Below are 57,671 nucleotides of genomic sequence, written 5' to 3'. Positions count from 1 at the left end.
GCGCAGAATGGGACGTGCCGAGCGTCAAGGGCCTGACCCTGACCGGGCGGGGCATCTACACCAGCTCGCAGTACCTGGACCAGGCCAACAGCAAAAGCATCGATTCTTCCGAGCGCTTCGACGTAGGCGCGCGGTATGCGTTCAAGGTCGATCAGAAGGACATCACACTGCGGGCCAATGTCGAGAACGTCATGAACAAGTATTACTGGAGTTCGGCCGGAGCGTCGGATGACAGCGAGCCGGGACTGACCCTGTCGACACCCCGGACCTATCTGCTGTCAGCGACTATCGGGTTCTGAGTCAACCGCGCAGCCCAGGGAAGGGCTCACCCGCGTAGTGAAAAAACTGGCAGTCCTCATCGAGGAATAACTTGTGCGGCTATTAAATAATTAACCTGAGTATGAGCATAGAAGAGTCTGTTATATAAGACTCTCTTTCGGTGTTTTACATAAATAACAAGCGCCCCTCTGAGTGATGGCACTTTGAATAATTCCGACGTACAGGGCGGCGTATTCGCGTGCCTTGCAACTTTTTAAGTAAGCAATAATGTTCATTTAAATTTCATCTTGTTTTTTGAAACAACGGGTTGCACTTTCAAGGAAATGATAATAGTTTGCATCCAGCATTTAGCGAGGACTAACCGATGTTGAATAATGGCTTATTGCAGTCTACTACGTCGCAGAAAACCAATGCCAACTATCTGGACAGGCAGAGCAAATTTGAATCCAATGTAAGAAGTTACCCGCGAAAGTTGCCATTGGCCATCGCCAAGGCACACGGCGTATGGGTCACCGATGTTGAAGGCACTACGTATCTGGACTGCCTGGCCGGTGCCGGAACACTGGCTCTGGGTCATAATCACGAAGCCATCATGGCCAGCCTCGACAGCTTCCTGACGTCCGGAATGCCCATGCACACCCTTGACCTGACCACTGCGGTCAAGGATGCCTTCAGCGAGACGCTGCTGAGCCTGCTTCCGGGCCAGGGACGCGATTACTGCCTGCAGTTCTGCGGGCCGTCCGGTGCCGATGCTGTCGAAGCAGCGATCAAACTGGCCAAGACTGCCACCGGTCGCCATAACATCATCAGCTTTTCCGGCGCTTACCACGGCATGACTCACGGTGCTCTGGCATTGACCGGCAACACCGCGCCGAAAAATGCCGTCACCAACCTGATGCCCGGCGTGCAATTCCTGCCGTACCCTCATGAGTACCGGTGCCCGTTGGGTATTGGCGGTGAAGCCGGCACCGAGGCACTGAGTTACTACTTCACGCAGTTCATCGAAGACGTCGAAAGCGGCGTATCGCTGCCAGCGGCGGTGATCCTCGAGGCCGTGCAGGGCGAGGGCGGTGTCAATCCCGCGCCGGCTGCGTGGTTGCAGCAGATTCGCGAAGTGACCCGCAAGCACGGCATTCTGCTGATTCTGGATGAAGTACAGGCCGGCTTCGGCCGTACCGGCAAGATGTTCGCCTTCGAACACGCCGGGATCGAGCCCGATGTCATCGTCATGTCCAAGGCAGTCGGTGGCGGCCTGCCGTTGGCCGTGCTCGGCTTCAAGCGCGAGTTCGACGCCTGGGCTCCGGGCAATCACGCGGGTACTTTCCGCGGCAATCAGATGGCGATGGCCACCGGCCTCGCGACCCTTGAAGTGCTGCAACGGCAAAACCTCGCTGCCCAGGCCGCAAAACGCGGTGACTGGCTCAAGGCACAGCTTGGCCTTTTGCAGCAACGTTATCCGATGATGGGCCAGGTGCGCGGACGCGGGCTGATGCTCGGCATCGAGATTGTCGATGAGCGCAAACCGGCGGACCGCCTCGGCAGCTTGCCAATGGACCCGGAACTGGCCGTTGCCATTCAGCAGCACTGTTTCAAACAGGGGCTGTTACTTGAGCGCGGCGGCCGAAATGGCAACGTGATTCGTTTGCTGCCGCCGCTGATCATTACCGAAGAACAATGCCAACTGGTCATCCAGCGATTCGAGGATGCCCTCAAGGCTGCATTGGCCCAGCTGCGCAAGTAAGCAGTAATAGCAATGACGTTATCACCGCGCTTGAAACAGAACACGCACACAACGTTTGACTGAGCGAACCCATTGCACGCCGTGCAGAGATTATCAATTGGCTTGTTGCAGACAATAAGCCACACCGACAGTTAAGCCGTTGTGCCACAAGCGATAGATCAACGCTTGTTGCGACGTCACTTAAACAGTAAGCGTCAAGGCGACTGTGGAGCAGACATGACTAATACCGATCGCACCGTTTTATCAAACATGGTGAGCGAGCTGGCAACCACTCGTGCATTACTTAATTGCCTGATCAAGGAGTTCGCACTGCCTGAACAGTGCCTTCATTACACTTGGCCCCAGGGAATGCAAGGTATTGCGCCGGGCAGTTTCGTGGATGGCGGGCAATGGAAGGGCATTCCACTCACCATCAGCCTGCCCAATGAGCAGCAGTTTTTCGTGCTGGTGGACCGCCGCGACCATCTGGGCAGCCATCGTTACCTGTCCGATGTCTACGCACGCAACGGCAACAGTACCTGGCGCTGCCTGGCTTTTGCCGAATTTGCCCAGCAGTTGCTGACGGCGTGTGAGCACATGACCCGGGCCAGCAACGACGAACTGCTCGATCAGGTTCTGCAAAGCCAGCACCTGACCGCTGCCATCGTGGCGCACAACATGACCGGCCAGCACCCGGCACCGCTGAGCGGTTATCTGGCCAGCGAACAGGGCCTGTGGTTCGGCCATCCCAATCACCCGGCACCCAAGGCGCGTCTGTGGCCTGAGCATCTGGCGCAGGAGACCTACGCCCCGGAGTTTCAGGCGCAGACCGCGTTGCATCTGTTCGAAGTGCCGCTGGACGGGCTGCGAGTCACCTCCAATGGCTTGAGCGAAGCCGAGGTGATGTCAGGGTTCGCGGATCAATCGCGGGCCAGGCCCGGGCATGCGCTGATCTGCATGCATCCGGTACAGGCGCAATTGTTCATGCAGGACCGTCGCGTGCAAAGGCTGCTTGAGCTGGGGGACATCTCGGACCTGGGGGCCAGTGGCCTGCTGGCCAGCCCGACGGCTTCGATGCGCACCTGGTACATCGAAGGGCATGACTACTTCATCAAGGGCTCACTGAATGTGCGCATTACCAACTGCGTCAGGAAAAACGCCTGGTACGAACTGGAAAGCACGCTGATCATCGACGAATTGTTTCAGCGCTTGCAGCAGACACGGCCAGAAACCCTCGGCGGGCTGTCCACCGTGGCTGAACCGGGTTCGATGAGCTGGGCACCCAAAGGCGCCAGCGAGAGCGACGGCCACTGGTTTCGCGAGCAGACCGGCGCCATTCTGCGCGAGAACTTCTGTCGTCGTTCCGGCGCTGATTCAAGCGTGATGGCGGGCACCTTGTTTGCGCGTGATCTGCGTTCGCGGCCTTTGGTGCACGACTTCCTTGAGCGTTTCAACGGGGGTGAACTTGAGGACCCGCACCTGCTGGACTGGTTCGATGAATACCAGGCCTTGCTGCTGCGCCCGGTCATGGCGCTGTTCTTCAATCATGGCATCGTGATGGAGCCGCATTTGCAGAATGCGGTGCTGATTCACGATAACGGACGCCCTCAGCAGCTGCTGTTACGCGACTTCGAAGGCGTCAAACTGACCGATGAACTGGGCATCAAGGCTATTCAGGTCGGGCTGCACCCGCGGATTCGGCAGTCATTGCTCTACACCCGCGAACAAGGCTGGAATCGCATCACCTATTGCCTGCTGATCAACAACCTGTCCGAGGCCGTGCTCGCCTTGAGCTGGGAACGTCCGCACCTGGCGCCGCTGATGTGGCAGCGGGTCGAACGGCAGTTGCAACGCATCCGCGACGAGTTGGTGTTGCCTGCTCCAGAGCTGGACGCACTGATCGCCGGCCAGTCGATTGCCTGCAAGACCAACCTCAAGGTGCGTCTGGCCGCCAAGGCCGACCGTGAGGCCAATTATGTGCGCCTCGCCTCACCATGGGCCAAGGAGGCGCGTTATGCGTAAGTTGCCGGAAACCGTGCTGGCCGCCATCAAAGAAGCTCAGGCACTGGAAACCGACCCGCTGGCGGCTTTCGTCTACGATCTGGATGCGTTGCAACAGCATGTCACTGATGTCATGGCCGCGCTGCCTGCGGGCGTCGAGCTGTATTACGCGATCAAAGCCAACAGCGAAGCATTGATGCTGGAAACCCTCGCTCCGCTGGTCAGTGGCTTTGAAATCTCTTCGGGGGGCGAGATCGAGCGGGTAATGGCCTGCCCGACACGCAAACCCTACGTGTTCTCCGGCCCTGGCAAGCTGGATTCCGACTTGCGCTCGGCGTTGCTGAACAAGGTTGAAGCCATCCATCTGGAAAGCCTCAACGAAATTGCGCGTCTGCAACAGCTGGCAGAAGAAACCGGGCGCGTGCAGCCGGTGTTTCTGCGCATTAACCCACAGTTGCCAGCCGCGCAGTCGAGCAAGCTGGCGATGGCCGGCACCGCCACACCGTTTGGCATTGACGAAGCCGATCTGGCCGAGGCGGTCAGGCGCGTAGACAGCGCCAGCCACCTGACGCTCAAGGGTTTCCATGTACACGCCATGTCGCATCAGATGTCGGTTGAGCGTCATGAGCAGTTGCTGGATTTCTACCTGCAGCGCTGGCAGGAATGGAAAGCACTGGCCAGCTACCCGGAGCAGTTGACCCATTTCAACGTCGGCGGCGGCATTGGCGTCGATTATCTGAACAGTCAGCAGTTCGACTGGCAGCGCCTGTGCCGCTATCTGGAAAAACGCCTGGGCGAGCAGCGTGACGCGCCGATCCTGCGCTTTGAACCAGGACGTTTCATCAGCGCCTATTGCGGTTATTACGCTATTGAAGTGCTGGACAGAAAAACCAGTCACGGCGAGCATTTTCTGGTCTGCCGCGGCGGCACTCACCAGTTTCGTCTGCCGGTTGCGCAAGGCCATGACCATCCGGTTATTCATGTGCCGAGTGTGCCAGCGACGGGCGCATCTGCGGAGCAGTCCTACACCGTGGTTGGCCAGTTGTGTACGCCAAAGGATGTATTGAGCCGCCGACAGCCGCTCAAAGACGTGAACATCGGGGATCTGCTGGTGTTGCCGCTGGCAGGGGCTTATGGCTACAACATCTCCCATGTCGATTTTCTCTGTCACCCAAGACCGGTACAGCACTTTGTGCGCAACGGTGAACGGGTTCGCACATGAGTCTGAACGTCCCACGCCGTTGGGTAGTGTTCAATGTGCTGCTCGGTACCCTGACTGTCAGCCTGAGCAACAGCTCGCTCAACCCGGCGCTGCCAACGTTCATGGAGGCGTTTCAGGTCGGTCCGCTGCTGGCCACCTGGATCGTTGCAGGGTTCATGACCAGCATGGGCATGACCATGCCGCTGACCAGCTTTCTCAGTCAGCGCATTGGCCGCAAACGCCTGTACCTATGGGGCGTGGCGCTATTCATTGGCGGCTCGCTGCTGGGCGCGCTCGGCAACTCCATCGCGTTGGTGATCACTGCGCGGGTGGTGCAAGGCATCGCCAGCGGGTTGATGATCCCGTTGTCGCTGGCGATCATTTTCTCCGTATATGAAAAGCACGAACGGGGCAGGGTGACCGGGCTCTGGAGCGCAGCGGTAATGCTCGCTCCGGCATTGGGGCCGCTGTGCGGCAGCCTGATGCTGGAGTGGTTCAGCTGGCGCTCGCTGTTCCTGATGAATGTGCCCATCGGCCTGCTGGCCTTGCTGTTGGGTGTCGGCGTGCTGCCAGACTCCGAGCCTGTCGAGCGCAAACCGTTCGACCTGATCGGCTATTTGCTGGTTGCCTCGGGCATCGGCTTGCTGATGATCGCCATCAGCCGCATGCACCGCGCCGAGGCACTGCTCGACCCGTTCAATCAGGGCATGGTGCTGGTCGCCGTGGCCTGTCTGATTGCTTTCGTCAGGGTCGAGTTGAGTCGCAAGGCGCCGCTGCTGAATCTGCGTCTGTTCAACCTGCGCGGTTACCGTCTGAGCGTGATCGTTGCCGTCGTGCAGTCGGTCGGCATGTTCGAATGTCTGGTCCTGTTGCCGCTGCTGGTGCAGACAGTACTCGGATACAACCCGATCTGGACCGGTCTGGCCCTGCTGTGTACCGCCGCGTTCGCCAGCCTGTTCGGGCAGTGGGGTGGCAAGGCGCTGGACCGGCACGGTCCGCGCACAGTAGTCGCCATCGGCCTGCTGCTGACCGGTGCTTCAACCCTGGCGCTGGGCATGCTCAAGGCGGATACGGCGATCGGCGTGGTGTTCGTGCTGATGATGATTCGTGGCGCGGGCCTCGGGCTTTCCTACATGCCGGTGACGACGGCGGGGCTCAATGCCTTGCCCGAGCCGATGGTCACTCAGGGCGCGGCGATGAACAACATTTCCCGCCGGCTTGTGGCGTCGCTGGCAATTGTCATCGCTTCGCTGTGGCTGGAGTTTCGCCTGAACACTGCGGGACCGGCCGCCACGCCTTCGGCCATCAGTGAAGTCTTCATTGCCACCGGCCTGCTGATCCTGCTGGCACTGCCGTGTGCCTGGCGTTTCCCCCTTAACGACGAACGCACCGAGGCACAGCCCGGCGCGGTCGAACCCCGATAATTTTTCGTTCGAGGTATGAACATGGCTACCCCTTTACCGCTGAAACGCAACACCGCTTCACCTTCAACGGCCACCGGTGCCTGGCTGGCTGATATCAACGCTGAGCGCTACCAACAAGTACAGCGCCGGGTAATCGGTCAATTGCTGCAAACCTTGCTGTACGAGGCTGCACTGCCTTATCGATGCGAGCCGCTGGACGATCATCGGCATCGTTTCACCGTCGCTGTCAGTGATGGCGTGGAGTACCACTGCGAAGGCCTGCTGAGCACCAGCTTCGAGCTGATCCGCCTCGATCACGCCACCCTTGAACGCTTGAGCAGCGCCGGTGAGCGTAGCGTGCCGGATGTGCATCTGGCGTTGACCGAGCTGCTCAGCCCGTTCAAGGACAGCCCGCATCTGGCACGCTTCATCCAGGAAATAGAGCAGACCCAGCTCAAGGACCTGCAAGCACGCAGTCAGGGTTATCAGCCCGCAAAACCCGCACATGAGCTGGACGTTGACGCTTTGGAACAGCACTTCATGGACGCCCACAGCTACCACCCGTGTTACAAGTCACGGATCGGTTTTTCGTTGGCTGACAACCGTCACTACGGGCCCGAATTTGCCACGCCGTTCGGGGTGGTCTGGCTGGCAGTGGCGAAGTCGAGCGCGTCGGTCGGTCATTCGCGCAACATGGATTTCCAGGCGTTTATCCGCCAGGAACTGGGCACACAGCGCTGGCAGGAAATGTCCCGGGACCTGGCCGCGCAGGGCAAATCCATTGAGGACTATCAACTGATGCCAGTGCATCCGTGGCAATGGGACAACGTCACGGTGTCGACTTTCTACCCGGAACTGGCCAGCGGCGAGCTGATTTACCTGGGCACCTCGACCGACGTCTACAAGGCTCAGCAGTCGATTCGTACACTGGCCAATGCCAGCCAGCCCAAGCGACCTTACGTAAAACTGGCGATGAGCATGACCAACACCTCCAGCACGCGCATTCTGGCGCGGCATACGGTGCTTAATGGTCCGATCATCACCGACTGGCTGCATCAGTTAATCGCCACCGACAGCACTGCGCGTGCGCTGAATTTTGTGATTCTCGGCGAAGTTGCCGGTGTCAGTTACGACTATCGCCACCTGCCGGAAGCGCGCTCGGCGCAGACCTACGGCACGCTGGGTGCAATATGGCGCGAAAGCCTGCATCAGTACCTCAAGGACGATGAGCAGGCGGTGCCGTTCAATGGCCTGAGCCATGTGGAAAACCGCTATAGCGATGGTGAGCAGGCACCGTTCATCGACGCGTGGATCCGCCAGTACGGCGTTAAAGAGTGGACCCGCCAATTGCTGCAGGTCACGGTGCCTCCGATCATCCATATGCTCTACGCCGAAGGCATCGGCATGGAGTCTCACGGTCAAAATATCGTGCTTATCGTCAAGCAGGGCTGGCCGCAGCGTATCGCCCTCAAGGACTTCCACGACGGTGTGCGTTACTCACCCGCACATCTGGGCCGCCCTGAACTGTGTCCGGAGCTGGTCCCGCTGCCCGACAGCCACGCGAAACTCAACCGTAACTCGTTCATCATTACCGATGACGTGAATGCGGTGCGCGACTTCTCCTGCGACTGTTTCTTCTTCATCTGCCTGGCCGAAATGGCGATCTTCCTGCGCCAGCAATACCAGCTGGATGAGGCGCTGTTCTGGCAGATGACCGCCGACGTCATTCTCGACTACCAGCGTGCGCACCCGCAGCATCGCGAGCGCTTCGAGCTGTTTGATGTCTTCGCACCGTCCTATGAAGTGGAAGAACTGACCAAGCGCCGCCTGTTGGGTGACGGTGAGCGTCGCTTCCGCTCGGTGCCTAACCCGCTGCATACCTACAGGCCGCAATGATGCTGAGGACCAATACACTCAAGAGCAGACTTGGCAGCGGACAGCCTGTGTACGGGCTAATCAGTTCGATCCCGGCCCCGGCCGCCATCGAGTTGATCGCCGAGGCCGGTTTCGACTTCGTGATCATCGACATGGAACACGTGCTGATCAACCCGGAAACCGTGGAGAACATGATCCGTGTTGCAGAGAGCTACGCCCTCACGCCATTGGTGCGGGTCGCCGATCTCAATCCGAAAACCCTGCTGCGCCTGCTTGATGGCGGTGCGCAGGGCATCGTTTTGCCGATGATCGAGAGCCCCGAGCAACTGGCGGATGCCATTGCCGCCTGCAAGTACCACCCGCTGGGCCGCCGCAGCCTCAACGCCGGTCGTCCCGGCTCGTTCGGCAAGCACAGCCTGGCGCAGTACGTTGAAGCCGCCAATCAGCAGATCATGGTAGTGGCGATGATCGAAAGCGCCGAAGGCGTGCGCCGCGCCGCCGAGATTGCCCGTGTGCCGGGGCTGGACATGATTCTGGAAGGGGCCGCAGACCTGTCGCAGTCACTCGGGATGCCCTGGCAGATCGATCAACCCGATGTACAACAAGCGTTGCTGGCCACCTGGCAAGCCACCAAGGCAGCAGGCGTCGCCTATTGCACCATTCCCCGGAAAGACGGCGACGCTGCCCGCTGGCAGGCTCGCGGCGTCAATGCCTTTGTCCTCGGCGATGAGCGCGGCATTGCCTTTCGCGCACTTCAGGCGCGTCTGGCCCAACATTCAGCAGAAGGAAAATAATCCGATGAACTTCACTTCACTCGCCGCTGACCTGGTCATGCAGGATCTGGTCGATTGCCTGCTGGCTGAAGATTTCTTTGGCCGCGAGCCATTGAGCCTGCAGGACACCGCTCACTGGCAAGCGCGCCACCCGCAAGCCCCAAAACTTGAAGGGCAGAGCAGCACACAGCAAATCTGGGAATGGTGCTGCGATGACTCGGAGCAGCGCTTCATCAGCGTCGCGCTGCGCCCAGGCATTACTCAACAATGGGAGAAAGTGCCCGGCACGCCGGTGCTGGGCCGTCAGGCTGAGCGCTGGACACAGTTGTCCCCGGAAGAGTTCATGAAATGGGTATTCGCCGGTAAAACAACCCTGCTTCAGGACAGCGAGCGCGAGGACAATGAAAAGGGCATAGCGCTGTTTCTGGAGGTGTTGCGCATCAGTGTCTGGCAGACCGCGTTGTCGCTGGACCATAAAGTCGACGAGCACAACCTGATGGCACAGGACGGCGCTACGTTCTTCAGGACAATGGAACAGTGGGCTTCGCTACGTGATCGCCCATACCATCCACTGGCCAAAGCCAAGCAAGGCTTGAACGAGCAGGAATACCAACAGTATCAGGCCGAGTTTGCCCGGCCGGTGGCGCTGAACTGGGTCGCCGTCGACAAAACCTTGCTGCAATGCGGTGACGGAGTAGGGGATTTGAACGAGTCTTTCCCTGCTCGCCACCTGCTGCCAGAGAATCTGCAGGCTGTCCTCGAGCAGGAACTGCAACAGCGCGGCATTGCCGACAGTCACGTTGCGCTGCCGGTTCATCCTTGGCAATTCGAGCATGTTCTGCAGGTCCAGCTGGGCGACGCCTTCACCAGGGGCGATTGTCAACGTCTGGCCTTCAACGAGGCCGCGGTATACGCCACCTCATCGCTGCGTTCGATGACACCGTGCCTCGACAGCCCCGATTACCTCAAATTGCCCATGGCGATCTATTCGCTCGGCGCGTCCCGCTACCTGCCAGCGGTGAAAATGATCAACGGCGGGCTGAGTGAAAAACTGTTGCGCCAGGTTGTCGACAAGGATGAAACCCTGAGTCGCTCGCTGCACCTGTGCGACGAACGCAAATGGTGGGCGTTCATGCCACCCCAAGCCACTCTGTTCGACGAAGGCCCCCGGCATCTTTCGGCCATGGTGCGAGGCTATCCGGCAGCCTTGCTCGACGATCCGGAATGCCGCCTGCTGCCGATGGCGGCGCTGGGTACACCGTTGCCAGGCAGCAATCGGCATTTCTTCGATGAGTGGATGGACTATCGCGACCTGCCGCGCAATCAGGCTTCGGTACTGACACTGTTCCGCGAGCTGAGCCACAGTTTCTTCGACATCAACCTGCGCATGTTCCGCCTGGGCATGCTCGGCGAGGTGCATGGCCAGAACGCAGTCATGGTCTGGAAAGCCGGTCAGGCACAAGGGCTGTTGTTGCGCGACCACGACTCGTTGCGTATTTTCGTGCCCTGGCTTGAGCGTAACGGCATGCGCGACCCGGAATATCGAATCAAGAAAGGCCATGCCAATACGCTTTATCATGACCGTCCTGAAGACCTGTTGTTCTGGCTGCAGACACTGGGCATTCAGGTAAACGTGCGGGCAATCATGGATACTCTGGCCCAGGTGTATGAGGTACCGGTAACAGCGCTGTGGACGGTATTGCGCGATGTTTTGGATAATCTCATTACAACCATCGAATTTGACGACGAGGCGCGTGCCATGATCAGGCATCAACTGTTCGAAGCCCCCAACTGGCCGCAAAAACTCCTGCTTACACCCATGATCGAGCGCGCAGGCGGACCGGGCAGCATGCCGTTCGGCAAGGGCGAGGTGGTCAACCCGTTCCACAGGTTGCGCCGTGCAACCTGACCAACATTTGCATCCTTCGCGGCGCACGGTATTGCGCCTGTCATTGGGATTACTGGCGCTGCCCGGCATTGTCTGGGCAGAGCCATTGCGCGCAACGCCACCAAGAGTCGTCACCTTGTTTCAGGGGGCGTCCGACAGCGCCGTGGCCCTGGGCGTGACGCCGTGCGGCGTGGTGGATTCCTGGAGCGAAAAACCGATGTACCGCTACCTGCGCCCGGCGCTGGCGGCGGTACCGCATGTGGGCCTGGAAACCCAGCCTAGCCTTGAAGATATCGTGCTGCTCAAGCCCGATCTTATCGTCGCATCACGCTTTCGCCATCAACGCATCGCGCCGTTGCTCGAGCAGATCAGCCCCGTGCTGATGCTGGAAGAGGTGTTCGAGTTCAAGCGCACGCTGGCGATGATGGGCGCTGCCATGCTGCGTCAACAGCAAGCCATGGACCTGCTTGGCCAATGGCAACAGCGTGTGACGGCGTTACGCAGTCGGTTGCAGGAGAAGTTTGCCGGGCGCTGGCCGATCACCGTGTCGGTGCTCGACATTCGTGAAGATCATATCCGCAGCTATCTGCCCGCCAGCTTTGCAGGTTCGGTGCTGACCGAACTGGGCTTCGCCTGGACGCCCACTGCCCGCGAGGCAACGGGCGTTTCCCTTAAACTCAGCAGCAAAGAGAGTTTGCCTGTGGTCGATGCCGACCTGTTTTTCATTTTTCAGCGCGCGGACAGCAAAGCCGCGCAGCAAAACTACGACAAGCTGGTCCGACACCCGTTCTGGCAACAGTTGCGCGCAGCGCAGGATGGTCAGGTATGGCGCGTGGATGCCGTTGCCTGGAGCCTGTCCGGTGGCATTCTGGGTGCCAACCGCATGCTCGATGAAATCGCTCGCGTGGCCATGGCGGATAGTCCCTCATGACCGCTGCGGTAAAACTGGGTCTGGGACTGTTGGTGTTGATAGCGTGCATGGGATTGAGCCTGGCAACCGGAGCCACCTGGATATCGCCCTCTGCGATTGTCCGAAGTGTGTGGCAGCCCGATGCGCTTAGCACTATCGAGCATGTGCTGCTCGATACGCGCCTGACGCGAACCCTGATGGCCGTCGCTGTGGGTTCCAGTCTGGCGGTTGCTGGCGCGCTGATGCAGGCACTGACGCGCAACCCGCTGGCCTCGCCCGGTTTGTTCGGCATCAATGCCGGGGCGACGTTTTCGATCATTGCCTGTTCGTCGTTGTTTACGCTTTCGTCCATGAGCCAGTGGCTGTGGTGCGCGTTCATTGGCGCGGCGGTAGCAGGGACTATTGTCTGGATAATCGGCAACCGCGGGCAGGGCAGTCTCAACCCATTGCGAATTGTGTTGGCCGGTGCGGCGATCACCGCGCTGTTTACCGCGTTCAGTCAAGCATTGCTGGTGGTCAATCAGGACGGCCTGGACACCGTATTGTTCTGGCTGGCCGGTTCCTTGTCGGAACGCGATCTGACCACCGCCGCGCCATTACTGGTATGCGTGGTTGTGGCACTGGCCGGGTCACTGGTGCTGGCCGGGCAGGTCAACGTGCTCAATACCGGAGAAACCATCGCAACCGCATTGGGCCAGCGTACAGGCTTGATTCGCCTGCTGATGAGCATCGTGATCATTGTCCTGGCGGGCAGTGCTGTAGCGTTGGCCGGGAGCATTGGTTTCATCGGGCTGCTGGTGCCGCACATGGTACGCAAGACACTGTCCATCGATCATCGCTGGCTGCTGCCCGGCTGCGCGTTGCTGGGCGCAACGCTGTTGCTGCTGGCCGATACGCTGGCGCGGGTGGTGATTGTGCCTCAGGAAGTCCCGGTGGGCGTGATGACCGCACTGTTCGGCGCGCCGTTCTTTATTGCGCTGGTTCGCCGGGGGGCACGTTATGGATAGGCATCTGACCCTGCGCTACTGCGGTTTTTCCCGGCAGTTCAGCCTGACTGCATTGATACGTCTGTTGATCGGCGCAACGCTGACATTGCTGATCGCTCTGGGCTCGCTGGCCGTGGGCAAAATCAACCTGTCGCCCGAGACCCTGTTGAATGTTTTTACCGGTCAGGCGGATGCAAGTCTGGTCTTCATCGTCGAACAACTGCGCATGCCCCGGCTGGTGCTGGCAGCACTCGTCGGCGCGGCACTGGCGGTGTCCGGGCTGATCCTGCAAAGCATCATCCGCAATCCGCTGGCTTCGCCGGACCTGTTGGGTATCACCAGCGGTGCCAGCGCGGCGGCAGTGCTGTATCTGTCATTCTTCTCGGCTGCTTTGGGGGCGCAATTTCTGCCCTTGGCGGCGATCTGCGGTGCAGGTCTTGCCGCACTGGTCATCTATCTGCTGGCGTGGAATCAGGGCGCTTCACCATTGCGCATGGTGCTGATCGGGGTAGGGGTGTCGGCCCTGCTGGCAGCAGTGACGACGTTCGTTCTGGTGTTCAGCCCGCTGACCACCACCTTGTCGGCTTATGTCTGGCTGACCGGGAGCGTGTATGGTGCCAGTTGGCCGGAGCCCCGCGCCCTGGCGGGCTGGCTGGCGCTGACTTTACCGCTGCTGGTGCTGCTCGCCCGCCAGGTGCGCATGCAGCAGCTCGATGATGATCTGGCTCAGGGCATCGGTGTGCGCGTGCAATGGCTGCGCGCCGGGCTGCTGCTGGTGAGTGTTGCGCTTGCAGGTCTGGCGGTTGCGTGGGGCGGGGCGATTGCCTTTGTCGGCCTGATTGCGCCGCACATTGGCAAACGCCTGATGCCACCGGGGTTTACCGGACAGGCGCTGATGGCGGCGCTGATCGGTGCCAACCTGGTAATGCTTGCCGACCTGGCCGGGCGCACGCTGTTCCTGCCGCTGGACCTGCCCGCAGGGATTTTTGTCGCGGTGCTGGGCACACCGTTTTTTCTCTACTTATTGATCAACCAGCGGCATTAAGGAATTACGGATGGCGTCAATCGCAACCCATGACCTGACCCTGAGTTACCAGCGGCAGGTGATCATCGACAGCCTTGATCTGCAGTTGCCCGCGGGCCAGGTGACCGTGCTGATCGGCAGTAACGGTTGCGGCAAAAGCACCTTGCTCAAATCCCTGGCGCGTCTGCTCAAGCCGCAGCAGGGCACTGTGGTGCTCAACGGTGCCGATATCCACCAGAAATCCACTGCTACGGTCGCGCGCGAACTGGCGATTCTGCCGCAAATGCCAAGCGCGCCAGAGGGCATCAGCGTACGTCAGCTGGTGGCGCTGGGCCGTTATCCCTATCAGAACTGGATGCAGCAATGGTCCGTTCAGGATGAAGCCATGGTCGAACGGGCACTGGCGCAGACCGGTATGCAGGAACTGGCCGAGCGGCCCGTTGATGCCCTGTCAGGCGGCCAGCGTCAGCGCGCGTGGATCGCCATGACGCTGGCCCAGGATACCGACATCGTATTGCTGGATGAGCCGACGACCTTTCTCGACCTGGCTCATCAGATTGAAGTGCTGGACTTGTTACGCGACCTCAATCGCCAGGAAGGCAAGACCATCGTCATGGTCCTGCATGATCTGAACCTGGCTTGCCGTTATGCCGATCACATGGTCGCCGTCCACGAGCGCACCGCCTTCGCCCAGGGGCGTCCGGCCGACATCCTCAGTGAAGCACTGGTCAAGCAGGTCTTCGGCCTTAATTGCCGGATCATCGCCGACCCGTTCTTTGGTACGCCGCTGTGCATTCCCTTTGGCCGGGAACTGCCGCAATGAGCCTGGCACAGGCTTTCAGCGAGCCCGAATGGGCACTGCTGTCCGGGGCGTTGCGCCTTAAACACGCAGTTGACCGCGATACCCGCTCGTTGCCAGCCAGTGCCTTGCTGGACGACAACGTGTGCGAACAATTGCTTGCAGCATTGGGGCCGGTCATCGGCTCTCCGACGCAGGCGATCACCGCGTCACTGCTGGCCAAGCGCTTTTCCTTCCTGAGCACCGGTGCCTGCCTGTACGCCATGTCGGTCTACGACAAGGGCTTGATCCTGTCGCTGGACAATAGCGTGATCGAATACGCACACGATGACGGCCTGTGGACCTCCTCAATGCCCTTGGACGACTTAACACCTGTGGGTTATGAACAGGGCACCCGCGAGGTGTGGCGTGAGGTGATTGTCGGCACCTTGTTCCGCGACCTGCTGCAGCCGCTGTGGGAGACCTTCAACCGTATCACTGGCATTTCCCGGCGAATCCTTTGGGAAAACACCGCCGTACGTGTCTATTCGCTGTACGACAAACGCATGGAAAAGGTTGAAGACCCGGCGATTCGACAGCGCTGTGATGCGGATTTCGACTGGCTGCTGAATCAGGCCGACCCGGCACTGTTCGGCCTGAACTACAACCCGCTGAAACACTTCCGCCGCCCACCGGTTTTGCTGGAAGCCGAGGGCAAAAGCATCCGTTTTCGACGCACCTGCTGCTTCTATTACGACGCCAGCAACCCCGTCGAGTATTGCTCGACCTGCCCGTTATTGAGGCCAAAAAAATGTCGATGAACAAGCACATTGCACACCGCCAGCAACAGCTCAGCGACGCCGTGATAGAGCAATACCGGGGCATTGCCGCCTCCACCATCGGCCACCTGACTGACAGTGGTTATCTGCCAGGGATCAGACCGCTGTTCGACGGCGCTCGTCTGGTCGGCAACGTGGTTACAGTCAAAGTAGAGATGCCCGACGGCAGCATCCTGCGCGATGCATTGCTTAACAGCCTGCCTGGCGACGTGCTGGTCATTGAATGCGTTGGTGACGATCATTGCGCCTGCTGGGGCGAGCTACGTACCCTGGCCGCGCTCATCAAGGGCCTGGCCGGCGTAGTCATATCAGGTGCGGTTACCGACGTCGCCGCCTTACGCGAACATCGTCTGCCGATATTCAGCCGAGGTATCAGTGCTGTGACCACGCGAAGCCTGGGGGAACGTGGTGAACTCAATGGGCCGATCAATATCGGTGGGGTTGTTGTTAATCCGGGAGACATTGCCATTGGCGATGACGACGGAGTGTTCATCCTGAGTGCGCAGCAGGCGAGTGAGTTGTTGCCTGGGTTGCTGGCCAAGGAACAAGCGGACCATGAGAAACGGGAGGAGTTTTTGCGACGACTGGACAGGTATAAAGCACCTGCTGCCGGTTAGCACATTAATCCAGCAGAGACGCATTCTTGAGTAGATCATACAGCCCTTCAGGTACAAGCGTAGATTCACGGGTAAAACTGGAGCCAGAATGCCACGCGGCCTTGAAAGTTGCCCCGTCGCTTTCAAGGCCGTCCAGCCAGGGCTTCTTATAGATTTCTGCGTCGTCAAATCTTGCATCGTAGACCTGCACGATCTCGTGCCCTCGCTTGCCCGCGTAGGTAAAAATGCTCTCCAACGTGCCAATCAACCGAACGTTGCTGATCGAAAAGCCCAGTTCTTCATACACTTCCCGGACCACGGCATCGATACTCCGTTCGCCAAATTCAATGCCTCCGCCAAGAGGGCGAAAAAGCGTTTGCTTTGCAACGACGTCGTGAAATTCGTTGACCAGTATTTTTCCCTGGTGGTGAAAGACGCAAAGAGCGAGGGCACGAATGCGCGGTTCTGACATGAATAAATCTCCTTTCCAGCCTTCTGCATGACTATACACAGACGCCATCAGCGTGTTGTTCAGCTATTATTCAGGTGAATAGCTGATTGACAACCAGCTTACAGCTTCATTTCATGCGAACTTGTAATTAATCGTTATGCATTAACCGTTATCGTACGACCAAAAAGGCAACTTGGATCCCAAATAAGACTTCAGAATGTATACCAGGTTTTTCCGGCGTTTAGTTGGCGGGGCGCTAAAGATTTCGCTTCTATGACCGATGAAGGTGGCAAGCCCAAACTGTCCCGGATAGCCGCAATGTTTAACTCTCAGTTGAAAAAAACCAACAAGGCATTGGAGCGCCGCCTCGCCATGCTTGAACAGGCAGGGCAAATTCTGAATCTGGAGACAGTTGCCGCCGTTCTGGACGGGGCGGGCAAAGTGCAGTCAGTCAATGCCTTGTTCGAGACAGAGCTGAGCTATGCACAAGCCGAGATTGCCGGGCGCAGTCTTTCTGAACTGAGCCCGCCAGAACTGAGCGGTGATGTTCACCAGAAGCGCGCCCTGGCGGCTATTCGGGACGGCAAACATTTCAGCGGCACCTTGCGCCTGGTCAGCAAAACAGGGGCCATGGTGTGGTTGAGAACCGTGGTCGTTCCCTTTAAGAACGAAACCGGCGGCGTGGAGCAGATCACGCTGTACTCAAGCGTTTTGACGCGCACCATTGAAGCCTCTCGCGAGAACGAAGCCCTCGTGAACGCGCTGCAACGGTCCACCGCTGTTATTGACTTCACCCTCGATGGAATAGTCATTACAGCCAATGACAACTTTCTGAAAGCAATGGGTTACGAGTTACATCAGATAAAGGGAAAACATCACAAAATGTTTTGTTTGCCTGAAGAGTCTGCCTCCGACGCCTATACGCTGTTTTGGGAAAGGCTGCGTCGGGGTGAATTTATCGTTGACCGTTTCCGGCGCGTCGACAAGTCCGGTCGTGATGTATGGCTGGAAGCGTCCTATAACCCGATTACCGACGCCAATGGCAAGCTCTATAAAATCGCCAAGTTTGCGACGGTGATTACTGAACAGGTTGAGCGTGAGAAAGCTGTCGCTGAAGCGTCGGAGATGGCCTATCAAACATCTATCGATACCGACGGCAGTGCACAGCAAGGCCGAAAAGTCATCAAGGACACCCTGCAGATGCTGGGCCAACTGACAATTTCGATGGAAGAGGCCACGCGGGGCATCGAGGCACTGGACTCTCAAAGTCAGGTCATTGGAACGATCATAAAAACCATCAGTGGAATCGCCGAACAAACCAACCTGCTTGCGTTGAACGCAGCTATTGAAGCCGCGAGGGCGGGCGAACAGGGCAGGGGGTTCGCGGTGGTGGCCGACGAGGTACGCCAGTTGGCCTCCCGCACGACCAAAGCGGCAGAAGAAATCGTAAACGTCGTGAAGACCAATCAGAGCCTTGCTTCAGATGCCGTGGGCGTGATTGTGCGTAGTACCGAGCAGGCTTCCGAGGCGCTGGTGCTGGCTAACGATGCAGATCGTGTCATGCAGGAAATCCAGCAAGGCGCCAACACCGTAGTTCGAGCCGTCAGTCGGTTTGTCGATCAGCGCTCGAGTTAGTTGCAAACGGCGGAACACTATCGAGCCCGGTAGTGTTCCCGGTCATCATCCTGGCAAGGGGCAATAGGGCTTAGCGAATGCCGGTAAGCGTGAAGTCTGGCGACCGCTGAACTGCCTGCAGTCGTACACCTGCCGTCATTCGAGCGTAGCGTTCATGTCATTCATTCGCAGTCCGCACATGGTTCGTAAATACCTTTACACCCTGTTGTGGCTTTACCTGTTTTCTATTTTTTTGTTGGCCATGGCGTGGGAATTCAAGCTTGAGTCCTTCGCTATGTACGCCATGAACTTGCCGTATGATCAAGACTTCGAAGATGCCGAGCGTTGGCGTTTTGTATTGACGTCGACCGGGTTTGCGTTGCTGTCGATGGTCGTACCGTTCATTCTTTTGAAGCGCCTGATGCAACGCTTGCAAGACAGCTACAACGACTTGCTGAAGTCGCAGGCGCTCAGCGACTCTCTGGCCCGTCACGATCCTTTGTCTGGCCTGCTCAATCGGCGCGTGTTTCACGAGCAGCTGGTTGCGCGCCTGGAGCAGCCATCTTCGCAAACCGCCGTTTTCCTGATCGATCTGGATAAATTCAAGCTGATCAACGACACCCACGGGCATGCAGTGGGAGACGCGGCGATTTGCGCCGTTGCGGAAAGTCTGCGAGACGCGACAATAGGGTGGCAGGCTTCCGTAGCTCGACTCGGCGGGGACGAGTTCGGTCTGGCGGTCAGTGGTGACTTCAGTCAGGTTGAACTGGCAACGCTGGCTGAAAGTGTGTTGGCTAAAATCGCAGAGTCCAGTGCGAATTTTCCGCGTTTAGCGCTTAGTGCGACCCTGGGCATTGCAATTGCGCCGTTGGACGGTTCGGATGCCGACATCCTGCTGCAGCATGCCGACAGCGCCATGTACAGAGGCAAGAACGGCGGCCGCGCCACGTTTAACTTTTATGAAGTCAGTTTCGAGCGCGAACAACGCCAACAGGAGTTGTTCGCGCAGGAATTGAGACAGGCTATTGAGGAAAAAAAAATCCAGCCGTTCTATCAGCCTATTGTCAATCTTCCGGAGCAACGCCTCGCAGGGTTCGAACTATTGGCGCGATGGCTGCACCCCGAGCGCGGAATTATCATGCCGCTTGACTTCATACCCGTGGCAGAACAGCTGGGGCTAATCAAGCAGCTCACTGAAAGTCTCCTGCTTCAGGCCTTCGATCAGGCGCGTGACTGGCCGAGCGATTTTACGCTGGCCATCAACGTCACTTCATTGATGATCGAAAGTGTCGATTTTCCCGACTGGTTGGCGCGCGTGGCCAGCGAAGGTAAATTTCCACTGAGCCGGCTGGAAGTGGAAGTGACGGAAAATGCCCTTGTGGCCAATGTCGACAGTGCACGCCTGAACCTGGAGCGTTTGCGCGCTATGGGTGTGAGCGTAGCGCTGGACGATTTCGGTACGGGCTATTCAGGGCTTTATCATTTGACCAAACTGGCCATCGACAAGATAAAAATCGATAGATCGTTCTTTGATACGACTCTTGAGAACCAGAATGAGATGGTCAAGGCCATCCTCGCTCTGGGTAAAAGTCTGCGCATGAAAATCACCGCCGAGGGAGTCGAGCAAGAGGGGCTGGCAGACTGGTTAGCCTCCCATGAGTGCGATTTTGCTCAAGGTTACTTGTTCGGACGGCCCTTGCCTTTGGCCCAGGTGACAGCGTTGCTGGCAATGGCCGAGCCCGACGGGCCGGTAAGGGCGCGAGCCATTGCCGGGTAGCGCGAACGTTGGGCGCACGGGATATGGCGCCCCACTAATGGCAAGCTACATCGCCCGCCGAAGCGTAATCCGGGTCAACTCCGAAGGCTGGCCAAGACGAATGGCAAATCCGGGCCAGAGTGCGGTGCCGTTGTTGACGTACAGCTGCATCCCGCCGACATCATAAAGTCCCGACACAAATCCCCCGTTGGCCAGGGCCAGCAGGCGGTGAAGACCGAAGATCATTCCGCCATGGGTATGGCCGGAAAGTTGTACAGCAACGCCTTTAGCCGCAGTTTCTCGCGCGTTTCTGGGTTGATGGTCGAGCAGGATGATCGGGGTGTCTTTTGCGATGCCTGCTATGGCTTTTTCAACGTCTGGCGCGGGGAAGCCGGTCTTTGGTGCGGTCACATCGGTGACCCCGGCCAAAGCGATCCGTGCGCCGTCGCGCTCGATCAGGGTGTGGCTGTTGGCGAGTGGCACCATCCCCAGCGAGACAAAGTGCTGCATCCACGTCTGGTTGTCGAAAAAGTACTCATGATTACCGGGTATGACATACACGCCGTCCGGTGCCCGTAAATCGCGTAAAGCCTCGACATCCTGCTTTCGGTCGCTGAGCGAGCCATCGATCAGGTCGCCGGTGATGACGATCAGATCCACTCCCAGCGCATTCGACTGCTGCACCACCGCCTGTGTCCACGGCGCGTCAAACAGGCGACTGATATGCATGTCAGTCAGCTGCAATACCTTGTAGCCCTCGAATTGCACAGGCAGGTTTTTGATCGCGATCTGGATATCTTTCACAGGTGGCACGCGCACGGCCTGCTGCACGCCGATTGCCGCCAGCACCAGGGCCGCCACACCGATGACGTAGCGCAGATTGGCCGGAATGGTCAGTATTTTTCGGCGCAGCAACATCGTCAGCAACGTTCCGATATCGACGATGATTTGCAACACCGCAAGCAACAGGATCGCGCCAAACGCCCAGTTGAACAGCATCACAAGGTCGCGTGGAAATTCCGGCGAGAACACGCTTCCGGAGGAAAACCGGCAATACAGGTGATATTGCGAGGCTAGAACAAGCAGCAGAGCAACGGCAATTCTGGTTGATAGCGCCCACGGCATTGGCCACAAGAACCTGGCGATAACGTACAGGCAGGGCAGGCTGAACATAACGTGAAACATCAAAGCGCTCCTTTAGTCATCCGCCGATAGTAACGGCTCGCCTCTCGAGGCGTCGACCGATGGGTTCCGAGTCAGTTGACTGGGGTTTTCCTCACTTGATTCATAAGCGGATGAAGCAACACCCGATACTGGAAACGTGGTTGGGGCGCTTTCGGCTGCGGGCCCGGCTTTGCTCGCGATGATCCCCTCATGACGCGGATTTTCAGGGCCTGGCGCATTGACTGAGAACGTTGGAATGGCAGGAAGTGGCATCCATAAATAAATGTATAGATGCATTAAGCATCCTAATCGCAAAAAGCCATCTCTCAATTGACGCTACGGTCCGCACTCATGGTTAATGGCTGCAACGCTATTCAACGTAGGGTTCGCCGCCATGCTCAGATTCCCATCTCGTCTAAACGCTGTTCTCGGAGCCTTGACCGGGCTGGCTTTGCTGATCGGTGCAAATGCCGCAATGGCGGGCCAGACGTTACGTTTAGCCCACGCCTCAAGCTCCAGCAGCCTGATCAATCAGGCGATGACACGTTTTGCTGCCGAGGTCAGCGCTGAGACCAAGGGCGAATTGAACGTACAGGTCTATCCCGACGGGCAATTGGGTGACGAAGCGCCTATTGTCGATTCGGTCGGCGCAGGAGCCATCGACATTGGCCTGGGCGGCTCGACTGACGGCATTGATCCACGCCTGAATGCGCTGTCGCTGCCATTTCTGTTCGAAGATTCGGTCGCCGTGCATGCCTACCTCGATAGCGCAGCCGGCAAGAAATTCCTCAGCATGGGCCAGGACCATGGCTTCGTCATGCTCTCGGCGCTGGACTCTGGCTTTCGCCAGTTCGCCAACAGCAAACACCCGATAATTCAGCCCGCAGACCTCAGTGGCCTGAAAATACGTACGCCGCCTAACCCCGTCATTCTGGCAACCATCAAGCAACTGGGCGGACTGGGGCAGTCGATTCCGTTTGGCGAGGTTTATACCTCGCTGCAATCGGGTGTAGTGGACGGTGTCGAGCCCGAGCTGCGCGATTTTTACGACCAGAAGTGGTATGAGGTCGCCAAATATGTCTCGCTCTCGAACTACGTGTGGTCGGCTAACTTCTGGTTCATCAACAAGGACAAGTATGAAAGCCTGAGCGCAACTGATCGGGCTGCTCTCGACAAGGCCGTGGTAGACACCACAGCCTGGTATCGCTCGCAGCTGGAAGCGGTGTACAGCAAGATTCAGCAGGAAATGCAGGGCAAAGGCGTGAAGTTCAATGACGTCAACCCGCGTCCATTCCGCGAGTTGAGCAACCCGGTGTATGCCCAGTTCGGCAAGGTCTGGGGCGAAGACTTCGTCAGCCAGCTGCGGCACGACGCGCAAGGCGAGTGACGCCATGTCTATCAGCCCGCATCCCGACCAACCGCCCAGCAGCCTGGCTGAACGCTGCCTTGCTGTATTCGGCTCGCTGATGTTCGCCGTGACCTTTCTGTCCATTCTGGCGGGCGTCCTCTCGCGTTACCTGAATCTGCATGGCTTCGAATGGTCGTTCGAGATCGCCACCATCGGTTTTATCTGGGTGACGTTCATTGGTGCCGTGATCGCTGAAATCAGGCACGAGAACGTGCGATTCCAGGGGCTGGTGAGCATGCTGCCAGTCACTCTGCAAAAGGCGCTGGATGCCTTTGCCAGCCTGGCCCTGCTGGGGATCAGCGCGTGGCTGCTGAGCAGCGGTGTGGCGTTCATTTCACGCACTGGCTGGATGCCGACCCCGGTGCTGCGCTGGCCCGCCGGGCTGAGTTCACTGGCGCTGATCAGCGCCGCCGCGATGCTTGCGCTACTGGCTGTGGTTCGTCTGACACGCCTGATTCGCAACGGAGTACGCCCATGACCGTGCTGATCCTTTTTCTGGCGTTTTTCTGTTTGCTGATGGCGGGCTTGCCAGTTGTCTGGGCGATGGCCGGTGGCAGTATTGCGGCCCTGCTGTGGGGTGATCTGCACATGCCGCTGGCCTGGCTCGCCCAGCAAACGTTGCGCGGTGCGGACTCATCCACCCTGGCCTCTATTCCATTGTTTCTGCTGGCCGGAGAGTTGATGAACCGTGGAGGCCTGACGCTGCGCATCATGCGCGTTGCGGAGCACTGTTTCGGGCGTTTGCGCGGCGGACTGGGGCTGGTGAACGTGGCCACTGCGTTCGTCTATGGCGGTCTGACCGGATCAGCCACAGCCGATACCGGTACCGTTGCCAAGGTCATGATTCCAGTGATGGAAGCACGCGGCTACCCACGTGCATTCGCCGCCGCTGTTACCGCAGCTTCCGGAACGCTGGGCATTATCGTACCGCCGAGCGTCATCCTGATCATGTTCGGCGTGCTGACCAATACGTCCATCGGTGGTCTGTTCATGGCCGGCGTGATCCCTGGCCTGATGCTCGCCGCAGTCTTCATGATGACCGCCTACATAGTCGGGGTTCGCGAGGGCTTTCCAAAAGCCGAAGGCAAGATGGACTGGGGCCTGTTCCTGCGTGACACCGGTGGTGCGCTGCCGGCATTGCTGATGCCGTTCATGGTGCTCGGGGCGATAGTGACCGGCTTTGCCACGGCCACCGAAGCGGCGTCGTTGTCGGTACTCTATGCGCTGTTCGTCGGCACCATTGTCTATCGACAACTGGGCTGGCGCGATCTGTTCCCGGCCGTGACCGAAGCGGTGACCACCACCGGCTCGGTAATGATCATCATGGCCGTGGCCATGCCGTTTGGCTGGATCCTGACCTTCGAACTGGTGCCCCATACCGTGGCGACCTGGATCGTCGGCCTGCATACCGGACCGCTGATCACCATATTGCTGGTGATTCTGGTGCTCAAGGTCGTCGGTTTCTGGCTGGACCTGGGCCCGGCGATGATCATCCTCGCGCCCATTCTGGTCCCTGTTGCCAAGGCGGCAGGTTTCGAGCCCTATCAGATCGGTCTGATCTTCACCATGACCCTGGGCTGGGGGCTGTTCACTCCGCCTATCGGCACCAACATCTTTGTGGTGTGCAACGTAGGACGTATTGATATCGGGGCCGTATCACGACGATTGATACCGTTCTGGATCGCCACGGCGTTCGCTATCGCCTTGCTGGTGTTTTTCCCGAATTTGACCCAATGGTTGCCCCGCGTCATGGGCTATTGATACCTCCTATTTCCTGAGAATAAAGATGAAACATTTGATCGGTGGAATTTCCAGCGGCGGCCGCGCTTTGCCCGAAATCGACGGCCAGGCTTTCAATGTCGCACGCTCCAATGGGCCATGGCTGTGGGACAGCAAGGGTGTGCGCTACGTGGATACCGCAATGGGTTTTGGTGCAACCATGCTGGGCCATGCTCAGATGGAGGTCATGGCCGCGGCCAGTGCAGCAATGCTCAACGGCCCGATGCCTTCCTTTGCCCACTCGGACGAGGAGGCGGCTGCTGCCGCATTGGCGACATTCACCGGCGATCTCAGCCAGGTGATATTCCTCAACACTGGCAGCGAAGCCGTGCACCTGGCCTGCCGCACCGCGCGCGTGGCGACGGGTCGCCAGCGCATTGTAAAGTTCGCTGCCGGCTATGATGGCTGGTACGACTCGGTAGCCTTTGGCAATGCGGGGCAGGCCTCGGCCTTGATGAGCGGCACAACCCGGCCTGAACGTGATGGCATGCTGCTGTTGCGCTACAACGATTTTGAGGATGCCGAACAACTGTTTCGCGATTACAGCGACATCGCGGCCCTGGTGGTGGAACCCGTGTTGGCCAACGCGGGCTGCATTGAGCCTGCGCCGGGCTATTTAAAGCACCTCAGCGATCTGGCTCACCGTAATGGCGCACTGGTTATCCTGGATGAAGTGTTGATGGGGTTGCGCCTGTGTCCAGGGCTGACCGGCACGCTGCTGGGTGCCGAGCCTGATCTGGCCACGGTCGGCAAGGCAATCGGCAGTGGTATTCCGGTCGCCGCGCTGGTTGGCAAACCCGAATACATGGGGCTTTTCGAGCAGGGAAAAATCGTACGCGCCGGCACCTACAGCGGAGCGCCGCCAGCGTGCGCTGCAGTACTGGCAACCCTCAAGCAACTGGCGACCGCCAACTATGCCGCACTGCTGACACGCGGTGACCAGCTGCGCGCCCAACTGGTCGCGGCCTTTGCCAGCAAAGGCATGGCCGTGAGCAGTACGGGTTACGGGTCAGTGTTCACGTTATGGCCCTCGGCGACGCCACCCAGAACCTACGCTGATGCGGCGCACGTGGCTGACAGCGCGTGGACGCTCGCGCTGCACAAGGCGCTGCGCCGCGAACGGGTCATGAGCATGCCGTTTGCCTTTGGCCGAACTTACCTGACCTTTGCGCATCAGGAAAAAGCGCTGCAAGCGGTGCTTGAAGGCTACAAAGCTGCAATCGCCTCGCTTTGAGACTCGCTTTCAGAACGGCTTTCGGCCTGAAAGCAATCACGGACGAAATGCGCCAGGCGGCGGGTATTCAACAGGGCATGTTCGGGCACCAGCAGCTCCAGTTCGATGCTCGGCAGCCGGGGCAACTGCTCGGATTTCAGGATGCGCCAGCCAGATGGAACAACTGAAGCGGGCAATACCGTCACCGAGTTGCCTAGCCGAACCGAATGCATGACGCCCGGTAGATGAGATGAAGAACTGACCACCCGCCAGGGCGTACCCAACAGATCCAGCGCCTCAATGATCTGCGGACGCGCCCGGCAGCTTTCGGTAAATAACGACAACGGCAAAACCTTCTGCTGCTCGGGAAAATGCCCCGGCGCTGCGCACCACAACATCGGTTCGCACCTAAGTAACTCACCCTGCACCTTGGTACCGGAGCGGGTGATGATCGCCAGGTCGATGCTACCTTCGGTAATCATGGACTCCAGGCGAGAAGAAAAATCACAGATGATTTCTACCTGCAGATGCGGATGGCGCAGGGTGAACGCCTGCATGAGCTCGCAGCCCAGCGACTCAAGATAGTCATCCGGCATGCCTATACGAACGCGAGTGGCTTCCTGCCCGCAATCGAGTGCGGCAAGCGCCTCGTCTTCGAGCATCTGGATACGCCTGGCGTAGCCGATCAGCCGTTCACCGTGCTCCGTCAGCGTAACGCCACGGCGAGATCGCTCCAACAGCTTGCGCCCGACCCGGGCCTCCAGCCGGCCCAGCATAAGGCTGACAGCTGCCTGGGTCTTGCCGATACGCTCACCGGCAGTGGTGAACCCGCCGCAATCGATGACAGCAACAAAAGCAGCAAGGCAATCGGTATCGAGATGGCGCATGGGGAGACCTCGGGTAAAACCTGGTAAGCGAGGTCTATGCACGTTCCATTCCGTTAAGTGCCGTTACGAGAAGTACAGCAACTTGAAAGTCACGACCGAAGCTTTTCATTCGCCTGGCTGTTGAGCTGACGCTGCATATCCCAGCAACGGTAATGATCTGTCAGCGTTTCCGTGATGGATCTATATTTGATGCCCAGATCATTCAGGCTGCGCTGGTTATCCACCACAAAGCGAATGCCGAGGTGCTTGCTCAGATAATCCTGAGTGAGCCCGAAGAATGGACCAATCAACCTGACAATAGCGTTGGGAATGCGGTAGCGCGGCAATAACCAGGGGCGTCGATGTAAGCGGCGCACAATGCCAGCTATTTCCACGAAAGAAATCATATGTTGTTCAGCAAGGATATAGCGACCCTGAGCGTCAGCCTTGTTTGCTGCGATGATATGGGCTGCCGCTACATCCCTGACGTCCACGGTAGTCAGACTCAGGTCGGGCATGCCATAGAAGAAGTAACCGCGGAACATTTCATCCAGAAGAAACAGGCTTCCGGAGTCCGAGGCAGGTGTAAGAGAAGGACCGAGAATCATGCCCGGATTGATAGTGACCAGACTCCAGCGCGTCTGCTTCTCGCAGATCCGCCATGCTTCTTTCTCGGCCTCTACCTTGGCGTAGTGATAGGGGTTGGTTTCAAGCGTGCTGCTGGTATTGAAATAGTCCTCGGTCAGGGTCTTGTTCTTCATGTGCAGAACGTCAATGTAATCGCCAAAGATTGCCCCGACGGTGGAGGTCATGACCACACGAAGGACACTGGGCGTTTTATCGACACTGCTCAGAACGTTCCGGGTGCCCTGCAGTGCAGGATCGAGCATTTCCCGGCGGCCGTCCTTTATTTTTTCAGGCAACAGAAAGGGCGACGCCACATGATGGACAACCGTACAGTCGTGCATGGGCGCATCAAACGCGCCATCTACAAGAAGGTCAGCCTCGAATAAGTAAAGTTTGCCTGGATATTGCTTTTGCAACGTCAGCAGAGGAAGCACTTTTGCCCTGTTGGTGAGGTTGCGCACGGTGGTATTGACGATATTGCCGCTGGCAAGCAGTTGCTGAATCAAGTGGCAGCCCACAAAACCGCCACCCCCGGTAACAAGCACTCGTTCTGTCATCGCGGCCCATCTCTTGTTTGATTATTTATGGAGAGCAGAGAGCTACGATAAACAACCGGTCACAGAACGATCAGGGGTTGAGCGGACACAAAAGGGGGCGGCAGCGGACGTTCGATGATCATGTATGTTCTAGCGAGTACATGAAAACTCAGGAAGTTGACAGGCGCTGGATGTCTTTTCGAAATTGTTGAATTTCGTATCTGGCCTCGCGGGGCGTTACCCCGGTCCAGCGTTTGAACGCTCGACGGAAATCACGAATATCGCTGAAGCCGGTTTCAGTCGCAACGTCGATCAATTTCGTTTCACGGTGGCTCAGGAGTGACAATGCCCTGGCCCTGCGTAGCGAGTCGATAACGCCCTGATAGGATTGGCCCGCCTCGTCAAGACGACGCCTTAAGGTGCGTTCGCCGATATTGAGCTGTTGCGCAAGGTCATTGAGTGACGGCGGAGCGCAGAGACGCTTGCGTATTTCCCGTTGAACGGTTTCGACAAGATCTGACGTGCCTTTATCTTCCCAGTTTGCACTGTCCAGCAACTCTGCCACTTCTGCAGCCACGAAGTCATCGCGCGTCAACAATGGAATGTCCAGCCACCGGGCATCGAATTCGATCAGGTTGTGAGCACCGGCAAATACCACCGGGCAGCGGAATATTTCGCTGTATCGTTGCCGGTGCGCAGGCTCTGGATACTCAAGCTCGATGCGGCTGGGGAGCATCTCATGATGCCCAGTCAGATGTCGGGCGATGGCCATCGCGCTGGCGAATGCCTCTTCCAGATAAAAGCTGATCACGTCAGGGTCAAAGAACTGCGGCACCATGTAGGTCAGGCAGCGACCTTCATGAAGCTCCATTCTATGGCGAAGCAGGGCACCGGCATGTTTCTGATAACGGAGAGCCAGATCCAGCGCGTCACCCAGCGTGGGACTGGCCTGCATACCCAGTCCGACAATGCCCCATGACACTGCTGTCTGGCGCTCGCCGACCGACAGACCCAAGCCGTCATCACCCAGCACCGTGATTGTCCGGCGTACCAGCAGGTTGCTTTGCCGATGCGACAGAAGATAGCCGGGCTTTTTCAGGTCATCAGGGGCAAAACCCAGGCCACGGCATAGCCACTCGGCATCGACGCCACGTTCGGTCGCATATTGCAGGAGCATGCGCGATACCTGCGGCGGAGCCGAGGCTTCAGAGAACAGTGGGTCAGCAATGAGTTTCATGTTGATCCGGACCTTTTACAAACAGGTTTTATTGTTTTATCGAATCACAGCATGCCTGAAAAAGCAGCCAAAACACCCCTCGAATCGTTAAATTAATCATCGACCCGATCAGGCAGCCGAACAAGTCCGTTACCACCCCCTTTTACGTCCATTGGCCCCCTGCATGCTCCGTGTCTCCTTGGCTAACTTAGGGTTCTCGCTGTTGAACCCGAGGAATACAAAGTGAGCCACGACAACAACAAGATCCACGATTGCGCCGACGCGGTGTGCATTATCGGAAGCGGCCCTGGCGGGCTGTGCATGGCGAGGGCGCTCAAGCGCCAAGGCCTCGATTACGAGCAGTTCGAGCGACACAGCGAAGTGGGAGGCGTATGGGATATCAATAATCCCGGAACCCCGATGTACCAATCGGCGCACTTTATCTCCTCTCGCGATCAGTCAGGGTTTATCGACTATCCCATGCCCGCGCACTTTCCCGATTATCCGAGCAATCGACAGATTTTCGAGTACGTTCGCTCTTTTGCGATGGCGTTCGATCTGTACGACAGGATCCGTTTCAACACTGCGGTCAAAGACGTAGAAAAAGAACAGAATGGGCGCTGGCTAGTCACGCTGGCCAACGGTGAACGACGCCGCTATCGCGCGGTGGTGTGTGCCACAGGCTGTAACTGGGACCCGAACATGCCCGAAGTGAAAGGCCAGTTTGAAGGCACCGTTCGGCACTCGGTAACGTACAAGAACCCCGACGAATTCAAGGGCAAGCGGGTGATGGTCATCGGCGCGGGCAACTCCGGTGCCGATATTGCCTGCGATGCGGCCAAACATGCCGATAAAGCCTTTATCAGCATGCGTCGCGGCTACCACCTCATTCCCAAACATCTGTTCGGAATGCCGGTTGATGAATTCGGTGAAAAGGGACCGCAACTGCCAATGTGGCTGGCGCGCCCGGTTTTCCAGACGATTTTGCGGGTCATCAATGGTGATACCCGGCGCTTTGGCTTGCCCAGGCCGGACCACAAGCTCTTTGAAAGCCACCCGTTGCTCAATACCCAGTTGCTGCACTACCTGCAGCACGGCGATATTCAGGTAAAGCCGGACGTGTCCCACTACGAGGGTCAGCACGTGGTGTTCAAAGACGGCACGCGTGAGCCGCTCGATCTGGTGCTCTATGCCACCGGGTATAAATGGAGCTGCCCCTATGCCGCGAAATATTTCGAGTGGCAGGGCGGTCGGCCCCGGTTGTACCTGTCTATTTTCAGTCGTGAGCATCACAACCTGTTCGGCATCGGGTACGTCGAGACCAACTCGAGCGCCTATAAGCTGTTTGATAGCGAGGCGCATGCTGTCGCTTGTTACTTGCGTGACCAATTGCATCAAAAAAACCAGGCCAGTCATTTCGATCAGTTGATCGCTACCGACGACCCGGATCTTTCCGGGGGAATCAAGTTCGTCAAATCCCAACGCCACGAGGTGTACCTGGAGGCGCATGCGCTCAAGAAATACCTGCGCAAGCTGTTTCACAGCCAGGGCTGGCCTGCGGTCGAAGAGGGTTATTACAAAAGCCTGCGTAAAGGCGCTGGCTATATTGCTGCGCCAATGCAACAGAAGGTCGCCATTCAGGAGACGTGCTTATGAAAACGGTGGTTCTGATTACCGGCGCGGCCGGCGGCATTGGCCAGGCGATCTGCGCCCAGCTGATCCGCAGGGGCATGCAACTGATACTGGCGGACATCGACGAAAAGCAGCTGCGCATGCTGGCTGAAAACCTCGGCGAAGATGCTTTTCCCTATGTAGTTGATCTGACCGACCAAGAAAGCCTGGCAGGCTTGATGACCTACATAGAGTCAGAGTTTGGCCGACTTGACGTGTTGATCAACAATGCCGCCATTGCAGTAGTCGAAGCGTTTGATACACGCTCGGTGGAAAGCATCAGTCGAGAGCTCAACATCAATCTCGTCGCACCGCTGATCCTGACTCGTCTGGCCATTCCGTTGCTCAAGCGATCGAGCGACGCTCGGATCATATCCACTGTTTCACTGGGGGGCGTATTTCCCACGCCCGAATCACCGATCTACTGCGCCAGCAAGTTCGGACTGCGCGGCGCAATGCTCTCGATCGGACTGGATCTGGCCGAAAAGGGCATCAAGGTCGGTTCCATCCTGCCAACCGCGACAGACACCCAAATGCTGCGCAAGGAAGCGATCGAAGGCGGCAACGCTTTACAGTTCATTGCACCGCCACAATCGCCGGACGACGTCGCACGTCAGGTGTTACTCATGCTCGACAAACCGTGCCTGGAACGGACACCGAAACCGAGCGAATCCTTGGCATCCAGTCTGGCTATGCTGTTCCCCAACCTGTTGCCGCGCACCACCCGATTGCTGCAAAAGCGCGGAGAGAAAGGCATGAAGAAGTACATCGAGTCGCTCGGCGAGCGTGGCCTGGCGCACCGGGTGGAGGGGGTTTGGCGTTTGAAATAGCAGTCGTCTGTGCTGCGGACAATACAGAGCGTTTCAGGGCTAAGGGCTTGCGGACATCGTTCGTCCAGGGGCGATGACAGTTGATCGAACCGGACGGACGGTTGCGTGGAGATCATTGAAAAGTGGCGCGCTGATGCCAGTGCGGAACTTGCTGCTCGGCCATAAGCAGGTATCGTGTGGGCGTCAGGTTGTAACTGCACAGCTCTGAGCAGGCTACAACTGTATTTTTCGAGGCGTGATATGTGCAGCCCTTCGCGCCGACGATACAAGGATTATTTTAATGAAAGCTTTTCAGATCGGATCTCAACAAGGCCTTGACGCCCTGACCGCGACCACTCGACCCGAGCCGGTTGCCGGACCGGGGCAAGCCATTGTGGCGCCTCGTCTGGTGAGTCTCATCAGTCGTGATGTCCAGATCCTTCATGGCGTTTACGGTGCCAGACAGGAGCCAGAGCGCATTCCGGTTTCCGAAGGTGTGGGCGAGGTCATCGCTGTAGGCGAGGGCGTCAGTCAGGTCAAAGTGGGTGACCGGGTTATCTGCGGTCACTTCCCGGACTGGCTGGAAGGCACATTCAGAATCGACGTGTTTGCCCATGACGTCGGTGTAACCCACGACGGCTGGCTGGCGGAAAAAGTCGTATTACCCGCCGCAGCGTTGATTCGCGTGCCGGACTCGCTGGCTGACCAGGATGTTGCCGCGCTGGCATCTGCGGGCCTGACAGCCTGGAACGCGCTGATGGAAGTGTGCAAGGTCAAACCGGGCGAGCTGGTCCTTTGTCTGGGAACCGGCGGGGTGGCGCTGGCCGCTTTGAAGCTTGCCAGGCTCCACGGCGCGCGCGTGGCAATCACCTCATCAAGTGACGAAAAACTGGACATCGCCCGCCAGCTGGGCGCGGAAATTACTATCAATTATCGAACACACCCTGACTGGGCAGCGCAAGTCATGGCGCTCACCAATAACACCGGTGCGGACATCATCCTCGAAACCGGAGGCCAGGACACCCTGGGGCAATCCATCGCTGCCGCTGCCGTCAACGGACGTATCGCGGTCATTGGTGTGACTCCAGGGCAGCACTCTCCGATTCCCGATTACCTGTCCCTCATCCTGAAAAATGTAACCATCAGGGGCATTGCCAATGGTAGCCGCGCGATGTTTACCGACCTCATACGCGCAATCGAGGCAAATGGGGTTGAAACCGTCGTTGCCAGGACGTTCAAATTTGCTGATGCACCCCAGGCCTATGCTTATTTTGCTGCGGCAAAGCATATAGGGAAGGTGTTGATCGAGTTTGAGCGCGACTGAGGGCAGAGCACAGGATCATCCGGAGAATGGCGAAAGGCTTACACGAGCTGGAGTGGATCCACTCTGTACGGCGCCACTGCGAAGGAGCAATCTACACCCATCAACTGCAAGCGCAGGAAGCGCTTCACAGGTCACGGATGATCACCATTGCCGGGATGGCTACCGACAGGATGTTGGAATGGTATTGATGGAAAAAACAACCCGCTTCGGCGGGTTTTTTTATGCGCGCAAGGAATGGGCGCGCCTGCAAACGTAATCGGCAACGGTTTCGCGAATGACTTGAAGATGAGGGACCTATGCAGACGCATACCCAAGCCCAAAGGCGGCGAAAGGTGTCGTGTCGGGCGGGATCAGCAGCCGCGTCCAGCATTGGCGACGATAAATTTGAGGTTCTTGCCCTCGACTTTTATACGTCGAGCGGTGCGGTGATGATAGTTGGCGAATGCCGGATGGCGCAGCGGTAGCGAATCGAGGCGTGGATCAACCGGTCGACAGATCGCACCGCTGCATGATGGGAGAATCTTTGAAAGTGATGCAACAATAAAAAACCTCCTCCGCTCAGACCGCCTTCTGAAGCATCTCGACAGCGACGGGACGCTGCACCCGGTGTGCGGCATGCAGCCATCGAAGCAGTGCACTACGACCACCGATGCTCATTTTTATCGCTGCGCGCTTGAAGTAGCTTTCCACTGTGCTGACTTTCAGATCAAGCCTGTCCGCCAGTTGAGGCACAGTGAGACCCGCCAGCAGCCCTACGCAGACTTCGGTTTCGCGGGAAGACAGGCTAAGTTCCGATGCCTCAAGGCGACTGAGGAAACGCTGGCGCAGGCCTTCCATGGCATCATTGTTTTTCAAGCTGTTCATGGCAGATGAGGGTGTTGTCGAAACAAGGGTAGGGGTCACGGTTGCAATGTGTTGCTTCACGATCGGCAAAACGACCCAGGATAAGTCCTTGAGCTGAGCACGCTCCTGACTGGTGAATGCCTTGGCAGAGGGGGCTCGATAAACCGACAGTACATATTGCCCCTTGCCCGGGTACGCGAGGTGTACCTGGGGGCGAGAAGCATGAGCCTGAAGGTGACCTGGATTTTTTTGCGCATTGTAGGCCGGCGATTCAAACCTGATGGATTTATCGACCCGTGTATCTGCCAGCTCTGTGGGGCTCAGCAGAACAGGCTCAAGGCGCCTGCTATCGATACCTTGGTTGAGCACCTGGTGCAAATTTCCACCAAATGCACCAATGGGGGGAGCGCCGGCCGCTTCGCTCGTAGACCGAGTAAGCCCTTGAATGACATGGGTAGCATCCACGGGGAGCGAGGCCGTGATCATCTCATGGAGCAGGCGGGCGAAGTGGCGGCTTCCGATACCGGAGATCACTTTGCCAAGATGCGGGAAGAGCTGTTGCATGTTCATCGGTATTCCTTTTTCCGTTTAAAAAGAGACACGCCAAGGCGCAGCCTTGATTCAGCAGATGAGTTCAGGAGTGCATTGTCTTTTCGAAGACTGCAGTCAAACAGGTTGTATGTAGACCTTAATATAATGTTCACGCTTACTGAACAGAGGCTGAATCTGAAGCCATAGCGAACGACGCCGAAGAGCATGCCGTAATAAAAAGTCAATCGTGTTACGGAAAACGAGAACACTTGCCATGATCAATACACCTTATTAGAACGATCTTTTTATCGATTTTTATTGAACTTGGCATTGCCGTGGAAGAGCAGGTAAATACGAATCACTCTGGGTAATGGCAGCTGTATAGGAAGATACACCGCGCACGACGGGCCTCTGCAGGGCCTGTAGCAACGTAGCAAAGACATTCGATGGCATAGGCATGATGGTCCACTCCTATCAATATCCATGTTGTCAGCGTATCAAAACAGGTCGCTGGTGGTACGGGGGAGTGCAACACTGTGTTTATATTAAGGCAATCATACTAATCACAGATAAGTCGAAAAAAGTTGGCCGATGACCTAAGACCGGCGAAAGCCTGCAGGGTTCAAAATTCACGTCTAGATTATAATAAAAAAAACTCAATGAAAAGAAAAGTAGTGGGCCAGGCGATTTTAAACAGACAGGCGAATGAGGCGTTATCTGGTACGTTAGTGCAAATGGGCTGCGCAGAGTAAAAGACATTTTTCAGAGCACGCTTGTTTTTATTTTATGTCTGCCGGTTTTCCTGCAGATCATTTGTTAATTCTTTCTCGCGGAACCGTAGCCTCACTCGGTTTAGCCGATTGACTGGCTGCGCGAGACGATTGGGCAGGAGACGGCTTTCTGCGGGGAAGGTGAACGCGGAGCGTCCGGCAACGTGATGCCACTTTGCAAGCCACCCCGGCAACGTGCTTCTGCCATCATTTGGCCATCATGGTTGATACCGCCAGAGCACCTGGCACGAGATGCGTCATACCGCGTACCTTTAAGCTCATCCGCCAAAACTCAGGCCATTTGGGCGACGCCTGTCATCCACTTGACCAACCCGTGTCGTCCTTTCACACCAAGCTTGGCCGCAGCACGCTTCAGATAGGTCTCGATGGAGCTGTTTTTGACGTGAAGCTTGTCGGCCAGCTCCGGAACAGTCGCCCCGGCAAGTATGCCAAGGCAGATTTCCTTTTCACGGAGTGACAATCTGACCTCGGAATGGCTGAGCTTTTCGTTGAACTCGCGCTGAAGCTGCTGCCCGCCCTGGGTGACCGCATCGTTGTCAGCATGCGCAGTGCACAATGTTCGGGTGGTCTGAGCGTGCCGCTCCAACAGTGGCAGCAGGGCCTCTGAAAAATTCTTTAAAAACGATAATTCGTGCAGCGAAAAGTCACGTTGGTGATGTTGGCGGTGCAAGGAGATGACGCAGCGTCTGTTCGACTTGCGCGACACCAGACTGCAATGGTAGGTACCCGCCGAACCAGAGCTGGCCGGTCCAGTGCAACTACTAAAGGGTGGCTTCAGATGAATGAGCAGGAAGTCGTCCACATTGACCATTCGAGCGAGCAGCATGTCGTGGTCCTGCGAAACCGTCAGATTCACCGGCTTCTGCTCAGCGTACTCTCGCCCAAGGGGCTGAATGCTGATGATGCTGCCTTCATTCTCGTCAATCGTCCATTCACTCAGGTCCAGGAAATCGATCGGTACGGTGGCCGCGATGATCTGATACATATTCGAAGCAAATCTTGCATCGCCTACGCTCGAGATCAGTTTTCCCAATTCCAGAAAATACGCTGACTGGTCACCCGTCATTCGTAAATTGGCTTTCATTACACATTTGCCCCCATGGCGTTAGTCTCCAGTTAAACCAAAAGCAACCTCATCTCACATACTGCTCAGCCCTCTCGATGCCTGACATCTAGCATAATGTAAGATTGTAGGACAATACTACTAGCGCGTTAAAGAATTTACACATAGCGACTATTCCTAGTCTGTAGGGGAAAGGGGGGACAAATGGCTCGATACAGGCAGATGCTCTATTTTCGACACGGTTCTGTAACGCCTGCCAAGGCCGGTAGTGGCAATAGGATGTTTCGTCTCAGAATAAAGATGCTCTAAATGCCATGGCTGCTACAGGAAAATCAGGCGAATATGGCCGCCAAATAGTGACGTTTAAATTGAGACATCCCACTTGTGTGTGGTCTCCGAAATAATGTCCCTGAATGCGGGGACAGACGGACGTACGACCTGATGTTTCCATAAGCACGTGACTGCAGGGACGTTTGCTGCTGCACGAAACAGTCGCGGTGGCGCGGGGAGATTCTCATGTACGCCCTTTATTTCGGTGTTGAACAGTTGATCCAGACGAGATCAATAATTCCTGTTGAGCGGGAAATACAGTGAGGATTTTCGGATTTTTCAGGAAATTGAATTTCCGCAAAATCCTTTTAAGGATCGTATTGATTGATCTGGCGTTCTCGCTGGCTGGCTATGCCTTCTATAAGGGCGTTAGCGGTGAAGAAGAGCCTGTTTTTCTATCCGCCGCAGCGGAAATAACGGATATCGAACACGCCGTATTGGCACAAGGCGTGCTGCAGGGCCGTAATCAGGTGGACGTAGGGGCTCAGGTTTCCGGGCAATTGCAGTCACTGAAAGTCGCGCCAGGTGACAAGGCCCGGAAAAATCAGCTATTGGCAGTAATCGACCCGCTGCCAGCAAAAAACGCTTTGCGACAGGCCGCTGTGAAGGTCGAGCAACTCACTGCAGAGCGGGACGCGACCGTTCATAAATTGACGCTGGCAGAATCGAATTACCGCAGATATCGAGAGCTGGGTTCAACGATGGCCGTTTCTAAAGCGGATCAGGACAACGCCCGATTTGAGCTCGAGAACGAGCGCGCCAACCTGACGTCGCTCTCCGCGCAGTTACAAAAGGCCCGCATCAACGAAGACGCCTCCCGTATCAAGCTCGAATACACACGAATCCTGGCACCCATGGATGGTCAGATCCTCGCTATTGTCACCCAGGAGGGCCAGACGGTCATCGCAGACCAGATCGCACCGGTCATTCTGAAGATGGCGCAACTCGACACAATGACCGTAAAGGCGCAGGTTTCCGAAGCCGACGTGGTCAAGATCAAGCCCGGGCTTGCGGCTTACTTCACCATCCCGGGCGATCCGGACACACGCTATACCAGCACCCTGAGCGCCATGGAGCCTGGCCCTCTGGACGCTGCGAGCTCGTCCGGCGGATCAGGCGAAAACAAAAAGGCCGTGTTCTACAACGCTCTATTCGACGTACCCAACCCCCAGGGCCGGTTCTACATCAACATGACCGCCAACGTCAGGATAGTGCTCGAAGCGAAGACCGGAGTATTGACGATTCCTGTTGGCGCGCTGGGCGAACGTCGGGAAGACGGGACTTACAGCGTACGGGTATTGGGCGAGGATAACGAAGTCAGGACACAGCAAATAGAGTCAGGGATCAATAATCAGGTAAGGGTTGAAGTACTTTCGGGGTTGAAAGTTGGAGACAGGGTTGTCATTGGGGAGGCTGGGGGCGGTCAAGGTGTGTGACGGTATGGCAATGACGTGCCGGGCAACAAAAAACGTCCTGAAGGCCTTTCATTCGACGTTAACGCAATAATGGAACACGACTAAGACTGGCTTGACTCATTGGGCGGAGCGTTTTTCCTCACGTCGTGAGGGCCGTAAACGTCGATGCTTGCTTTAGAACTTCCCTGAACACCTGGGTGCTGGCACTGCACACCAGTAGTTTTCCTTTTTTTGGGAAATAAAGGGGTTGAAAAATACATCTATTCTGGAGTGTTGGTGATGACCATGTATTACGTCGCAATTGCAATGCTCACGCTGCTGCTGGTGCCGGGACCGACCAATTCGCTGCTGCTCCAGTCCGGGGTTAATCGCGGCCTTGGTATGTATTCACTGAAGTTGATTGCTGCCGAATGGACGGCCTATCTGATTCAGATTACCGCCTGGGGTATGTCCATTGACGCACTCGCGAATTATGGGTGGGTGGTGATAATGACCAAGATCCTGGCAGTGGCTTTTCTGTTTTACATTTCTCTGAAACTATGGTTTTCAACGCATCAGGACACAGACGGAAAGCCCGCTGTGATCTCGATATCGGCATTATTTCTGGCAACACTAAACAATCCGAAAGGGCTTTTTTTTGCGACGTTCATAGCGCCCGCCGGCACCTTCTTGCAGTTCGAAAGTTATGTTTCATTCATGACGGTATTTTCGTTGGTCGTTCTGCCTGTGGGCATAGCGTGGGTCGGACTGGGCGCTCTGTGTGGCCGAAGCCTGCCAACGCTGATGTCGAGCAATCGAGTCAATAGATTAGTGTCATTAGTGATTGGGCTGTTCGCGATTATTGCGTTGTATAACGTGGCTTCAACAGCGCTATTCACCTGACCTGCCAATACGCGTTCGCAGGCCGTACTTTAAATACATATCTAACACTGACGGTCTGTTTGTGTTCAGTCAGTGCGTGGAGCAGTCATATGAACTCTCAGGACATCGTGCTTAGCGACGATGAGGAAAGAGAACTGAGTCGGCGCGTAAATGCTTCAGCCACTGTCAGTCAACGCGAATCTCGCCGGGCGCTAGTGATTTTGCTGGCGGCTCAAAAGCTGTCTCGTAACGAGATTGCCTGGTTGACCGGTCTCTCCGTTGTTTCGGTCACGCGCTGGTGCAAGCGTTTTCAAGAGCTGCGGCTGCAAGGTCTGATGGATCTGCCCGGAAGAGGGCGCAAGCCGTCCCTGCCGGCTGAAGCGCTGAGACTGACCCTTGAGCAAGTCACCAAGCCACGTACCGATCAGGCTCGCTGGAGCTGTCGAAGCATGGCACGAGTCGCTGGCATATCACCGGCCAGCGTTCAACGCATCTGGGCCGCAAACGGCATAAAGCCGCACCTGACATGCGCTATTGAGTTGCCCGACGATCCGGACTTGAAAGATAAATCCTGAGACGCTATTGCGTCGTAAATGCTGGGCAGGACGCTCGCTCGCGACGCGATATGCCAGACGCCCTGATTGATGGCTGTCATATCGCTATCGCGGGCACGATCACTTTTGGTATTTCATAAGCCGGTCGCACCTATTGGCACATAACCCCAACGCAGGTCGGGGCTGCTGTCAGCCATGATTGTGCATCGGTTCCCGGCGCGCGGGAATCAGATCCCGGGCCGAATAAAAGCCCTGCACCAGGCGATTTTTGGCTCGGTACTCACACATCACGAGCAGAGTATCCGGGGGAGGAGTGACCGTTGATTCGTGCTTGACCACCATGATTTTGCCGCTCGAGCGAAGGCGTACATGTGCTCCAGATTCGAATGTGCCCATCTTCATTACCTCACAAGGGTTTTGATGTACGTTCCGTCCAGCCGCCGCCCAGTGCCTTGTACAGATTGACTTCGGCGGTCAGCTGGGACAGTCGGTCGGTGATCAGGTTTTGTTGAGCGCTGAACAGAGAGCGCTGTGCGTCGAGAAACGTCAGGCTATTGTCGACGCCAATGCGATAGCGGCGCTCGGCCAGGCGGTAATACTCCTGGTTGGCCTGTACCAGATCGCTCTGCGCTTTCAGCTGGCGCTTGTAGGTCTGGCGTGCAGCCAGGCCATCGGAAACCTCCTGGAAGGCGGTCTGGATCGATTTTTCGTACTTTGAGACACTGATATCTTTCTGGATCTTCGAATAATCCAGGCTCGCCCGCAGATTGCCAGCGTTGAAAATCGGGATGTCGATCTGCGGTGAAAACACCCAGCCTCCCGAGCCACCTTTAAACAGGCCGGACAGTTCGGTGCTCGATGTGCCAGCGTTGGCAGTCAGGCTGATGCTCGGGAAGAACGCTGCGCGCGCGGCACCGATGCTGGCGTTGGCAGACTGCAACTGGTATTCGGCTTCAAGAATGTCCGGGCGTCGCTGCAGCAGATCAGAAGGCAAGCCAGCCGGTACTTCGGCGAGCCATTCGGAGGCCAGCGGACGGTTTGGCGCGCTGTCTGCGACCGTCGTACCCACCAACAAAGTCAGGTTGTTGAGATCCTGAGCGACCTGGCGCTGGAACGTTGCCAGGCTTGCCCGTGCGCTTTCCACCGAGGTCCGCGCCTGGGCCAGGTCCAACGATGAAGAGGCGCCGACTTGCTGGCTGCGAGCGGTGAGGTTCAAGCTTTTCTCGTAGGAAGCCAGCGTGTCCTGATTCAAGGCCAACAGTTCCTGGTCTGCGCGCCAGGTCAGGTAGGCGGTGGCGACACTCGCCACCAGACTTAACTGAGTGCTGCGCCGGGCCTCTTCGCTGGACAGATAAGTAAGCGAGGCCTGGTCGGTCAGGCTGCGTATGCGTCCAAATAAATCCAGTTCGTAGGCGCTGATACCCAGCGTTGCCGAGTAGCTGCCACTGGTGACCGGGCTGCCGGTCTGCGTGATGCTGGCGGGCTGGCGCTGTCGGGTCCCGCTACCAGTGGCGCTGATCGCGGGAAACAGATCGGCGCGCTGGATGCGATATTGCGCTTGATAGGCCTCGACGTTGAGGGCTGCCACACGCAAGTCTCGGTTATTGTGTAAAGCGCTCTCTATGAGCTGTTGCAGCGTCGGGTCGCGGAACAGGTCGCGCCACCCCATGTCCGCCGCCATGGGGCCAGAGAGTGCTGGAGCGTAGGCGGGTGTCTGTGGGTAGTGTGCGGCAACCGGCGCTGCCGGCCGCTGATAGTCCGGAATCAGTGAGCAACCGCTCAAGGACAGCACAGCAACCAGCCAAGGGCTGAGGGATTTGCTCATCATGCTCCTATCATCCACTTGGCCAGCCCATGTCGACCGCGGATACCCAGCTTGGCGGCGGAGCGCTTTAGGTAGGTTTCGATGGAGCTGTTCTTGACGCAGAGTTTTTTTGCGATCTCAGGGACTGTGGCGCCAGCCAGGAACTCCAGGCAGGCTTGCCTTTCCCGCGTTGACAGCACGACATCGCTGGCACTCAAGCGCTCATTGAACTCGCGCTGCAGTTGCGTGTGCTCCATGGCAGCCAGGCTGTTCGTCAGCGTTCCTCCGCTTTTCACGCGGTATTGGCGGTGGACACTGGCGTGCCGTACCGACAGGGGCAACAAGGTTTCCGAGAGGTATTTCAAAAATGACAGTTCTTGCAACGAGTAATCTTTGTCTGCTTGCGGGCGGTGCAGTGAGATCACACAACAACGATTGGCCTTGCGCGAGACCAGGCTGCACTGGTGAGAGGTGCCGGAAAAGCTAGTGTCCTTGTTGTTTTTCATCCGTGCATTCAAGTGGATCAACAGATCGTCGTTCGCTTCCAGCACGCGCTTGACCAGCGGATGATCGTTGCGGTGCCTGGCACGGGTCGGACACACCGTTTGCATCTGCGGATTCAACTCAGTGCCCGCATAGCCCAGCAATTGAACATCGGTCACCGCCGATTGACTGTCGTCAACGGTCCACTCGCTCAGCTCGACCCGGCTGACGGCCAGCGATGTGTTGATGAACTGGTGCATGTTACTCAGAAACATGTCATCCCCGACGCTGGATACCAGCTTCCCGAGTTCCAGATAAATGTGCGGTTTCACTTCATCTTTGGCATTCGCTCGTCGGTTCATATGTCCATTCCTGCAGATCAGAAGTTGCGTGCAATTCTGTCGACCAGACCGTGAATTCCGTCCTCTGGATGCTCAAACCTTTCGCGCCTCAACATCACTCGAATCCGGTATCACGCATGAATGTCTTCAAAAAAACGATTCAGCTAGAGGCTACAATTAAGCTGGGTTGCGCAGGAGAAGTCTGTCACGGGATACCGGGACATCCTGCGCAACCCTGCGGTCACTGCTCAGCTGACGCTGTTATCGAACGTGAAACCTCTTCTCTGCTGGTCTTGTGAGCCGGCTCCCTGTTCAGCGCCCGGGAGATCGCTTGGCCCAGCGTGCTGACATGAGGCGCCCGGACAAGGGTCTCGTGGGTACCGGGAAGCGCTGTCACGCTCACCGGCGTCTCAAGCAACTCACTCCACCCCAGCAGCGGATCGTTGCGCTCCTCCCCGCTGGCGGTAAACAGCGTCACCGAGAGCGGAGCGGGTGGGCTGACATAGGCGCCGATTGCGATATTGGTCGCATAGACCACCGCTAGATGGCTGCGTAACAAGTTGGCATCGACGTCCTGTGGCAGCTCCTCCGGAAGCAGGCTATGTGCCATGCAGAGTGTCAGCATTTCATCGATGGCATCCGTGCTGGCCAGCTCGGTGAGTTGCTGGAATACCTCGGGTTCGAGCTGCTCGGGTAGCCAGCTCATCAGGAATTGACCTTCACTCAGTGCCTCCTGCGCTTGCTGATCAAGACGCGCGGAGGTGTCGATGATGCCGAGGAACTCCAGCTGTTCACCGCTGGATTGCAGTTGGCGGGCCATTTCATAAGCGATCAGACCACCTGCAGACCAGCCGCCGATCCGGTAAGGCCCTTTCGGTTGCACCTGGCGAATCGCCGCCAGGTAACGCGCAGCCATGGCCGGTACCTCAAACAGCGGCGTTTCTCCAGCCGCCAGACCACTGGCGGCCAAGCCGTAGAGCGGCACCTGTGGGTCGATTGCAGCGGCCAGATCACGCACGTATTGCACTTCGCCGCCCAGCGGGTGGACCAGGAACAGCGGCTTTTGCGAGCCTGTGCGCCGGACCGGGACCAGATTGCTGTGCTGACCAGGACGTGCCTGGCCGTCCAGTGTTCTTGCAAAACCTGCAATGGTCGGCTCGATGAACAGATCGCGGACGGCGATTGGTTTGCCGAGAACCTTGCGCAAGCGCGAGGCCATCTGCACCGCCATCAGCGAAATACCGCCCAGCTTGAAGAAGTCGTCATGGCGACTGACGTTGTCCAGCTTGAGCAGCTCCTTCCAGAGGTTGGCCAGGGCAATCTCGGTGTCGCCTTCGGGCGCTTCGTAAGGGAGGGCCTCAGGCTGTTCCTCCTCGACCGTCGCAGCGACAGCCACGGAATGAGCCGAACGTGGCAACGCTGGCGTGTTATCCAGCACCTGACCGATCGACTGCTGTGCGTCGGTCACCATATTCTCCAGGACCCTGGTAAACAGCTGCGTAATGGCCTGTACGGTCGTTATGTCGAACAAGTCGCTGGCGTATTGCAGGCCACCGATCAGGCCTTCGCCGGTATCTGCCAGCGACAACGAAAGGTCGAACTGAGTGGTGATATGGGTGCTGTCCAGCGACTCGACTTGCAGGTCGGGTAGTTGCAGCAGCGAAGGTGGTGTGTTGTCCAGGCTCAGCATCACCTGGAACAACGGGCTGTGGCTCATGCTGCGGGTCGGCTGCAAGGCACTGACCACTTGCTCGAACGGCAAGTCCTGATGACTGTAGGCAGCCAGCGTCAGGTCCTTGATCCGGCCGAACATGTCGCTCAGACGCGTCTCTCGGCCGGTTGCCACACGCAATGCCAGTGTATTGGCGAAGAAGCCGATCATCGGCTCCAGCTCCGGACGCTGACGGTTGGCGACAGGTGTACCGACCACCACATCATTCTGGCCACTCAGGTGACTCATGAGCACCGACCAGCCCGCCAGCAGGACCATGAACAGCGTGCTGCCCTGAGCCTGGCTGAAGGCGCGCAAGTCAGCACTCAGTTCTGGCGAGAGCATAAATTCGACGAGCCCGCCGGTGTAACTCTGGATGGCCGGACGCGGACGGTCCAGTGGCAGGCTCAACAAGCCTGGCGCGCCTTCCAGGTGCTTGCGCCAGAAGTCGATCTGGGCTTGCAGCGCAGGTCCGTCGAGGGATTGCCGCTGCCAGGCGGCGTAATCCACGTATTGAAGTGGCAGCGCTGGCAGCGGGTCCTTCTGGCCTTGACTGAAGGCGCTGTAAAGCACACTCACTTCCTGGGCCAGAACACTGTTGGACCAGCCGTCAGAGACGATGTGATGCAGCGTAATCAGCAGCACATGCTCGGCATCCGTCACTTGTAGCAGATGCCCGCGCAGCATAGGCCCCTGAGTCAGGTCGAACAGTTGCGTGGCATTTTCCTGACCCAGGCGGGTCAGGGTCGCCGTGCGTTCATCACTGGAAAGGCCGCGCAGATCCTGGTGCAACAGTGGAAAGCGGGTATCGGCCGGGGCGATCTTCTGCACCGGTTCACCGTCAACCAACTCAAAGCGCGTGCGCAGGGTTTCGTGGCGTGCAACCAGACGATCAAGCGTCGCCTGCAAGGCCGCCGTGTCCAGTGTCCCAGTCAGGCGCAAGGCCATCGGCAGGTGATAGGCCGCACCGGCAGCATGATCCAGGTGATCGAGGAACCACAGGCGTTGCTGAGAGAAGGACAATGGCAGGCGGCCCGAGCGGTTGGCCTTGGGAATCGATTGCGCTTCACTTGGCGCCGCGGCGTTGACCAATGAGGCCAGGCCACGCACGGTCGGTGCGTCGAACAGTTCACGCAAGGTGATGCGTGTACCGAGCTTGCGTCGCAGTCGCGACAGCAATTGCACCGCGAGCAACGAATGGCCGCCCAGTTCAAGGAAGCCGTCGTTGCGCCCGACCTGATCCAGATTCAGCAGGGCTTTCCATATCTCGGCGATGGCCTCTTCGGTTTCACCTTGCGGTGCCTCGTAAGCCTTGCTGGCCAACGCATCCTGACCGGGGGCCGGCAGCGCTCGGCGGTCGAGCTTGCCATTTGAGGTCAGCGGCAGGGCGTCCAGATGGACGAAAGCGCTGGGCACCATGTACTCAGGCAGATGCTTGAGCAGCTCGCTACGCAAGTGCTCGGCCGCCACCGATTCGCCACAGACATAGGCAACCAGGCGCTGGCTTTCCGAATCACCCTGGCTGTCGTTGCGGGCAATCACCACTACCTCGCGGATGCCTGGTACGGCCAGCAGAACGTTTTCGATTTCACCCAGCTCGATACGGAAACCGCGAACCTTCACCTGGAAGTCGTTGCGGCCCATGTATTCCAGCGTGCCGTCAGCCAGCCAGCGACCCAGGTCGCCGGTTTTGTAAAGGCGGGCGTTGGCAATACTGGAGAACCGGTCAACGATGAAACGTTCGGCACTCAGCTCGTCACGGTTGAGGTAGCCACGGGCCACACCGCTACCGCCGATATGAATTTCCCCGGCGACGCCCAGTGGTGCTGGTTCGCCGCGCGCATCCAGAACATGCACCTGGACGTTGGCAATAGGCCGGCCGATGCTGGGTTTTTCACCCAGGTCGCGGATCAGATCAATGGTCGCGTCCACGGTGCATTCGGTCGGGCCATACATGTTGTAGAAGCGGATGGTCTGGCAGTTACGCAGCTTTTCCCAGGTGCTGGCGTTGATCGCCTCGCCACCCAACAGCACGCTGATCGGCTGGTAACTGCTGCGTTCCAGCAAACCGGCCGAGAGCAAGGTGTCGAGCTGCGACGGTGTTGAGTCGAAGGCATGAACTTGATGGGCTTCCAGGAAGTCCAGCAGTTCGCTGCCGTTGGCACGAATAAGTTGCGGGATGATCACCAGCGTGTGGCCGGAGAACAGTTGCGAGATGCCTTTGATCGACATGTCGAAGAAGAACCCGGCGTTGAGCGCCACGGTGGCCGGTGTCGGGCAATGCTGGTGGGTCGTGCGGGTCAGCACGTTCCAGAAGTTGAACACCGAACGGTGCTCGACCATGACACCTTTCGACTGGCCGGTGGAGCCTGACGTGTAGATCACGTAGGCCAGGTTTTCCGCCGTCAGGCCGTCTACCAACGGATTGGCGTCGAACGCCTGATCATCCGCCGCCCGCAGCGACTCAGCACTGTCCAGCAGCATCAGCGGTGTGTCGCCGACCGGCAGACTGAGCGCGCTCTGGGTCAGCAACGCACGCGGCTGGCTGTCCTGCAGCATGAAGGCCATGCGGTCAGTCGGGTGGGCAGGGTCAATCGGCACGTAGGCAGCACCGGATTTGAGCACGCCCAGCAGGCCGACAATCATGTCCAGACTGCGTTCGGCGCAGATGGCCACGCGCTCGTCCGGCTGCACACCGAGTTGCAGCAGCTGTCGGGCCACGTGGTTGGCGCGGCGGTTGAGCTGGCGATAGCTCAATTGGCGGTCTTCGTAGACCAGCGCTACAGCCTCGGGATTGCAGCGGACCTGGTGTTCGAACAAGGTATGGATCGGCACTGCCGGAGCGAATTCACGGGCGGTGTCGTTGAAGTTATTGAGCAGCAGTTGCCGCTCGTCCTCCGGGACCACTTCCAGGCTGCTTGCCAGGCGTTCCGGATCCTGCCCAAGGGCGTTGACCAGCTCGGCAACCGCCTGACCGAGGTAGGCGGCAATCCGCTGCGGGTCGATGCCATTGATAGACTGCGCTGTCAGCGAGAACCCATTGGCCTCATTGGCTACGGCAATCTCGATCGGGTAGTTGGTACGGGTTTCGGAGCCCAGGAAATGAATACCTTCCTGCTCCTCACTCATGTCCTCGATGTTTTTCCCGGCAGTGTTCACCAGATCACCGTGACGGCAGTTGAGGATCACTGTGAACATCGGCAGCGATGCATCCACTGCGCTGCAGCGCTGCGCCAGGGCCAGAGGCGCCTGCTCGTGAGTCAGCAGGCCGCTGAGCTGTTGGTAGGCATCCTGAACGATATCGCGCACGCTGTTTTGTTGCAGGCGAATACGCATCGGCAAGGTATTGATGAACATCCCCAGCGCATGGTTGGCGCCAGAGGTGCCTTGGGAGCGTCCGGAAAGCACGGTGCCGAAAATCCCGTCGTCGCGGCCGCTGGTGGCGGCCACCACCAAACCCCATGCCGCGTGGAACAGCACGGAAGTTGGTACGCCCTGGGCCCTTGCGGTGCTGTGGACCCGCGCGCTGAGGTCGTCGCTCAGATCCTGCACCGAACGCAGGATTGCTGCATCGCCGCCACGCACATCGAGCACGCCGTAGGGCGCAGTGGTGGTATCGACATCCCCCAGCAGTTGACGGAAGTAGGCTTCATGTTCGGCCTGGGAAACGCATGCGGCCTGGGCGATGAAGTTGCGGTACGGCTGGGATGGCGGCAGGGCGTCGGCGCGTCCGTCCATCACAGCATGGATCTCGCCCATGATCAGGCGCAGGGTGACGTTGTCGCTGATAAGGTGATGGTCCAGCAACGCCATCAGCCACTTTTCCTGCCGGGTATCGTAAGTGATGTACACGGCTATCAGCGGTGCCTGTTGCAGGTCCAGGCGCATATGGTAGGTATTGGTGCGTTCACGCAGCATCTGCAAGGCGTCTTCACCGGGCGCGGCGTCGAGCTGAATGACTGGCAACGGTGCCTGGCGATGGACCACCTGTACCGGTTGCGGCAGACCTTGCCAGCGCAGGGAGCTGCGCATGATGTCGTGGCGGTTGACGACCACTTGCAGCGCGCCAAGGAATTTGTCGAGCAACGCACGGCTGTCGAAGGTCGCTATGGTGCGCATCAGGTAGGCATCGCCTTCTGACTGCAGCAGGTGGTGAAACAGGATGCCTTCCTGCAACGACGACAGTGGGTAGATATCCTGAACATTGGCGACGCCGCCTGGCACATCGGCAACGATATGCTCCAGTTCCTGCCGGGTCAGTTTCACCAACGGCAGCATGTCCGGGGTCAACGCGGTGCAATCGACCGGAATCAGGTTCGCCGGGGCGACCCGTTCCGCCGCAGTGCCGCCCGCCAGGACCGCGGCCATGGCTTGCAGGGTTGGCGCCGAGAACACCGTGCTCACATCCAGTACCAGGCCGATCTGACGCAAGCGTTCTATCAGGTTAATGACGAGGAAGGAGTGACCACCCAGTTCGAAGAAGTGATCCTGGCGACCGACACGTTCAACCCCGAGCAATTCCTGCCAGGCAGCGGCCAGGGTCGTTTCGATAGCGCCTAGCGGTGCTTGGTAGTCACGACTGACCGTGGCGAACTGGTCCGGCGCGGGCAGGGCGGCACGGTCCAGCTTGCCGTTGGTGGTCAACGGCCAGCTTTCAAGGGTCACAAAGGCACTGGGCAGCATGTGTTCGGCCAGCACGCTGGCCAATTGGCTGCGCAGGATTGAGGACTCGGGCGCGGTGCCTTCCTCGGCAATCAGGTAGGCGACCAGGCGTTTGTCGCCGGGACGATCCTCACGCATGATGACCATCGCTTCACGGACATCGGGGCAGGCGAGCAATTGCGCTTCGATCTCGCCCAACTCGATACGAAAGCCACGAATCTTGATTTGCGAGTCATTACGGCCGACGTAGACCACGCCGCCGTCGCTGCGATAGTGCGCAACGTCGCCGGTACGATAGAGCCGTGCGCCGCTTTGCAACGCATAGGGGTCGGCAATAAAACGTTCGGCATTCAGCTCCGTGCGGTTCAGGTAATGCCGGGCAACCCCGGCACCGCCGATGTAAATCTCGCCATTGACACCTACCGGCACCGGCTGCTGATAGTCGTCGAGGATACGCAGGCACAGGTCATCAAGTGCCGGCCCGATCAGACTTGGCATGGCAGTGTCGATTTCCGCCTGGCTGATCGGGTAGTAGGTGGCATGCACGGTGATTTCCGTGATCCCGTACATGTTCACCAGACGGGTACGCGACAGCGGTGTACGTGCGGTCCAGGGCTGCAGGCTGCGGAAATCCAAGGCCTCACCCCCGAACACCACTTCACGCAGCGCATGCTCGCGCGGGCTGCGTTCGCGGGCCTGGATGAACTGGCGGAAAGCGCTTGGCGTCTGGTTCAGAACGGTGACCTGCTGCTCGCAGACCAGCGCGTAGAAGTCATCCGGCGAACGCGCCACCTCACTCGGGACGATGACCAGTTTGCCGCCATAACACAGCGCGCCCCAGATTTCCCAGACCGAGAAGTCAAAGGCAAAGGAGTGGAACAGCGTCCAGACATCCTCACGGCCGAAGTTGAATTGCCTGGCGGTGGCGTCGAACAGGCGTGCAACGTTGCCGTGCTCCACCAGTACACCTTTGGGCAGGCCTGTAGACCCTGAGGTGTAAATGACATAAGCCAGGTGCTCGCGAGACAGACCCAGAGCAGCAGGCTCAGGGTTGCAGTCCAGCGATTCATCCGCCAAATCAGCACTGTCGTTATCCGCGCCGAGGGTCAGTACCGGCACGCTGTGTGCCGGCAGCACGTCGAGGCAGGCCGACTGGGCCAGCAACGCCACCGGCGCGCTGTCTGTCAGCAGGTAGCCGAGACGCTCGGTGGGGTATGTCGGGTCCAGCGGTACGTAGGCCGCACCGGCCTTGAGCACGGCCAGCACCGCGCAGACCATCTGTGTGCCACGCTCGGCAAGGATCGCAACCCGGTCATCGGGACGCACGCCTTGGGCGAGCAGTTCATGGGCCAGACGGTTGGCTCGGCGATTGAGCGCCTGGTAACTCACCTCATGCCCGCCAAAGACCAGCGCAATGTTCTGCGGATGGGCGGCGGCGAACTGCTCGAAGCGCTGATGCACCATCAGACCCGACGCGAATACCGCCTTGGGCTGCAATAGCGCAGGCGAGGCCAGGCGTTGCGCAGGGCTGAGCAACGGCAGGCAGAGCACAGGTTGCGCGACATCCTCGACCATCGCCTCCAGCAGGGTATGGAAATGCTCGGCAAAACGCTCGACGGTCGCGTGGTCGAACAGGTCGCTGGCGTACTCGATCATCCCGGTCAGCGTGCCGTTTTCGCTACCCAAAATCAGCATCAGGTCGAACTGCGCGGTTTCATGGGCTTGCAACATCGGATGCAGGCTAAGGCCCGGCAGGTTCAGCTCGCCACCGACGCTGGTGTTATCCAGCGAAAGGGCGACCTGGTACAGCGGGTTATGGCTCATGGAGCGTGGCGGCTGCAAGGCCTCGATCACTTGCTCGAACGGAATGTCCTGATGCTCATGGGCCGCCAGAATGGTCTGGCGGACCTGCTGCAGCAGTTGCGCCACGCTCGGGTTTTGCGCCAGATCAACGCGCAGGGCCAGGGTGTTGACGAAGAAGCCGATCAGGTTCTCGGTTTCGGTGCGCCCACGGTTCGCGGTGGGCACGCCGATCACCACATCGCGTTCATTGCTTAGACGCGCCATAAGTACCGACCAGGCGCTAAGCAGCCCCATGAACAGGGTGACGTTGTGGGTCTGGCAGAAGCGTTCCAGACGCTGATATTGCGCTGAATCGATCTTGAACGGCACGTTGCCACCGCGATAGCTTTGCACCGCCGGACGTGGTCGGTCGGTGGGCAGCGACAGCAGCGTCGGTGCACCACCCAGGTGCTCACGCCAGAAACCGGCTTGCTCTGCCAGGCGCTCACCCGTAAAGGTGCGGCGTTGCCAGGCGGCGTAGTCAGCGTACTGAATCGACAGGGCCGGCAGCGGGTCTGGCTGATGCTGACTGAAAGCCTGGTAGAGGGCGGCAAATTCGTTGACCAGCACACCCACCGACCAACCGTCGGAGATGATGTGGTGCTGAGTGATCAACAGCATGTGCTCGTCATCCGCCAAACGCAGCAGACACCCGCGAATCAGCGGGCCCTGGCACAGGTCAAACGGTGCAGCGGCCTCGCTGTCGGCGATACGTGAAGCGCTGAGGCTGGCCTGTTCATAAGGCTGCGAGCGCAAGTCCTGCTCCGCCAGGGCGAAACCACTGTCCGCCGCAGCGATGACCTGCATCGGCTGTTCGCCGTGCAACTCGAACGTGGTGCGCAAGCTTTCGTGACGCGCGACCAGACGGTCGAGCGCAGCCTTGAGCGCGCTGTGATCAAGCTCGCCGCGCAGCAGCAGCGACATCGGCATGTGGTAAGCGCTGCTGGCACCAGGGTCGAGCCTGTCGAGGAACCACAGGCGTTGCTGGGAAAAGGACAGTGCCAACGGCGCGTTACGCTCGATGGGTTCGATACTGTCGGTGTCGGCCGCTTGCAGACCGTCGACCACCTTCGCCAGTTCGGCAACGGTCGGGTGACTGAACAGCTGGCGCAGCGCCATGTCGCCGTTCAACTGCTGGCGCACCCTGGAAACCAGTTGCGCAGCCAGCAGCGAGTGGCCGCCAAGCTCAAAGAAGCCGTCATTGCGGCCCACTCGTTCGAGGCTCAGCAGTTCCTGGAATATTTCTGCGAGGGCCTGTTCGGTGGCGCCCTCCGGCGCAACGTAGATTCGCTCGGACATGGCGTTCAGGTCCGGTGCCGGCAGTGCTTTCTGGTCGACCTTGCCATTGAGCGTCAGCGGCAAGGTATCCAGGCGCATGAACACACTCGGAACCATGTATTCCGCCAAACCGGCACTCAATTGCGCACGCAGATCCTCTGGATCAGGTGCTTCAACGCCCGCATGCACGGTGTAATAGGCGACCAGACGGGTGTCACCCGGGCTGGCCTCGTGCGCCACCACCACGGAGTTGCGCACGCCGTCGCACAGGTGCAGGACGCTTTCGATTTCGCCAAGCTCGACGCGGAAGCCGCGGACCTTCACCTGACCATCGTTACGCGCGATGTATTCAAGGTTACCGTCCGGCAACCAGCGCGCCAGGTCGCCGGTGCGATAGAGCCGCGCACTGTCCTGCGGGCTGAACGGGTCGTCGCTGAAACGTTCGGCGGTCAGTTCCGGGCGGTTCAGGTAGCCGAGTGCAACGCCAGTACCACCGATGTAGATCTCGCCGACCACACCCATCGGCACCGGCTCGCGCCGGGCGTCAAGCACATAGACCCGCACGTTGGCGTTGGGCTTGCCGATCGGCAGGCTCAGGGTGTCAGGCAGCACATCGAAGATTTCGTAGCTGGTGGCACAAGTGGTGCCTTCGGTCGGGCCATAACCGTTGAACAGGCGTACCTGAGCGGAGTGTTCACGGACCCGACGGAACGAGGCCGGATCAGCCCGCTCGCCACCACACATGATCATGCGCAAGCCTGCCAGCGCCTCTGGAATCAACCCGGCATACAGGTTGAACAAAGCGGTCGAGCTGATCATGGCTGTCACTTTGTGGCGTTTGAGCACGGCAGCAAAGGCCACCGGCTCGAGCAGCACATGTGACTCGATAATCACCGACTGGCCGCCATTGAGCAATGCACCCCAGATTTCCGGAGTACTGGCGTCGAATGCCGGGTTGGACGAAAACGCTACACGGTCCTCGGCCGAGAAGTCGTAGTAACCGTTGTCCTGGACCAGCCGCACAATACCGTTGTGGGTCACGATCACGCCTTTGGGCAGACCGGTGGAGCCGGAGGTGTAGATGATGCACGCAGGGGTCTCGCCTGCAACCTCATCTGCAAGCACGACTGGCGCCTGGTTCAGCGCTGCCAGCTCCAGGGTGTCCAGATCCAGTCTTGGCGTCATGTCAGGTGCCGTCAGGTCGCTACGGCTCAGCAGCATGATGGCTTCGCTGTCCTCAAGCATGAAGCGCAGGCGTACTTCAGGGGCCAGGCGATCCAGCGCCAGATACGCCGCGCCGCATTTCAGGGTGGCCAGCATGCTGGCCAGCAATTCCACCGAACGATCCAGCAGGATCGCCACCCGGGTTCCAGGCCCCACACCGTGCTGACGCAGCTGCTGAGCCAGGGCGTTGGCGTAGCTGTCGAGTTCGGCATAGGTCAGCGTTTGCTCGCCCTGGCAGACTGCAATTGCCTGCGGTGCAGCCTCGGCATGAGCCTCGAACAAGCGATGCATCAGTTGACCGAGCGGGTAGGCGCGCTCGGTGGCATTGATATCCTTCAGCAGGTACTCACGCTCCGCAGTGTCGAGCAACGGCACCTGCTCCAGCACTTGCTGATCATCGGCCACCATGGCCTCCAGCAAACGCAGGAAGTAGCCGCGGTAACGGCGCATGGTGCTTTCGTCGAACAGCGCAGTGGCGTATTCCAGCGTGCCGATCAGTTGCCCGTCCACCTCGCCGATGTCCAGCGTCAGATCGAATTTTGCCGTATCACCGGCCACTGCGACGCTTTGCAGCGTCATGTCGCCGAGCACCAGAGCGGTGTCCTCGTTGTTTTGCCATGACAGCATCGCCTGGAAAATCGGACTGTGAGACAGACTGCGTTGTGGTCGAACCACTTCAACCACTTGTTCGAATGGCAGGTCCTGGTTTGCCTGGGCAGCCAGAGTCCGCTGTTTGACTTGCTGCAGCAGCGCTTCGACGCTCGGGGCACCCGATAGGTCGACCCGTACCGCGAGGGTGTTGACGAAGAACCCGATCAGGTTCTCCACCTCGGCGCTCATACGGTTGGCCACCGGCGTACCGATCACCACGTCATCCTGACCGGACAGACGTGCCAACAGCGCGGCCCAGGCAGCCATGACCGTCATGAACAGGCTGCTGCCATATCGTTGGCTCAACGCCTTGAGGCCATGGGTCAATTGTGTATCGAGCACCAGTTCCAGCGTCTGCCCGCTGTAGTCCTGTTGCGCCGGACGTGGCCGATCGGTCGGCAGGGTCAGCAAGGCTGGCGCACCTGCCAGGGCCTGCTGCCAGTACTGACGCTGCTGTTGCAGCACGTCGCCACTCAACCATTCACGCTGCCACAGTGCGTAGTCGGCGTATTGCACCGGCAAGGCCGGCAGCGGATCCTCCGCGCCCTGACTGAAGGCTGCGTAGAGCGCGCCCAGCTCGAGGTTCAACACCCCGGTTGACCAGCCATCGGAGACGATGTGGTGCATGGTCACCAGCAACACGTGGTCATCATCGGCCATGCGCACCAGACGCCCGCGCACCAGAGGTCCATTGACGAGGTCGAAGTGCTCGCCGGCCTCTTGTGCAGCGATGGCAAGCAGCTTTTCTTCGGCATCGGTCTGCCCGGCCAGTACCTGCAGTTGCAGTTCGAAACCTGTATCAGCGGCAGAGATGCGCTGTTCCGCAGGCTGCCCCTGCTCTTGTACAAAAGTGGTACGCAGCGCCTCATGGCGGGCCACGATACGATCCAGCGCGCGTTGCAGCGACGCCTGATCAAGGCTGCCGCGCAGGCGCAGTCCCACCGGAATATGGTAAGCGGCGCTGCCACCTTCCAATTGCGCGAGGAACCATAGGCGCTGTTGGGCAAACGACAGCGGTAGCGCACCCGAACGTTGCACAGGCGTGATCGCCAGGCGAGCGTTGCCCTGCGTATTGCTCAGCCGCTCCGCGAACTGCCGCAGGACCGGCGCTGCGAAAAACGCTGACGGTGAAACCTCCAGATTCAATTGCTGACGAACCTGGGCCAGCACACGCATGACCAGCAATGAATGACCGCCGAGCGCGAAAAAGTCATCATGCCGACCGACTTGTGCGACGCCCAGCACATCGGCCCAGATTGCGGCGACTGCCGTCTCCAGCGGTCCATCGGCTGCTTCGAAATCATGCTGATCGAAGGCTGCGGCGTCCGGTTCGGGCAACGCTCTGCGATCCAGCTTGCCATTGGCACTCAGCGGCAATGCGTCCATGCGCACGAACGCTGCCGGGATCATGTATTCCGGCAGGTTGAGTTGCAGGTGCTGGCGAAGCGCGCGCGGGGTAAGGGCAGGGCCGGCAGGTTCGCGGGTGGCATATTCCACAAAATACGCGATCAGTTTCGGCGTGCCGCTGCTGTCCTCGCGAATCACGACCAGGCTTTCGCGCACGCCCGCGACCTCGGCCAGACGTGCTTCGATTTCGCCCAGCTCCAGACGCAGCCCGCGCAGCTTGGCCTGTGAATCGTTGCGGCCGAGGAATTCGATATTGCCATCAGCCCGGTAGCGCGCCATATCGCCGCTGCGGTAAAGCCGTTCGCCCTTGACAAAGGGACTGTCCATGAAGCGTTCGGCGGTGAGTTGCGGCAAATTCAGATAGCCGCGAGCAATACCTGCGCCACCGATATACAGCTCGCCCGCAACACCCGGTGGAACCGGTTGGCCAAGCTCATCGAGCAGATAAATCCGCGTGTTGGCCAGTGCCCGGCCAATCGGCAAGACCCCGTCGACCTGGCTGTTTGCCTCGAACTCGAAACAGGTGCTGTCGATGCTGGCTTCAGTGACACCGTAGGCCTGAACGATCTGCACGTGATTGCCACAGAGTTTGCGCAATTGCCGGGCGCTGTGCGCGGTCCAGATATCCGAACCACAGACCACGGTGCGCATGAACGACAGGTCGTGACCCGTCTCTTCCACCCAGCCCAGCAACGAGTTGAGCACTGCAGGTACGAAATCCCCAAAACCTATCGACCCCTCACGCAGCAGACGGTAAAGCGCAGGCGGGTCCATCAAGGTTTCACGTGGGCACAGCACCAGTGTGCCGCCGAAACCCAGTGAGCGGATCAGGTCGGCGCTGAACACATCGAAGGAAAACCCGGCCATCTGCAAGTGATTGAGTGGCGCGTGTAACGGATACAATTGCTTCCACGCCGCGCTGACGGCGACCAATCCGCGATGCTCGACCATTACGCCTTTCGGCACGCCGGTGGAGCCCGAGGTGTAGATCACATACGCCAGATTGTGTGCGCCGAGAGTTGCCACAAGCGGGTTGTCGTCACGCTCGGTGAAGGTGTCGCGCTGATCGTCATCGAGTAGCACCAGCGGCAAGGCCAGCGTTGGCAGACGCTCCTGCACATTACGCTGGGTCAGCAGTGCCGACGGCGTACTGTCTTCGATCATGTAGGCCAGACGCTCGGCCGGGTAAGCCGGGTCCAGTGGCACATAGGCGGCACCGGCCTTGAGTACACCGAGCACGCCGATCAGCATTTCCACGCCGCGTTCGACGCAGATCGCCACTCGATCATCCGGGCTGATCCCCAGGCCGATGAGATGATGCGCCAGACGGTTGGCCTGACGGTTCAATTCGGCATAGCTCAAGCGCTGCGCCTCGAAGGCCACGGCGATGGCGTCGGGCTGCGCCTGGACCCTTTCTTCGAACAGCTGATAAATCGTGCAGTCCTGCGGGTAGGGCGCCTCGGTTGCGTTGAGGCCCGCCAGCAGATGTTCACGTTCGTCGACACCCAGCAAGGTTACGTGCTCCAGCACCTGTTGGTCGTCGGCGACCATGGCCTCCAGCACACGCTGGAAGTAGCCCAGATACCGCCGCATGGTGCTCTCGTCGAACAACGCTGTGGCGTACTCCAGTGTGCCGACCAGTTGCTCATCCACCTCGGCCATGTCCAGCGTCAGGTCGAATTGAGCGGTATCAGCGGCCAATTCAATGCTTTTCAGGGTCATGTCGCCGAGCGTCAGATCAGACGCCTCGTTGTGCTCCCACGACAACATGGCCTGGAAAATCGGGCTGTGGGACAGGCTGCGTAGCGGATTGATGACTTCCACGACCTGTTCGAACGGCAAGTCCTGATGCGCCTGTGCATCGAGCGTCTGCCGCTTGACCCGCGCCAGCAGAGTCTCTGCGGTAGGCTTGTCACTGAGGTCAACACGGATCGCCAGGGTGTTGACGAACAGGCCCACCAGCCCTTCGACTTCACTGCGTGTACGGTTGGCCACTGGGGTACCAATGACCACATCGTCCTGACCCGCCAAGCGCCCCAGCAGCCCGGCCCACGCGGCCATGACCGTCATGAACAGGGTGCTGCCGTGACGTTGGCTCAATGCCTTGAGGCGCTGGGTAAGGTCTTTGTCGAAAACGATGGGCAGTGCTGCGCCGGCATAGTCCTGCAGCGCCGGACGCGCACGATCGGTGGGCAACATCAACAGCGCGGGAGCGTCTGCCAGGGTTTTCTGCCAGAAGCTGCTTTGCTGTTGCAGCAGATCGCCGCTCAGCAAGCGACGTTGCCACACGGCGTAGTCCAGGTATTGCAGCTCCAGCGGTGCAAGCGGGTCGTCCTGGCCCTGACTGAATGCTGCATAGAGAGCAGACAATTCGCGGGTCAGCACATCAACCGACCAGCCATCGGAAACGATATGGTGCATGGTCAGCAACAGGACGTGATGGTCCTCGGCCATGCGAATCAGGCGGCCACGAATCAGCGGGCCCTGTTGCAAGTCGAAGCTTTGCAGCGACTCTTCGCTGGCCAGCGCCTGAAGTTGTTCCTCGGCATCCGCCAGCCCTTGCAGGTCGTGCAGTTGCAGGTTGAAAGCGGCATCCGCCGGGCTGATGCGTTGTACCGGCTGTCCGTCATCACCCTGAATGAATGTGGTGCGTAAGCCTTCGTGGCGTGCAACCAGGCTCTCCAGCGCCCGTTGCATTGCCTTGAGGTCCAGTTTGCCATGCAGGCTCAGACCGGCAGGTATGTGGTAGGCCGCGCTGGCGCCTTCCATCTGAGCGAGGAACCACAGACGTTGCTGGCCGAATGACAATGGCCACGCCTGATCGCGTGCCACCGGCACGATGTCCGGCAAGTTGCTGCGCCCGGCCTGAGAGATGGCTACGGCCAGGGTGCTCAGTTCAGGATGTGCGAACAGCGCAGCCAGACCCAGTTCGACGCCCAATTGATGGCGTACCTGAGAAATCAGACGCATCGCCAGCAAGGAGTGGCCGCCCAGTTCAAAGAACTGATCATGACGGCCCACTTGTTCCAGATCGAGCAGGTTTTGCCAGATCTGCGCCAGCGCAATCTCGGTTTCACCTTGCGGCTCCACGTGTTCGCGGCTGGCAAAGGCATCGGCTTCCGGAGCCGGCAAGGCGTTGCGATCCAGCTTGCGGTTCGGCGTCAACGGCAAGG

Annotated in this window: 34 protein-coding genes and 3 pseudogenes (1 of these 37 running past the window's edge); 27 read left to right on the top strand and 10 right to left on the bottom strand. The window is 58.6% G+C overall.

Features of this window, described 5'->3' with window-relative positions; genetic code table 11:
* From AO068_RS13290 to AO068_RS13225, 14 genes are all read left to right on the top strand, one after another.
* Nucleotides 1-299 carry the 3' end of a TonB-dependent receptor gene (locus tag AO068_RS13290; RefSeq protein ID WP_054078560.1) on the top strand. It extends 2,110 nt beyond the left edge of the window, so 299 of the gene's 2,409 nt are visible here — the last part of the coding sequence; the start codon falls outside the window, past its left edge; the stop codon is at nt 297-299.
* 344 nt (nt 300-643) lie between these two features.
* Entirely contained in the window at nt 644-2,020 is a 1,377-nt protein-coding gene (locus AO068_RS13285; RefSeq protein ID WP_058401341.1) for a diaminobutyrate--2-oxoglutarate transaminase, read from the top strand.
* Between the two features lie 216 nt (nt 2,021-2,236).
* Nucleotides 2,237-4,021, top strand: coding sequence for an IucA/IucC family protein (locus AO068_RS13280; RefSeq protein WP_057402981.1), 1,785 nt, complete (start codon nt 2,237-2,239; stop codon nt 4,019-4,021).
* Complete coding sequence (locus AO068_RS13275) at nt 4,014-5,222, top strand: type III PLP-dependent enzyme (protein WP_058408603.1); 1,209 nt, start codon at nt 4,014-4,016, stop codon at nt 5,220-5,222. The genes AO068_RS13280 and AO068_RS13275 overlap by 8 nt, the downstream gene beginning before the upstream one ends.
* On the top strand, nt 5,219-6,625 hold the full coding sequence (locus tag AO068_RS13270) for a DHA2 family efflux MFS transporter permease subunit (protein ID WP_058408602.1): 1,407 nt from the start codon (nt 5,219-5,221) through the stop codon (nt 6,623-6,625). The genes AO068_RS13275 and AO068_RS13270 overlap by 4 nt, the downstream gene beginning before the upstream one ends.
* A gap of 21 nt (nt 6,626-6,646) precedes the next feature.
* The gene (locus AO068_RS13265) at nt 6,647-8,500 is read left to right on the top strand and encodes an IucA/IucC family protein (protein ID WP_058408601.1); all 1,854 of its coding nucleotides are present in this window, start codon (nt 6,647-6,649) and stop codon (nt 8,498-8,500) included.
* Nucleotides 8,500-9,273 carry an HpcH/HpaI aldolase family protein gene (locus AO068_RS13260; protein WP_002553751.1) on the top strand — a complete coding sequence of 258 codons (774 nt, stop codon included), beginning with the start codon at nt 8,500-8,502 and terminating at the stop codon, nt 9,271-9,273. Before AO068_RS13265 ends, AO068_RS13260 begins: the two co-directional genes overlap by 1 nt.
* 4 nt (nt 9,274-9,277) lie before the next feature.
* Entirely contained in the window at nt 9,278-11,161 is a 1,884-nt protein-coding gene (locus AO068_RS13255) for an IucA/IucC family protein (RefSeq protein ID WP_058408600.1), read from the top strand.
* Nucleotides 11,151-12,071 (top strand): ABC transporter substrate-binding protein, encoded by a 921-nt coding sequence (locus tag AO068_RS13250; RefSeq protein WP_057443621.1) that lies wholly within the window; start codon nt 11,151-11,153, stop codon nt 12,069-12,071. The genes AO068_RS13255 and AO068_RS13250 overlap by 11 nt, the downstream gene beginning before the upstream one ends.
* Complete coding sequence (locus tag AO068_RS13245; RefSeq protein WP_058408599.1) at nt 12,068-13,057, top strand: FecCD family ABC transporter permease; 990 nt, start codon at nt 12,068-12,070, stop codon at nt 13,055-13,057. The genes AO068_RS13250 and AO068_RS13245 overlap by 4 nt, the downstream gene beginning before the upstream one ends.
* Nucleotides 13,050-14,081 (top strand): FecCD family ABC transporter permease, encoded by a 1,032-nt coding sequence (locus tag AO068_RS13240; RefSeq protein ID WP_058408598.1) that lies wholly within the window; start codon nt 13,050-13,052, stop codon nt 14,079-14,081. The genes AO068_RS13245 and AO068_RS13240 overlap by 8 nt, the downstream gene beginning before the upstream one ends.
* 10 nt (nt 14,082-14,091) lie before the next feature.
* On the top strand, nt 14,092-14,883 hold the full coding sequence (locus AO068_RS13235; protein WP_058401350.1) for an ABC transporter ATP-binding protein: 792 nt from the start codon (nt 14,092-14,094) through the stop codon (nt 14,881-14,883).
* Nucleotides 14,880-15,659, top strand: a complete 780-nt coding sequence (locus tag AO068_RS13230; RefSeq protein ID WP_058408597.1) for an IucA/IucC family C-terminal-domain containing protein — start codon at nt 14,880-14,882, stop codon at nt 15,657-15,659. The genes AO068_RS13235 and AO068_RS13230 overlap by 4 nt, the downstream gene beginning before the upstream one ends.
* Nucleotides 15,656-16,294, top strand: coding sequence for an RraA family protein (locus tag AO068_RS13225; protein ID WP_080394916.1), 639 nt, complete (start codon nt 15,656-15,658; stop codon nt 16,292-16,294). The genes AO068_RS13230 and AO068_RS13225 overlap by 4 nt, the downstream gene beginning before the upstream one ends.
* A gap of 4 nt (nt 16,295-16,298) precedes the next feature.
* Here the strand turns inward: AO068_RS13225 and AO068_RS13220 are convergent, their stop codons facing one another.
* On the bottom strand, nt 16,299-16,745 hold the full coding sequence (locus tag AO068_RS13220) for an NUDIX hydrolase (RefSeq protein WP_080394913.1): 447 nt from the start codon (nt 16,743-16,745) through the stop codon (nt 16,299-16,301).
* A 252-nt stretch (nt 16,746-16,997) separates the two neighbouring features.
* Between AO068_RS13220 and AO068_RS29725 the strand changes: the two are divergent.
* The 3 genes and pseudogenes from AO068_RS29725 to AO068_RS13210 all read left to right on the top strand — a co-directional run.
* Nucleotides 16,998-17,819, top strand: a pseudogene (locus AO068_RS29725) (PAS domain-containing protein); the annotation flags it as partial.
* A 30-nt stretch (nt 17,820-17,849) separates the two neighbouring features.
* Nucleotides 17,850-18,359, top strand: a complete 510-nt coding sequence (locus AO068_RS29720; RefSeq protein ID WP_227447886.1) for a methyl-accepting chemotaxis protein — start codon at nt 17,850-17,852, stop codon at nt 18,357-18,359.
* Nucleotides 18,360-18,513: 154 nt separating this feature from the next.
* Nucleotides 18,514-20,115: a putative bifunctional diguanylate cyclase/phosphodiesterase gene (locus AO068_RS13210; protein ID WP_058408594.1), complete on the top strand. Its 1,602-nt coding sequence runs from the start codon at nt 18,514-18,516 to the stop codon at nt 20,113-20,115.
* A gap of 45 nt (nt 20,116-20,160) precedes the next feature.
* On the opposite strand, the gene AO068_RS13205 is transcribed toward AO068_RS13210, so the two are convergent.
* Nucleotides 20,161-21,279, bottom strand: a complete 1,119-nt coding sequence (locus AO068_RS13205) for a metallophosphoesterase (protein WP_058408593.1) — start codon at nt 21,277-21,279, stop codon at nt 20,161-20,163.
* Nucleotides 21,280-21,652: 373 nt separating this feature from the next.
* Between AO068_RS13205 and AO068_RS13200 the strand changes: the two genes are divergently transcribed.
* From AO068_RS13200 to AO068_RS13185, 4 genes are read left to right on the top strand one after another with little or no spacing between them, the layout of a single operon-like run.
* Complete coding sequence (locus tag AO068_RS13200) at nt 21,653-22,645, top strand: TRAP transporter substrate-binding protein (RefSeq protein WP_058408612.1); 993 nt, start codon at nt 21,653-21,655, stop codon at nt 22,643-22,645.
* A gap of 4 nt (nt 22,646-22,649) precedes the next feature.
* Entirely contained in the window at nt 22,650-23,144 is a 495-nt protein-coding gene (locus tag AO068_RS13195) for a TRAP transporter small permease (RefSeq protein WP_057411674.1), read from the top strand.
* Nucleotides 23,141-24,427, top strand: a complete 1,287-nt coding sequence (locus AO068_RS13190; RefSeq protein WP_058408592.1) for a TRAP transporter large permease — start codon at nt 23,141-23,143, stop codon at nt 24,425-24,427. The genes AO068_RS13195 and AO068_RS13190 overlap by 4 nt, the downstream gene beginning before the upstream one ends.
* A 25-nt stretch (nt 24,428-24,452) precedes the next feature.
* Nucleotides 24,453-25,679 carry an aminotransferase class III-fold pyridoxal phosphate-dependent enzyme gene (locus tag AO068_RS13185; protein WP_058408591.1) on the top strand — a complete coding sequence of 409 codons (1,227 nt, stop codon included), beginning with the start codon at nt 24,453-24,455 and terminating at the stop codon, nt 25,677-25,679.
* Here AO068_RS13185 and AO068_RS13180 read toward each other — a convergent pair.
* The 3 genes from AO068_RS13180 to AO068_RS13170 all read right to left on the bottom strand — a co-directional run bounded on the left by AO068_RS13180 (nt 25,652) and on the right by AO068_RS13170 (nt 28,924).
* The gene (locus tag AO068_RS13180; RefSeq protein WP_058408590.1) at nt 25,652-26,545 is read right to left on the bottom strand and encodes a LysR substrate-binding domain-containing protein; all 894 of its coding nucleotides are present in this window, start codon (nt 26,543-26,545) and stop codon (nt 25,652-25,654) included. The two genes, AO068_RS13185 and AO068_RS13180, sit on opposite strands and share 28 nt — an antisense overlap.
* An 89-nt stretch (nt 26,546-26,634) precedes the next feature.
* Complete coding sequence (locus AO068_RS13175) at nt 26,635-27,708, bottom strand: NAD-dependent epimerase/dehydratase family protein (RefSeq protein WP_058408589.1); 1,074 nt, start codon at nt 27,706-27,708, stop codon at nt 26,635-26,637.
* Between the two features lie 148 nt (nt 27,709-27,856).
* Nucleotides 27,857-28,924 carry an AraC family transcriptional regulator gene (locus tag AO068_RS13170; RefSeq protein WP_058408588.1) on the bottom strand — a complete coding sequence of 356 codons (1,068 nt, stop codon included), beginning with the start codon at nt 28,922-28,924 and terminating at the stop codon, nt 27,857-27,859.
* A 264-nt stretch (nt 28,925-29,188) separates the two neighbouring features.
* Between AO068_RS13170 and AO068_RS13165 the strand changes: the two genes are divergently transcribed.
* The 3 genes from AO068_RS13165 to AO068_RS13155 all read left to right on the top strand — a co-directional run bounded on the left by AO068_RS13165 (nt 29,189) and on the right by AO068_RS13155 (nt 32,707).
* A complete protein-coding gene (locus AO068_RS13165) occupies nt 29,189-30,559 on the top strand; it encodes a flavin-containing monooxygenase (RefSeq protein WP_404944468.1) in 1,371 nt (456 codons plus the stop codon).
* Nucleotides 30,556-31,404, top strand: a complete 849-nt coding sequence (locus tag AO068_RS13160) for an SDR family NAD(P)-dependent oxidoreductase (RefSeq protein ID WP_058401364.1) — start codon at nt 30,556-30,558, stop codon at nt 31,402-31,404. The genes AO068_RS13165 and AO068_RS13160 overlap by 4 nt, the downstream gene beginning before the upstream one ends.
* Before the next feature lie 280 nt (nt 31,405-31,684).
* Nucleotides 31,685-32,707 carry a zinc-dependent alcohol dehydrogenase family protein gene (locus tag AO068_RS13155; RefSeq protein ID WP_058408586.1) on the top strand — a complete coding sequence of 341 codons (1,023 nt, stop codon included), beginning with the start codon at nt 31,685-31,687 and terminating at the stop codon, nt 32,705-32,707.
* Between the two features lie 558 nt (nt 32,708-33,265).
* Here AO068_RS13155 and AO068_RS13150 read toward each other — a convergent pair.
* Entirely contained in the window at nt 33,266-34,120 is an 855-nt protein-coding gene (locus AO068_RS13150) for a helix-turn-helix domain-containing protein (protein ID WP_058408585.1), read from the bottom strand.
* Between the two features lie 1,023 nt (nt 34,121-35,143).
* The gene (locus AO068_RS13145; protein ID WP_080394911.1) at nt 35,144-35,956 is read right to left on the bottom strand and encodes a helix-turn-helix transcriptional regulator; all 813 of its coding nucleotides are present in this window, start codon (nt 35,954-35,956) and stop codon (nt 35,144-35,146) included.
* A 569-nt stretch (nt 35,957-36,525) separates the two neighbouring features.
* On the opposite strand from AO068_RS13145, the gene AO068_RS13140 reads away from it, so the two are divergent.
* The 3 genes and pseudogenes from AO068_RS13140 to AO068_RS13130 form a co-directional block, all read left to right on the top strand.
* On the top strand, nt 36,526-37,701 hold the full coding sequence (locus AO068_RS13140; protein ID WP_161936587.1) for an efflux RND transporter periplasmic adaptor subunit: 1,176 nt from the start codon (nt 36,526-36,528) through the stop codon (nt 37,699-37,701).
* A gap of 258 nt (nt 37,702-37,959) precedes the next feature.
* Entirely contained in the window at nt 37,960-38,562 is a 603-nt protein-coding gene (locus tag AO068_RS13135; protein WP_080394910.1) for a LysE family translocator, read from the top strand.
* Nucleotides 38,563-38,651: 89 nt separating this feature from the next.
* Nucleotides 38,652-39,110, top strand: a pseudogene (locus AO068_RS13130) (helix-turn-helix domain-containing protein); the annotation flags it as partial.
* Nucleotides 39,111-39,501: 391 nt separating this feature from the next.
* On the opposite strand, the gene adeC reads toward AO068_RS13130, so the two are convergent.
* The 3 genes and pseudogenes from adeC to syrE form a co-directional block, all read right to left on the bottom strand.
* Nucleotides 39,502-40,920 (bottom strand): AdeC/AdeK/OprM family multidrug efflux complex outer membrane factor, encoded by a 1,419-nt coding sequence (gene adeC / locus AO068_RS13120; RefSeq protein WP_058401368.1) that lies wholly within the window; start codon nt 40,918-40,920, stop codon nt 39,502-39,504.
* Nucleotides 40,920-41,744 (bottom strand): helix-turn-helix transcriptional regulator, encoded by an 825-nt coding sequence (locus AO068_RS13115; RefSeq protein ID WP_058408584.1) that lies wholly within the window; start codon nt 41,742-41,744, stop codon nt 40,920-40,922. Before AO068_RS13115 ends, adeC begins: the two co-directional genes overlap by 1 nt.
* Before the next feature lie 220 nt (nt 41,745-41,964).
* Nucleotides 41,965-57,671 (bottom strand): annotated as a pseudogene (gene syrE, locus AO068_RS13110) (syringomycin E biosynthesis non-ribosomal peptide synthetase SyrE); the annotation flags it as partial.

This window comes from Pseudomonas sp. ICMP 3272, assembly GCF_001466905.1.
GTDB classification, from domain to species: domain Bacteria; phylum Pseudomonadota; class Gammaproteobacteria; order Pseudomonadales; family Pseudomonadaceae; genus Aquipseudomonas; species Aquipseudomonas amygdali.
This window is presented reverse-complemented; position numbering and strand designations above follow the sequence as displayed.

Coding starts and splice junctions, on each gene's coding strand:
- AO068_RS13285 (WP_058401341.1), top strand. CDS start 644: ATGTTGAATAATGGCTTATTGCAGTCTACTACGTCGCAGAAAACCAAT.
- AO068_RS13280 (WP_057402981.1), top strand. CDS start 2,237: ATGACTAATACCGATCGCACCGTTTTATCAAACATGGTGAGCGAGCTG.
- AO068_RS13275 (WP_058408603.1), top strand. CDS start 4,014: ATGCGTAAGTTGCCGGAAACCGTGCTGGCCGCCATCAAAGAAGCTCAG.
- AO068_RS13270 (WP_058408602.1), top strand. CDS start 5,219: ATGAGTCTGAACGTCCCACGCCGTTGGGTAGTGTTCAATGTGCTGCTC.
- AO068_RS13265 (WP_058408601.1), top strand. CDS start 6,647: ATGGCTACCCCTTTACCGCTGAAACGCAACACCGCTTCACCTTCAACG.
- AO068_RS13260 (WP_002553751.1), top strand. CDS start 8,500: ATGCTGAGGACCAATACACTCAAGAGCAGACTTGGCAGCGGACAGCCT.
- AO068_RS13255 (WP_058408600.1), top strand. CDS start 9,278: ATGAACTTCACTTCACTCGCCGCTGACCTGGTCATGCAGGATCTGGTC.
- AO068_RS13245 (WP_058408599.1), top strand. CDS start 12,068: ATGACCGCTGCGGTAAAACTGGGTCTGGGACTGTTGGTGTTGATAGCG.
- AO068_RS13240 (WP_058408598.1), top strand. CDS start 13,050: ATGGATAGGCATCTGACCCTGCGCTACTGCGGTTTTTCCCGGCAGTTC.
- AO068_RS13235 (WP_058401350.1), top strand. CDS start 14,092: ATGGCGTCAATCGCAACCCATGACCTGACCCTGAGTTACCAGCGGCAG.
- AO068_RS13230 (WP_058408597.1), top strand. CDS start 14,880: ATGAGCCTGGCACAGGCTTTCAGCGAGCCCGAATGGGCACTGCTGTCC.
- AO068_RS13225 (WP_080394916.1), top strand. CDS start 15,656: ATGAACAAGCACATTGCACACCGCCAGCAACAGCTCAGCGACGCCGTG.
- AO068_RS13220 (WP_080394913.1), bottom strand. CDS start 16,745: ATGTCAGAACCGCGCATTCGTGCCCTCGCTCTTTGCGTCTTTCACCAC.
- AO068_RS29720 (WP_227447886.1), top strand. CDS start 17,850: ATGGCCTATCAAACATCTATCGATACCGACGGCAGTGCACAGCAAGGC.
- AO068_RS13210 (WP_058408594.1), top strand. CDS start 18,514: ATGTCATTCATTCGCAGTCCGCACATGGTTCGTAAATACCTTTACACC.
- AO068_RS13205 (WP_058408593.1), bottom strand. CDS start 21,279: ATGTTTCACGTTATGTTCAGCCTGCCCTGCCTGTACGTTATCGCCAGG.
- AO068_RS13200 (WP_058408612.1), top strand. CDS start 21,653: ATGCTCAGATTCCCATCTCGTCTAAACGCTGTTCTCGGAGCCTTGACC.
- AO068_RS13195 (WP_057411674.1), top strand. CDS start 22,650: ATGTCTATCAGCCCGCATCCCGACCAACCGCCCAGCAGCCTGGCTGAA.
- AO068_RS13190 (WP_058408592.1), top strand. CDS start 23,141: ATGACCGTGCTGATCCTTTTTCTGGCGTTTTTCTGTTTGCTGATGGCG.
- AO068_RS13185 (WP_058408591.1), top strand. CDS start 24,453: ATGAAACATTTGATCGGTGGAATTTCCAGCGGCGGCCGCGCTTTGCCC.
- AO068_RS13180 (WP_058408590.1), bottom strand. CDS start 26,545: ATGCGCCATCTCGATACCGATTGCCTTGCTGCTTTTGTTGCTGTCATC.
- AO068_RS13175 (WP_058408589.1), bottom strand. CDS start 27,708: ATGACAGAACGAGTGCTTGTTACCGGGGGTGGCGGTTTTGTGGGCTGC.
- AO068_RS13170 (WP_058408588.1), bottom strand. CDS start 28,924: ATGAAACTCATTGCTGACCCACTGTTCTCTGAAGCCTCGGCTCCGCCG.
- AO068_RS13160 (WP_058401364.1), top strand. CDS start 30,556: ATGAAAACGGTGGTTCTGATTACCGGCGCGGCCGGCGGCATTGGCCAG.
- AO068_RS13155 (WP_058408586.1), top strand. CDS start 31,685: ATGAAAGCTTTTCAGATCGGATCTCAACAAGGCCTTGACGCCCTGACC.
- AO068_RS13150 (WP_058408585.1), bottom strand. CDS start 34,120: ATGAACATGCAACAGCTCTTCCCGCATCTTGGCAAAGTGATCTCCGGT.
- AO068_RS13145 (WP_080394911.1), bottom strand. CDS start 35,956: ATGAAAGCCAATTTACGAATGACGGGTGACCAGTCAGCGTATTTTCTG.
- AO068_RS13135 (WP_080394910.1), top strand. CDS start 37,960: ATGACCATGTATTACGTCGCAATTGCAATGCTCACGCTGCTGCTGGTG.
- adeC (WP_058401368.1), bottom strand. CDS start 40,920: ATGAGCAAATCCCTCAGCCCTTGGCTGGTTGCTGTGCTGTCCTTGAGC.
- AO068_RS13115 (WP_058408584.1), bottom strand. CDS start 41,744: ATGAACCGACGAGCGAATGCCAAAGATGAAGTGAAACCGCACATTTAT.